This is a genomic window from Streptomyces taklimakanensis, assembly GCF_009709575.1.
Taxonomy (GTDB): Bacteria; Actinomycetota; Actinomycetes; order Streptomycetales; family Streptomycetaceae; genus Streptomyces; species Streptomyces taklimakanensis.
This window is the reverse complement of record NZ_WIXO01000001.1, coordinates 1,147,196-1,204,571: the sequence shown is the minus strand read 5'-3', so window position 1 is coordinate 1,204,571 and position 57,376 is coordinate 1,147,196. Positions and strand designations below refer to the sequence as shown.

The 57,376-nt window shown below is 72.6% G+C and carries 52 protein-coding genes (2 of these 52 cut by a window edge); 36 read left to right on the top strand and 16 right to left on the bottom strand.

Annotation, left to right across the window (positions count from 1 at the left end; genetic code table 11):
• The 3 genes from F0L17_RS05365 to F0L17_RS05355 form a co-directional block, all read left to right on the top strand.
• A protein-coding gene (locus tag F0L17_RS05365) for a PAC2 family protein (RefSeq protein WP_162465832.1) crosses the window boundary here: on the top strand, positions 1-899 show its 3' portion. The gene continues 97 nt to the left of window position 1, outside the view; only the last 899 of its 996 coding nucleotides appear in the window; the start codon falls outside the window, past its left edge; the stop codon is at positions 897-899.
• Positions 900-1,068: 169 nt separating this feature from the next.
• Positions 1,069-1,662, top strand: a complete 594-nt coding sequence (coaE, locus tag F0L17_RS05360; protein WP_155070173.1) for a dephospho-CoA kinase — start codon at positions 1,069-1,071, stop codon at positions 1,660-1,662.
• A 229-nt stretch (positions 1,663-1,891) separates the two neighbouring features.
• Positions 1,892-2,263, top strand: coding sequence for a tetratricopeptide repeat protein (locus tag F0L17_RS05355; protein ID WP_162465831.1), 372 nt, complete (start codon positions 1,892-1,894; stop codon positions 2,261-2,263).
• 98 nt (positions 2,264-2,361) lie between these two features.
• Here the strand turns inward: F0L17_RS05355 and F0L17_RS05350 are convergent, their stop codons facing one another.
• Entirely contained in the window at positions 2,362-3,138 is a 777-nt protein-coding gene (locus F0L17_RS05350) for a hypothetical protein (protein ID WP_155070171.1), read from the bottom strand.
• A 164-nt stretch (positions 3,139-3,302) separates the two neighbouring features.
• On the opposite strand from F0L17_RS05350, the gene F0L17_RS05345 reads away from it, so the two are divergent.
• From F0L17_RS05345 to F0L17_RS05335, 3 genes are all read left to right on the top strand, one after another.
• Complete coding sequence (locus tag F0L17_RS05345) at positions 3,303-4,088, top strand: HNH endonuclease family protein (protein ID WP_420802382.1); 786 nt, start codon at positions 3,303-3,305, stop codon at positions 4,086-4,088.
• Between the two features lie 156 nt (positions 4,089-4,244).
• The gene (locus F0L17_RS05340) at positions 4,245-4,892 is read left to right on the top strand and encodes a S1 family peptidase (protein WP_338017957.1); all 648 of its coding nucleotides are present in this window, start codon (positions 4,245-4,247) and stop codon (positions 4,890-4,892) included.
• A gap of 299 nt (positions 4,893-5,191) precedes the next feature.
• Positions 5,192-5,557 (top strand): hypothetical protein, encoded by a 366-nt coding sequence (locus F0L17_RS05335; protein WP_155070169.1) that lies wholly within the window; start codon positions 5,192-5,194, stop codon positions 5,555-5,557.
• Between the two features lie 381 nt (positions 5,558-5,938).
• Here F0L17_RS05335 and F0L17_RS05330 read toward each other — a convergent pair whose 3' ends face one another.
• Positions 5,939-6,523: a class I SAM-dependent methyltransferase gene (locus tag F0L17_RS05330; RefSeq protein ID WP_155070168.1), complete on the bottom strand. Its 585-nt coding sequence runs from the start codon at positions 6,521-6,523 to the stop codon at positions 5,939-5,941.
• 552 nt (positions 6,524-7,075) lie between these two features.
• Here F0L17_RS05330 and F0L17_RS05325 point away from each other — a divergent pair.
• Positions 7,076-7,813 carry a PIG-L family deacetylase gene (locus F0L17_RS05325; RefSeq protein WP_162465829.1) on the top strand — a complete coding sequence of 246 codons (738 nt, stop codon included), beginning with the start codon at positions 7,076-7,078 and terminating at the stop codon, positions 7,811-7,813.
• Between the two features lie 100 nt (positions 7,814-7,913).
• Here F0L17_RS05325 and F0L17_RS05320 read toward each other — a convergent pair whose 3' ends face one another.
• From F0L17_RS05320 to F0L17_RS05310, 3 genes are all read right to left on the bottom strand, one after another.
• On the bottom strand, positions 7,914-9,245 hold the full coding sequence (locus F0L17_RS05320; RefSeq protein ID WP_420802381.1) for an MFS transporter: 1,332 nt from the start codon (positions 9,243-9,245) through the stop codon (positions 7,914-7,916).
• An 86-nt stretch (positions 9,246-9,331) separates the two neighbouring features.
• Complete coding sequence (locus tag F0L17_RS05315; protein ID WP_155070167.1) at positions 9,332-9,979, bottom strand: methylated-DNA--[protein]-cysteine S-methyltransferase; 648 nt, start codon at positions 9,977-9,979, stop codon at positions 9,332-9,334.
• Between the two features lie 86 nt (positions 9,980-10,065).
• Positions 10,066-11,022: a glycerophosphodiester phosphodiesterase gene (locus F0L17_RS05310; protein ID WP_155073183.1), complete on the bottom strand. Its 957-nt coding sequence runs from the start codon at positions 11,020-11,022 to the stop codon at positions 10,066-10,068.
• Between the two features lie 228 nt (positions 11,023-11,250).
• On the opposite strand from F0L17_RS05310, the gene uvrB reads away from it, so the two are divergent.
• The 3 genes from uvrB to F0L17_RS05295 all read left to right on the top strand — a co-directional run bounded on the left by uvrB (position 11,251) and on the right by F0L17_RS05295 (position 15,384).
• Positions 11,251-13,380 (top strand): excinuclease ABC subunit UvrB, encoded by a 2,130-nt coding sequence (uvrB, locus tag F0L17_RS05305; protein ID WP_155070166.1) that lies wholly within the window; start codon positions 11,251-11,253, stop codon positions 13,378-13,380.
• A 139-nt stretch (positions 13,381-13,519) separates the two neighbouring features.
• A complete protein-coding gene (locus F0L17_RS05300) occupies positions 13,520-14,098 on the top strand; it encodes a TerD family protein (protein WP_162465827.1) in 579 nt (192 codons plus the stop codon).
• A 287-nt stretch (positions 14,099-14,385) separates the two neighbouring features.
• Complete coding sequence (locus F0L17_RS05295) at positions 14,386-15,384, top strand: TerC family protein (RefSeq protein ID WP_155070165.1); 999 nt, start codon at positions 14,386-14,388, stop codon at positions 15,382-15,384.
• Positions 15,385-15,444: 60 nt separating this feature from the next.
• On the opposite strand, the gene F0L17_RS05290 is transcribed toward F0L17_RS05295, so the two are convergent.
• The 3 genes from F0L17_RS05290 to uvrA form a co-directional block, all read right to left on the bottom strand.
• The gene (locus F0L17_RS05290; RefSeq protein ID WP_155070164.1) at positions 15,445-18,903 is read right to left on the bottom strand and encodes a phosphodiester glycosidase family protein; all 3,459 of its coding nucleotides are present in this window, start codon (positions 18,901-18,903) and stop codon (positions 15,445-15,447) included.
• A 180-nt stretch (positions 18,904-19,083) separates the two neighbouring features.
• Positions 19,084-19,512, bottom strand: a complete 429-nt coding sequence (locus F0L17_RS05285; protein ID WP_155070163.1) for a QcrA and Rieske domain-containing protein — start codon at positions 19,510-19,512, stop codon at positions 19,084-19,086.
• 24 nt (positions 19,513-19,536) lie between these two features.
• Positions 19,537-22,383, bottom strand: a complete 2,847-nt coding sequence (gene uvrA, locus F0L17_RS05280) for an excinuclease ABC subunit UvrA (RefSeq protein WP_162465826.1) — start codon at positions 22,381-22,383, stop codon at positions 19,537-19,539.
• 175 nt (positions 22,384-22,558) lie between these two features.
• Here uvrA and F0L17_RS05275 point away from each other — a divergent pair, with 175 nt between their 5' ends.
• From F0L17_RS05275 to pgi, 12 genes are all read left to right on the top strand, one after another.
• A complete protein-coding gene (locus F0L17_RS05275) occupies positions 22,559-23,293 on the top strand; it encodes a maleylpyruvate isomerase family mycothiol-dependent enzyme (RefSeq protein WP_155070161.1) in 735 nt (244 codons plus the stop codon).
• Positions 23,294-23,356: 63 nt separating this feature from the next.
• Positions 23,357-24,013 (top strand): MBL fold metallo-hydrolase, encoded by a 657-nt coding sequence (locus tag F0L17_RS05270; RefSeq protein WP_155070160.1) that lies wholly within the window; start codon positions 23,357-23,359, stop codon positions 24,011-24,013.
• Positions 24,014-24,092: 79 nt separating this feature from the next.
• Positions 24,093-26,147: an excinuclease ABC subunit UvrC gene (uvrC, locus tag F0L17_RS05265; protein ID WP_155070159.1), complete on the top strand. Its 2,055-nt coding sequence runs from the start codon at positions 24,093-24,095 to the stop codon at positions 26,145-26,147.
• A gap of 55 nt (positions 26,148-26,202) precedes the next feature.
• Positions 26,203-27,183 (top strand): RNase adapter RapZ, encoded by a 981-nt coding sequence (rapZ, locus tag F0L17_RS05260; protein ID WP_155070158.1) that lies wholly within the window; start codon positions 26,203-26,205, stop codon positions 27,181-27,183.
• A complete protein-coding gene (locus F0L17_RS05255; RefSeq protein ID WP_162465825.1) occupies positions 27,180-28,202 on the top strand; it encodes a gluconeogenesis factor YvcK family protein in 1,023 nt (340 codons plus the stop codon). The genes rapZ and F0L17_RS05255 overlap by 4 nt, the downstream gene beginning before the upstream one ends.
• Positions 28,193-29,170 (top strand): DNA-binding protein WhiA, encoded by a 978-nt coding sequence (gene whiA, locus F0L17_RS05250; RefSeq protein WP_155070157.1) that lies wholly within the window; start codon positions 28,193-28,195, stop codon positions 29,168-29,170. Before F0L17_RS05255 ends, whiA begins: the two co-directional genes overlap by 10 nt.
• A 297-nt stretch (positions 29,171-29,467) precedes the next feature.
• Positions 29,468-30,472, top strand: coding sequence for a type I glyceraldehyde-3-phosphate dehydrogenase (gap, locus tag F0L17_RS05245; RefSeq protein ID WP_162465824.1), 1,005 nt, complete (start codon positions 29,468-29,470; stop codon positions 30,470-30,472).
• A 135-nt stretch (positions 30,473-30,607) separates the two neighbouring features.
• Positions 30,608-31,813: a phosphoglycerate kinase gene (locus F0L17_RS05240; RefSeq protein WP_155070156.1), complete on the top strand. Its 1,206-nt coding sequence runs from the start codon at positions 30,608-30,610 to the stop codon at positions 31,811-31,813.
• A 149-nt stretch (positions 31,814-31,962) separates the two neighbouring features.
• On the top strand, positions 31,963-32,739 hold the full coding sequence (tpiA, locus tag F0L17_RS05235) for a triose-phosphate isomerase (protein WP_155070155.1): 777 nt from the start codon (positions 31,963-31,965) through the stop codon (positions 32,737-32,739).
• 186 nt (positions 32,740-32,925) lie between these two features.
• Entirely contained in the window at positions 32,926-33,162 is a 237-nt protein-coding gene (gene secG, locus F0L17_RS05230) for a preprotein translocase subunit SecG (RefSeq protein ID WP_162465823.1), read from the top strand.
• Positions 33,163-33,324: 162 nt separating this feature from the next.
• Positions 33,325-33,660, top strand: coding sequence for an RNA polymerase-binding protein RbpA (locus F0L17_RS05225; protein WP_162465822.1), 336 nt, complete (start codon positions 33,325-33,327; stop codon positions 33,658-33,660).
• Between the two features lie 144 nt (positions 33,661-33,804).
• Positions 33,805-35,469 (top strand): glucose-6-phosphate isomerase, encoded by a 1,665-nt coding sequence (pgi, locus tag F0L17_RS05220; protein ID WP_155070153.1) that lies wholly within the window; start codon positions 33,805-33,807, stop codon positions 35,467-35,469.
• A gap of 122 nt (positions 35,470-35,591) precedes the next feature.
• On the opposite strand, the gene pgl is transcribed toward pgi, so the two are convergent.
• From pgl to tkt, 5 genes are all read right to left on the bottom strand, one after another.
• Entirely contained in the window at positions 35,592-36,335 is a 744-nt protein-coding gene (pgl, locus tag F0L17_RS05215; protein ID WP_155073179.1) for a 6-phosphogluconolactonase, read from the bottom strand.
• A 62-nt stretch (positions 36,336-36,397) separates the two neighbouring features.
• Entirely contained in the window at positions 36,398-37,510 is a 1,113-nt protein-coding gene (opcA, locus tag F0L17_RS05210; protein ID WP_155070152.1) for a glucose-6-phosphate dehydrogenase assembly protein OpcA, read from the bottom strand.
• Complete coding sequence (gene zwf, locus F0L17_RS05205) at positions 37,507-39,042, bottom strand: glucose-6-phosphate dehydrogenase (protein ID WP_155070151.1); 1,536 nt, start codon at positions 39,040-39,042, stop codon at positions 37,507-37,509. The genes opcA and zwf overlap by 4 nt, the downstream gene beginning before the upstream one ends.
• Positions 39,039-40,157 (bottom strand): transaldolase, encoded by a 1,119-nt coding sequence (gene tal, locus F0L17_RS05200; protein ID WP_155070150.1) that lies wholly within the window; start codon positions 40,155-40,157, stop codon positions 39,039-39,041. Before tal ends, zwf begins: the two co-directional genes overlap by 4 nt.
• Before the next feature lie 34 nt (positions 40,158-40,191).
• Positions 40,192-42,285 carry a transketolase gene (tkt, locus tag F0L17_RS05195; RefSeq protein ID WP_162465821.1) on the bottom strand — a complete coding sequence of 698 codons (2,094 nt, stop codon included), beginning with the start codon at positions 42,283-42,285 and terminating at the stop codon, positions 40,192-40,194.
• Between the two features lie 531 nt (positions 42,286-42,816).
• On the opposite strand from tkt, the gene F0L17_RS05190 reads away from it, so the two are divergent.
• Together F0L17_RS05190 and F0L17_RS05185 are read left to right on the top strand one after the other, a co-directional pair.
• Positions 42,817-43,791 carry a heme o synthase gene (locus F0L17_RS05190; RefSeq protein ID WP_420802380.1) on the top strand — a complete coding sequence of 325 codons (975 nt, stop codon included), beginning with the start codon at positions 42,817-42,819 and terminating at the stop codon, positions 43,789-43,791.
• A gap of 105 nt (positions 43,792-43,896) precedes the next feature.
• Complete coding sequence (locus F0L17_RS05185) at positions 43,897-44,244, top strand: hypothetical protein (RefSeq protein ID WP_155070149.1); 348 nt, start codon at positions 43,897-43,899, stop codon at positions 44,242-44,244.
• A gap of 179 nt (positions 44,245-44,423) precedes the next feature.
• Here the strand turns inward: F0L17_RS05185 and F0L17_RS05180 are convergent, their stop codons facing one another.
• The 3 genes from F0L17_RS05180 to F0L17_RS05170 all read right to left on the bottom strand — a co-directional run bounded on the left by F0L17_RS05180 (position 44,424) and on the right by F0L17_RS05170 (position 47,249).
• Positions 44,424-45,437 carry a COX15/CtaA family protein gene (locus tag F0L17_RS05180; protein ID WP_162465819.1) on the bottom strand — a complete coding sequence of 338 codons (1,014 nt, stop codon included), beginning with the start codon at positions 45,435-45,437 and terminating at the stop codon, positions 44,424-44,426.
• Positions 45,438-45,510: 73 nt separating this feature from the next.
• Positions 45,511-46,242, bottom strand: a complete 732-nt coding sequence (locus tag F0L17_RS05175) for an ABC transporter permease (RefSeq protein ID WP_155073175.1) — start codon at positions 46,240-46,242, stop codon at positions 45,511-45,513.
• Between the two features lie 80 nt (positions 46,243-46,322).
• Positions 46,323-47,249: an ABC transporter ATP-binding protein gene (locus tag F0L17_RS05170; RefSeq protein ID WP_155070148.1), complete on the bottom strand. Its 927-nt coding sequence runs from the start codon at positions 47,247-47,249 to the stop codon at positions 46,323-46,325.
• A 307-nt stretch (positions 47,250-47,556) separates the two neighbouring features.
• Here F0L17_RS05170 and F0L17_RS28000 point away from each other — a divergent pair, with 307 nt between their 5' ends.
• From F0L17_RS28000 to dapD, 12 genes are all read left to right on the top strand, one after another.
• Complete coding sequence (locus F0L17_RS28000) at positions 47,557-48,360, top strand: helix-turn-helix transcriptional regulator (protein WP_155070147.1); 804 nt, start codon at positions 47,557-47,559, stop codon at positions 48,358-48,360.
• Positions 48,357-49,778 (top strand): Fe-S cluster assembly protein SufB, encoded by a 1,422-nt coding sequence (gene sufB, locus F0L17_RS05160; protein WP_155070146.1) that lies wholly within the window; start codon positions 48,357-48,359, stop codon positions 49,776-49,778. Before F0L17_RS28000 ends, sufB begins: the two co-directional genes overlap by 4 nt.
• 198 nt (positions 49,779-49,976) lie before the next feature.
• A complete protein-coding gene (sufD, locus tag F0L17_RS05155) occupies positions 49,977-51,158 on the top strand; it encodes a Fe-S cluster assembly protein SufD (protein ID WP_155070145.1) in 1,182 nt (393 codons plus the stop codon).
• A complete protein-coding gene (locus F0L17_RS05150; protein ID WP_155070144.1) occupies positions 51,155-51,514 on the top strand; it encodes a non-heme iron oxygenase ferredoxin subunit in 360 nt (119 codons plus the stop codon). Before sufD ends, F0L17_RS05150 begins: the two co-directional genes overlap by 4 nt.
• A 6-nt stretch (positions 51,515-51,520) precedes the next feature.
• Positions 51,521-52,291, top strand: a complete 771-nt coding sequence (gene sufC, locus F0L17_RS05145; protein ID WP_155070143.1) for a Fe-S cluster assembly ATPase SufC — start codon at positions 51,521-51,523, stop codon at positions 52,289-52,291.
• Positions 52,292-52,417: 126 nt separating this feature from the next.
• Positions 52,418-53,674 (top strand): SufS family cysteine desulfurase, encoded by a 1,257-nt coding sequence (locus tag F0L17_RS05140; protein WP_162465818.1) that lies wholly within the window; start codon positions 52,418-52,420, stop codon positions 53,672-53,674.
• Between the two features lie 46 nt (positions 53,675-53,720).
• Positions 53,721-54,188, top strand: coding sequence for a Fe-S cluster assembly sulfur transfer protein SufU (gene sufU / locus F0L17_RS05135; RefSeq protein ID WP_162465817.1), 468 nt, complete (start codon positions 53,721-53,723; stop codon positions 54,186-54,188).
• Positions 54,185-54,520 carry a metal-sulfur cluster assembly factor gene (locus tag F0L17_RS05130; protein WP_155070141.1) on the top strand — a complete coding sequence of 112 codons (336 nt, stop codon included), beginning with the start codon at positions 54,185-54,187 and terminating at the stop codon, positions 54,518-54,520. The genes sufU and F0L17_RS05130 overlap by 4 nt, the downstream gene beginning before the upstream one ends.
• Before the next feature lie 117 nt (positions 54,521-54,637).
• The gene (locus tag F0L17_RS05125; RefSeq protein ID WP_155070140.1) at positions 54,638-54,961 is read left to right on the top strand and encodes a DMT family transporter; all 324 of its coding nucleotides are present in this window, start codon (positions 54,638-54,640) and stop codon (positions 54,959-54,961) included.
• Positions 54,962-55,043: 82 nt separating this feature from the next.
• The gene (locus F0L17_RS05120) at positions 55,044-55,646 is read left to right on the top strand and encodes an RNA polymerase sigma factor (protein ID WP_162465816.1); all 603 of its coding nucleotides are present in this window, start codon (positions 55,044-55,046) and stop codon (positions 55,644-55,646) included.
• Positions 55,639-56,628 (top strand): CU044_5270 family protein, encoded by a 990-nt coding sequence (locus F0L17_RS05115; RefSeq protein ID WP_155070139.1) that lies wholly within the window; start codon positions 55,639-55,641, stop codon positions 56,626-56,628. The genes F0L17_RS05120 and F0L17_RS05115 overlap by 8 nt, the downstream gene beginning before the upstream one ends.
• Positions 56,629-56,727: 99 nt before the next feature.
• Positions 56,728-57,376, top strand: partial view of a 2,3,4,5-tetrahydropyridine-2,6-dicarboxylate N-succinyltransferase gene (gene dapD / locus F0L17_RS05110; protein ID WP_155070138.1) — the 5' portion only. The gene runs 344 nt beyond the window's last position; only the first 649 of its 993 coding nucleotides appear in the window; its start codon is at positions 56,728-56,730; its stop codon lies beyond the right edge, outside the window.

Below are 57,376 nucleotides of genomic sequence, written 5' to 3'. Positions count from 1 at the left end.
TCCACCACTTCGAGGGCTTCATCGACGCCGGCGAGACCGGAGGGCAGATCGTCGAGAAGCTGTTGGAGCACCGGCCGCACCGAACCGTCGCCCGCTTCGACGTGGACCGCCTCATCGACTACCGGGCCCGTCGCCCGATGATGACCTTCCGGCGCGACCGCTGGGTCTCCTACGACACCCCCCGGCTGGAGCTGCGGCTGCTGCGCGACGCCACCGGCGCCCCCTTCCTGCTGCTCGCCGGTCCCGAACCGGACGTGGAGTGGGAGCGCTTCGTCGCCGCCGTGCGCTCCATCGTCGAACGGCTCGCGGTGCGGCTCTCCGTCGGCTTCCACGGCATCCCCATGGGCGTCCCGCACACCCGCCCGGTCGGGCTCACCCCGCACGGCAACCGCTTGGACCTGACCCCTCCGCGGCAGACCCCCTTCGAGGAGGCCCAGGTCCCCGGCAGCGCCGCCGCGCTGCTGGAACTGCGGCTCGCCGAGGCAGGGCACGACGTGCTGGGCTTCGCCGCGCACGTGCCGCACTACATCGCCCGATCCACCTACCCCGACGCCGCGCTGACCGTGGTCGAGTCCGTCACCGCCGCCACCGGCCTGGTCCTGCCGGAGGTCGCGCACGCGCTGCGCACGGACGCGCACCGGGTGCGGAACGAGATCGAGCGGCAGCTCGCGGAGGGCGACGGCGAACTGGTCGCGGTCGTCCGCGGGTTGGAGCAGCAGTACGACGCCATGGCCGGGGCCGAGACCCGGGGCAGTCTGGTCGCCGAGCCCGTCGACCTGCCGTCCGCCGACGAACTGGGCGCCGTCTTCGAACGCTTCCTCGCCGAGCGGGAGGGCGAGGGCGACGGCGGGACGGGCGAGGCCGGCGGGGACGCCGGAACCGAGGGTCGCCGCCCCTGAGGGTGCCCGGCCGGGCGTTTCCGGGTCCGGGACCGCGTGGGGCCCGTCGGCCCGCGCTTGGGTAGTCTGGCGGCGCCGCGGCGGCGGAACGGGTCCGTGCCGCGGTGTGCGGGCCCGCCTCCGGAGCGGGGCGTGACGTGGACGACGACGGTACGGGTGGAGGCACGACATGCTCTCCGTGGGGCTGACGGGCGGGATCGGCTCGGGCAAGAGCGAGGTGGCACGGCTGCTCGGCGAGCACGGGGCCGTGATCATCGACGCCGACCGGATCGCCCGCGAGGTCGTGGAACCCGGAACCGAGGGGCACGCGGCCGTGGTCGCCGAGTTCGGCGAGGAGGTCCTCGCCCCCGACGGCACCCTGGACCGTTCCAGGCTCGGTGCCATCGTCTTCGGCGACTCCGAGCGGCGCGAGGCGCTCAACGCGATCGTCCACCCCTTGGTCGGGGCCCGCTCCGCCGAACTCCGACAGGCGGCGGACGAGGACGCGATCGTCGTCCACGACGTGCCGCTGCTGGTGGAGAACGGTCTGGCCCCCCTCTACGACCTGGTGATCGTCGTCGACGCCCCCACCGAAACCCGGCTCGACCGCCTGGTGAGGCTGCGCGGCATGGCCGAGGCCGATGCCCGCAGCCGGATGGCGGCCCAGGCCACCCGGGAGCGGCGGCTGGCGGCCGCCGACATCGTCGTCGACAACGGCGGTTCCCTGGAGGAGCTCCGGGAACGGGTGGCGGAGGTCTGGCGACGGCTGCGCGACCGCGCTTGACCGCCGCCCGGGCCGGGAAGGCTCATCCACACGGGGAACCCGGAGCCCTCAGGGGCCGGGAGGAACCGGAGGGAATACGGCCGCGCGGCGACGCGTTGCCGTGGCGGTGCGACCACGGCGGCCGCGGCGTCCCCGACGTCCCGCGGCGCCCCGGAACCACCACCCGTACCCGATGACCCGTGATCCCGTGGAACGCGAAGCGGCCGATCCGGGTCGAGGAGGCGTCGACGTGCACGAGGCCACGCCCGAGACCCATGTCATCCAGTACCGCGCCGCGGAGCAACTGTTGGCCGCCCGTGACCCCAGGGGAGCCCTGAAGCTCCTGGAGTCGGTGGTGGCCGCCTTTCCGGAGAAGACCTCCGTGCGCCTGCTGCGCGCCCGGGCCTTCTTCCTCGGCGCCCAGTTGCGCGCCGCCGAGGAGGAGTTCCAGGTCGTCCTGGAACGCGAACCGGACAACGCCTTCGCCCACTTCGCCCTCGGCCGCACCCTGGAACGCGCCGGCCGGGACGGCGAGGCGCTGCGCCATTTCCGTCTCGCCGCGGCACTGGACCCCCGACCGGACTTCTGGGAGGCGGCCCGCTTCGGCGACCACGCCGCCTGAGGAGCCTTCGCCGGCGCGCCGCCCGCTCCGACGCCGGGGCGGGCGGCGACGGGTGCCCCGCCCGTCGTGCCCGTCGCCGCCCGTCGCGTCGTCCGTCGTCAGCCGCGCGCGGCCCGGGGCATCGACAGTCCCAGTGAACCGGTCACGAAGAACGTCCCCTCCACGTGGTCGCCCGGTACCGGAGCGCGCGGGAGCAGGTCGTCGGCCGCGGCGACGTCCACCTCGATCCCGCCGAGCGTGCGCACCCGCAGCCGGTGGAACGCCCCACCGCCGATCTCGCTCTCGACGCGCTCGGCCCCCACCACCCCGCCCGCGAACATCGCGTGGGCGGTCGGGGCCCATTCCGGGCCGGCCTCGTCCGGGCGGAACAGGCCGCAGGGGACGAGGAAGTCCGGTGCGAGCCGGGGGCCGGGGCCGTCCTGGGCCGCGTCGTACGCCGCCGCGTCCGGGTACAGGGCGATCCGCTCGGCGAGCGCGCCCAGCCGCAGCCGTCCCTCGGCGGGCGCCCCGGCCTCCGTTCCGCCCAGCGCGCGCAGTTCGGCGCGGTCGGTCAGTTCCACCGGCAGGGGACACAGCGGCCGCCCGCCCTCCGCGTCGAGCAGTTCCACGTGCGCGGTCCCGTCCGGGGCCAGGGCGATCCCGCGCACCGGAACCGGGGCTCCCCGCGGGACCAGGGCGGGCAGGACGTACGCCAGGGCTCCCCGCGCATCGATCTCCAGTTCGACGCGCGAGCCTCCCGCGCCCGTCCACACCACGCGCGTCGCGCCCCCGCCGACGGGCTCGGCCCGTCCGAGCCCGTACAGTCGTCGCAGCAGCTCGCCGTACTCCTCCCGGCTGTCGACCCGGATGCCGATGGCGTCGAAGTGACCGGACATGGTGGAACACCCCCGTGGGACGGACCTGTGTGACGGCATCCCACCGTCCTCCCCGACGGAGTGGGGGGCAACCGGGTTTTCCCCGGCGGCCCGGCGGCATCATGACCATGGGCGGGCGCGGAAGACCCGCCCGCGCCCGTACCGCCGAGCCCCTGGGACCGCCCGTGACGCCACGACACCGCCACCGCCACCACGCCACCGCCGCGGGCACCGCCGCCCCCGCCGCTCTCGCCCTGGCCGCCGCGCTGGCCCTGGGCGGTTGCGGGACGATCGGCGACGAGACGAGCGGCGGCCGTGGGCCCACCGCCTCCGACGGCCACGCCGTCAGCCCGTTGGAGAACGAGGAGGGCACGGAGCCGGGGCTCGCCCCCGTCGTCTCGGAGGCGGACCGGGAGGAGGCGCGCCGGATCATCGACGGGCTGGCCACCAGGGGGCGCGGCCCGAGGACCGGCTACGACCGCGACGAGTTCGGCTACGCCTGGATGGACACCGCCGACGGGGTGCCGCTGGTGCGGAACGGCTGCGACACCCGCAACGACCTCCTGAAGCGCGACGGCCGGGAGCTGCGGTTCCGATCCGGCTCCGACTGCGTGGTGGTCTCCATGACGCTGGCCGACCCGTACACGGGCAAGGAGATCGACTGGCGCAAGCAGGACGCCGCCAAGGTGCAGATCGACCACGTGGTGCCGCTGTCGTACGCCTGGCAGATGGGTGCCTCGCGCTGGCCGGAGGACAAGCGCGAGCGGCTCGCCAACGACCCGCTGAACCTGCTGCCGGTGGACGGCTCGGCCAACAGCGCCAAGGGCGACTCCGGCCCCGCCTCCTGGCTGCCGCCGAACAAGCGGATCCGATGCGCGTACGCGGTGCGTTTCGCCCAGGTCGCCCTGGAGTACGAGATGCCGGTGACGGCGGCCGACAAGCGGACGATGGCGCGGCAGTGCGGCGGGTGAGCGGGTGAGCCGCCGGCGCGGGCGGGAGCGCGCCGACGGGCCGCCGAGGCGGTCTGGTGGTACCGCCCTTCCCTCCCCACCATAGGGGCACCGAACGCGCGACCCGCCGAGCCCCCACCGGGAGGAACCGTGAGACGCCCGCCTCTCCTCGTGTCCGTGTCGACCGTGCTGATCGCCCTCGCCGCCGTGTTCCTGACGGCTCCCGCCGCGTCGGCCGCGCCGACCGCCCTGCGCGGCGGCGACCGGCTGTACGGAGCCGGCGGCGCCGTCTGCACGGTGGGCTTCAACGCCCGGGACGGCGGCGGCGCGCCCCACGCCCTCGTCACGGGACGCTGCGCGGCCACGGCCGGCACCTGGTACGCGGACCCGGGGCTGACAGTGCCGGCCGGCACCACCGTCGGCCACAGCTTCCCCGGGAACGACCACGGGGTCATCCGCTACACCAACCCCGCCCTGTCCTACCCGGGCGAGGTGAACCTGGGCGGTGTCTTCCAGGACATCACCGGCGCCGCCGCTCCCCGGGTCGGGCAGTCCGTCTGCCACATCGGTCGGACCACCGGGCGGCACTGCGGCACGGTCACCGCGGTCAACGCCACGATCGACTACGGCGGGGGAAACGTCGTCCACGGCCTCATCCGCTCCAACACCTGTGCGGAGCCGGGGGACAGCGGAGGCCCCGCCTTCTCCGGCACCCTGGCCGTCGGGCTGGTGCTGGGCGGCAGCGGCCACTGCGGGTTCGGCGGCACCACCTACCACCAGCCGGTCGTCGAGATCCTGTCGGCCTACGGGCTGAGCCTGTACTGAGCTTGTACCGAGCCCGTGCCGAGCCGGGCGGAGCGTTCGGGCGTGTCCTTGCGCCGGAGACGCGTGCGCCGGGGCCGTCACCGGCCCTGCCGGGGCGGACCGGCGGCCGTGTGGAGGGGACGCCCGACCGCTGTCGTAGCCGAGGTACGTCACACATATCCGGGCGAGGAGACGAATCGACGGTGTTTCCTCCGGAGCCCGCTCACACCGATGCCCGTTCGGTGACGGCGCCTGTACTCTGCGCGCCGAAGCGATCGGACAGGAGGCGGGGGCCGGTGGGTACGACACGGCGGGCGGTTGTGACCGCGGCGCTCACGGCGGGCGTGGGCCTGCTGGGCGGATGCGGTCGGACGGACGGCACCGAGGGAGACGGCGGTGGCGCCGGACAGCCGACCGGCGCCGGAGACGGGGCCATCCCCCCGGAGGTGGTGGGGAGTTGGAGCACCGACGGGTCGAACACCTTCGACTCGACCGTCTACAGCTTCTACGAGGACGGCGTCTTCACCGAGGAGACGGGGGTGGTCCGACGCACCGGCCGCTACGAGGTCGGAGGCACCACGCTGCTGACCTTCCCCGACGAAGGCGACCCGAAGGCCTTCGAGTGGCGAATCGGCGACGGTGGCTGCCTCTATCTCGACGAGGTGAGGCACTGCCCCTACTCGTGACCCCGGGCGATGGTCGTCGGGCGCCCCGGCGGGCCGCTCCCGGCCGGTCGCCTCAGTGGGCCGCCGCCGGTGGGGGCGGCACGTGACCGCACAGGCGGCGGCAGACGACCGTCGGGCCGGTGCCGGATCCCGCCCCGACCGGAGGCCGTCCGGCGTGCTCTCCACCCGCCGCCGGACGGCACCGCGTCCGGATCGGGCTCCGGTGGAACGAACGACCGAGGCAGCAGAGTCGGGACGGGGACGGGGACGCGAAGCGGGAGGGAGGCAACACGCCCACACCGTATCGGCCCGGGTCGCTTCTGAACACGCCACCGCGGGCCACCCGCACACCGGCCGGGCGGCCCGGCGGACGGTCCGGCGCGGGGCTCCCCGCGCGAGGGACTACCTGCGGGCGCCGACGGCCAGGACGGTGGGGGTGGGGGAGCCCTCTTCGGCGAACCGTTCGAGGGCCAGGCCCGCGTCGAGGAAGGTGTGCAGCAACTCGGGCAGGGGCGGGCGGGCGGCGCCGGGGCGGTCGACGAGGGCGTCACGGAAGCAGGGGTGCACGCCGATGTGCACGAACACCCCGCCGGGACGCAGGACCCGCGCCACCTCCCGCAGCACCGCCGGACGGTCGGGCACGTCGGTGAGGGCCGGCACCGCGACGACGGCCGGGACGGACGAGTTCCGCACCGGCAGGCGTCCGGCGTCCGCCCGTGCCACGGACAGCCGGCCACGGGTGCCGTGCGGCGGCCCGGCGGAGAGGGCGACACCGAGCGGGGTCCAGCCCAACGCGCGGACGACGGACGCGTGGGCGCCGGTGCCACAGCCGATGTCCAGGCAGGGGCCGGTGCCCTCGCCGAGGAGATCGCGCAGCAGAGCGCCCAGGTCGAGGGGACCGTCGGCCCCGGGCCGGGGCGGGAGGTCGTCGGGGAGTACCGCCCCGTGCCGGTTCGTGATCTCGTCGTACGCCGCTGCCCGCGTCATGCCTCTCCCGGGTCGTCCGTGTCCCCGTCCCGTCTACGGGCCGCGGAGGAGGATCGCTCCGGGTTCCGCTCACGGCGGAACGTCCGCCGGACCCCGAGGCCCCGAGGGCCGGGACGCGGGAACGGCGAACGGCGTGGCGACCGGGGAAGTCGCCACGCCGTTCGTCCGTCACCGGCCGGAGCCGGGCGCCGTCGCCGGTGCCGCGCCGAGGAAGGCCGTTTCCGCGGCCGCCCGCCCGACCGGCCGCCCGCCCGACCGCCCGCCCGACCGGCCGCCCGACCGGCCGTGCGGCCCTCCGGCGGGCCCGGGACGGCTCCGGACGCGGTTCCCGGGTGGACGTGGAGGGCGTGCCGCGCCTCCCACCGGGGAACGTGACGGGAGGCGTGGCGCCGGACGGGGCGAGGCTCACCCCGAGGCTCGATCGGGTGGTGCACAGCCTCCACCGGCGGCACGGCCGGCGCCGACCGGAAACGGTCGGCCCGCGCGGGGGCACGGCACAACCGGGCGCCCCGCGCCCACCCCGTTCCGCAACACCGTCGCCGAGGAGGCACCGTGAACGGTCGACTCACCCCCCTGCCCGAAGACTGGCGACGCGCGCTCGCGATCGTCGCGCACCCCGACGACCTGGAGTACGGCGCGGCCGCCGCCGTCGCGCACTGGACCGCGTCCGGAAAGGAGGTCTCCTACCTGCTGGTGACGCGTGGTGAGGCCGGGATCGCCACCATGGAACCGGGCGAGGCGGCCCGTGTGCGGGAGGCCGAACAGCGGGCGAGCGCCGCCGTGGTCGGGGTGGGGAGCGTGGAGTTCCTCGACCACCGGGACGGGGTGATCGAGGAGGGCGTCGCCCTGCGCCGCGAGTTGGCCGCCGCGATCCGCCGCCACCGGCCCGAACTGGTCGTCACGCTCAACCACCACGACACCTGGGACGGCGTCAACTGGAACACCCCCGACCACCGGGCCGTCGGGCGCGCCACGTTGGACGCCGCCGCGGACGCGGGCAACCGGTGGATCTTCACCGACCTCGCCGACCGGGGACTGCGGCCCTGGGACGGGGTGCGCCGGGTGGCGGTCGCCGGGTCGCCGCAGCCCACGCACGCCGTGGAGGTGGGGGAGCAGGACGTGGAGCGGGCCGTCGCCTCGCTCGCCGAACACCGGGCGTACATCGAGGCCCTCAGCGGCCGGGAACCGGCCGAGTACGCCCGCGACGTCGTCACCGGCGTGCTGGACTCCGTCGCTCCGCGCGCGGACGGCCGTCGGGCGGTGGCCTTCGAGGTCCATCCGCGGGGCTGACGCGGCACCCCGCGGGGCGGCTTCGGGGAGATCGAGGAGATCGGCGACGGAGTGGTCGTGGTGCCGTCACACGGCCGGCCCGTCGCCGGGCCCGGGTGGATCACCCGTCGTTCGGATCCGGACGGCGGAGCCGGAGCAGCACGACGAGCACGACGACCGGCAGGAGCACGGCCGCGCCCATCGCGTTGAGCCAACCGTAGCCGGCCTGCGCGACGACCAGCCCGGCGAGCGCGCCGCCCGCGCCCGCGGCGGTGTTCATCGACAGATCGGACAACCCCTGGGCAGCCGCGCGGGAGGACGACGGCACCGCGTCGGTCAGCAGGGTGGAGCCGCCCACCAGCCCGGCCGACCACCCCAGTCCCAACAGGAACAGGCCCACCGCGCTGCGGACGTGGTCGCCGCCCGCCGTGCCGGCCGTCAACGCCGCGCAGGCCAGCAGCACGACACCCGACGAGATCACCGGGATCCGACCGACCCGGTCACAGAGCCGGCCCACCAGGGGCGAGAAGGCGTACATGCCCACGATGTGGATGCTGATCACCAGTCCGATCAGCTCGATGCCCGCGCCGTGGTGGCCGAGGTCGATCGGGGTCATCACCATGATCGAGACCATGGTGGTGTGCGAGCAGGCGACGGCGGTCAGGGCCAACCGGGCCCGGGGCGAGGCGGCGACGGCGGCCACCCCGGCACGCAGTGAGCGGCCCTCCGCCGTCTCCGGGACGGCCGACGGGTCGGCGGCGGCCAGCGCGCGGGCGGTGAGCAGGGGGTCCGGGCGCAGCGCCGCGAGCACCAGCGCGGCGGCCGCCAGGAAGACGGCCGCGCCCCACAGGAAGGGGCCCGCCGCCTCGGGGATCCCCAGGCCCGCCGTGCTGCGCCCGGCCGGAGCGGCGATGTTGGGACCGAGCACCGCTCCGATCGTCGTCGCCCACACCACCGTGGAGATGGCCCGGCCGCGGTGGGCGGGCTCGGCGAGGTCGGCCGCGGCGAACCGGGCCTGGAGGTTGGCGGACGAACCGGCGCCGAAGGCCGCCGTGCCCAACAGCAGGAGGGGGAAGCTGCCGACGGCGGCGGCGAGGGCCACCACGCCACCGCCCACCGCGCCGACCACGTACCCCGTGGCCAGGCCCACCCGGCGGCCACGCGCGGCCGTCAGGGCGGCGAAGGGCAGGGAGAGCACGGCCGTCCCCAGCACCGAGGCCGTCGTCGCCAGACCGGCGAGCCCCTCCGACCCGCTGACCTCCTCGGCCAGCACGGCGGCCAGCGCGATGCCGGTGGCCACGCCCAGGCCGCCCAGGACCTGGCTGAGGACGAGCACCACGGTGGTGCGGCGGCGCAGCGCGGCGAGCCTCTCCCCGGACGGCGGGACGGTGGTGCGGCGGGATATGTCCGAAGGGTCGCCGGAGGTGCCGGCCGGAGTGGAGGTGTCGGTCACGGTGGGCAGTCTGCCAGGGCCCGGCGGACGAGGGGGGCGAGAGAGGCGAGGGGAGGGGGCGAACGCGGAACGGACGGGGGCCGAGCTCAGAACAGCGGCGCGGGCAGGACGCCCTCCAGCGCGAGCAGCGTCCGCTTGGTCTCCAGGCCGCCGCCGAAGCCGCCGATCCCGCCGTCGCTCTCCACCACCCGGTGGCACGGCACCACCACCGGCAGCGGATTGGACCCCATGGCGACGCCCACCGCGCGGGCCGCCCCCGGTTCGCCGACGCGCTCGGCCAGCGTCCGGTACCCGACGACGGTGCCGTGGGGGACGGTGTCGGCCAGCGTCCGCAGCACCCGGCCGTTGAAGCCGGAGGTCAAGGACCAGTCCAGCGGCACCGAGAACTCCCGCAGCGCTCCCCGGAAGTACGCCTCCAACTCCCGCGCGGCCCGCTCCACCGTCCTCCTCCCGTCGGCCGCTCCGCCGGCGCGCCCGCCCTCGTCCTCGCCGGCGGGCACCGGCTCGGCGCCCAGCCGGCCGGCGAGCCGGGCCAGGGACCGACGCACCACCGGTCCGTCGGCGTGGAAGACGACGGTCACCAGTCCCCGGTCCGTCGCCGCGAGCAGGAGGGGGCCGACCGGGGTGTCGCCCAGGACGCTCCACACCGGCCGGGCCGCGCCGACCGGTGCCGTCGGATCAGGTGGTGTCGTGAGGCTCGGTGGTGTCGTGGCCGCCGCCGCTGTCTCCGTCATGTGGCGAGCCTACGGGCGGCCACCGACAAGCGGCCCGTGATCCGGCCACCCGCGCGGTCGCCGGTCGCCCTCCGCACGTCCCGTGCTCACCCCGCGAGGAGGGTCCCGGCCTCCTCCCGCGCCTCCCCCAGGGCGTCCTCCCGGTCGGCGTCCCGGTAGGCGTCCCGGTCGGTGTCGCCCGTTTCGCCCGGGACGGAGCTGCCGGGGCCGGGCCCGGCGGGGGACGCGACGGCGTCCCGGACGACGTCGGGGACGTTGGAGATGATCCCGTCCACGCCCATGCCCGCGACCCGCCGGGCCGTCTCGGCGTCGTTGACCGTCCAGGTGAAGACCTCCAGCGGCTCGCCGTGGACCCCCTTGAGCGCGTGGACCTGCCGCACGTACTCCTCGGACAGGGTGGTGTGGGGTGGGTTGATCTGGTCGGTGAACCGCGCGTACTCCGGCAGTTCCGCCGGCTTCGGGGTGCCGAGGAAGCCGGTCCGCACCGCCGGCGCCTGCTCGTGGACGGCCCGCACCGAGTCGGCCCCGAAGCTCTGGATCACCAGCTTGCTCCGCACGTGCCGCCGGTCCAGCCACCCCTCGCTGCGCAGCTCCCGCAGGATGTCGGCCTCGATGCCCGGGTACAGTTCCGGCCGCTTGATCTCCAGCAGCAGGTTCTGCCGGGTGAGGTTCAGGCGGCGCAGGAACTGTTCCAGGGTGGGCACCCGCTCGCCCGCGTACCGCGGATCGAACCAGCTCCCCGCGTCCAGCCGGGCGATCTCGGCCGCGGTGAAGTCCGCCACCCGCCAGGGTGCCCGGTCCGGGAAGACCTCCTCCACGTCGGTGGTGCGGCCGAGGGTGGCGTCGTGCATGACGACCAGCTCGCCGTCCCGGGTGCGCTGCACGTCGTTCTCCACCCACTGCACGCCCAGCTCCCGGGCGGCGTCGACGGCGGCCAGGGTGTTCTCGGGGGCGTACCCGGAGGCGCCGCGGTGCGCGACGGGGACGGGTGGCTCGGGCGGCGCGCCGTGGGCGGGGGAAACGGTGAGGGCGAGCGCGCACAGGCCGGCGAGCGAACCGGTGACGACGGGGGCGGGGCGTAGGGACACGGGGACTCCTCACGTCTGTCGGTGCACCTGACTACACAGAGCATTCCGGTATCCGCGGTCGGTTAGCTGGGCGGGAAGTGGACAGAACCTGAACGCGCTACGGAAAGCCCTCGCCGGTGCCGGTGCCGGTGCCGGTGCCGACGCCGGCACCGGTTGTCGGTGGGGGGACGTACGGTGGTGGACATGCGGCCCGTGACTCAGATCGAACGCAGGGTGGCGCCCTTCCAGGTCGTCAGCCCCTACCAGCCCAACGGTGACCAGCCCGCGGCCATCGACGAGCTGGAGAAGCGCGTCAAGGCAGGCGAGAAGGACGTCGTCCTGCTGGGCGCGACCGGCACCGGCAAGTCGGCCACGACCGCGTGGATGATCGAGCGGCTCCAGCGGCCGACGCTGGTGATGGCGCCGAACAAGACACTGGCCGCCCAGCTCGCCAACGAGTTCCGGGAGCTGCTGCCGAACAACGCGGTCGAGTACTTCGTGTCGTACTACGACTACTACCAGCCCGAGGCGTACGTCCCGCAGACGGACACCTACATCGAGAAGGACTCCTCCATCAACGAGGAGGTCGAGCGGCTGCGGCACAGCGCGACCAACGCGCTCCTCACCCGCCGCGACGTGGTCGTGGTCGCCTCCGTCTCGTGCATCTACGGCCTGGGCACCCCGCAGGAGTACGTCGACCGGATGGTGCCGCTGAAGGTGGGCCAGGAGATCGACCGGGACGAGCTGCTGCGCCGCTTCGTGGACGTCCAGTACACCCGCAACGACATGGCCTTCACGCGCGGCACCTTCCGGGTGCGCGGCGACACGATCGAGATCTTCCCGGTCTACGAGGAGCTCGCCGTCCGCATCGAGATGTTCGGCGACGAGGTCGAGGCCCTGACCACCCTTCACCCGATCACCGGTGAGGTCGTCTCCGAGGAGCGGGAGCTGTACGTCTTCCCGGCCTCCCACTACGTGGCGGGCCCCGAGCGCATGGAGCGGGCCATCGCCGGGATCGAGGCCGAACTGGAGGAGACCCTCGCCCGGATGGAGCGGCAGGGCAAGCTGCTGGAGGCCCAGCGGCTGCGGATGCGCACCACCTACGACATCGAGATGATGCGGCAGATCGGCACCTGCTCCGGCATCGAGAACTACTCGCTGCACATCGACGGCCGCGAGAAGGGCTCCCCGCCGCACACCCTGCTGGACTACTTCCCCGAGGACTTCCTCCTCGTCATCGACGAGTCGCACGTCACCGTCCCGCAGATCGGCGCCATGTACGAGGGCGACGCCTCGCGGAAGCGGACCTTGGTCGACCACGGCTTCCGGCTGCCGTCGGCGATGGACAACCGGCCGCTGAAGTGGGAGGAGTTCCTGGAACGCATCGGGCAGACGGTCTACCTGTCGGCCACTCCCGGACCGTACGAGCTGTCGCGCTCCGACGGCGTGGTGGAGCAGATCATCCGGCCCACCGGCCTGGTCGACCCGGAGGTCGTGGTCAAGCCCACCGAGGGGCAGATCGACGACCTAGTGCACGAGATCCGCACCCGCACCGAGCGGGACGAGCGCGTCCTGGTCACCACGCTGACCAAGAAGATGGCCGAGGACCTCACCGACTACTTCACGGAGCTGGGCATCCAGGTCCGCTACCTGCACAGCGACGTGGACACCCTGCGCCGCGTCGAGCTGCTGCGGGAACTGCGCGCCGGCGAGTACGACGTGCTGGTCGGCATCAACCTGCTGCGCGAGGGTCTGGACCTGCCGGAGGTCTCCCTGGTGGCCATCCTCGACGCCGACAAGGAGGGATTCCTGCGCTCGGGGACCTCCCTGATCCAGACCATCGGCCGCGCGGCGCGCAACGTCTCCGGCCAGGTCCACATGTACGCCGACAAGGTCACTCCGGCGATGGAGAAGGCCATCGACGAGACCAACCGACGCCGGGCCAGGCAGATCGCCTACAACGAGGCGCACGGCATCGACCCGCAGCCCCTGCGCAAGAAGATCAACGACATCGTGGCGACGATCGCGCGGGAGGAGATCGACACCCGGGAGCTGCTGGACAGCGGCTACCGCAAGGCCGGTGCCGGGGAGGAGCGCAAGGGTCGCGCGCCGGTCCCCGAACTCGGCCGGGAGGCCCGCGGAAAGGGCCGGGGGAAGACCGACCGGCCCACCGACCGGCCCGCCGCCGAACTGGCCGAACTCATCGACGAGATGACCGAACGCATGCGGGCCGCCGCCGCCGAGCTGAAGTTCGAGGTGGCCGCCCGACTGCGCGACGAGGTGGGCGAACTGAAGAAGGAGCTGCGGCAGATGAGGGAGGCGGGCCTGCGGTGACGGGCCGGTCGGGGAAGTGTCGCGGGAGCGATACAAATCCCGGTCGTGCCGTTTGGGCCGTCACCGGCGGTGCATAGGGTTCGTGGCGGTCGTCACCGACGGCCGTTGCTCAGGCGAGGCAGGAAAGAGGGGAACGCACGTGACGGTCAACTTGTCCAAGGGACAGGCGATCAGCCTGCAGAAGTCCGACGGGGGGACCCTGACCGCGGTGCGGATGGGGCTCGGCTGGCAGGCCGCCCCCCGCCGCGGTCTGTTCGGGCGGCGCACGAAGGACATCGACCTCGACGCCTCGGCCGTGCTCTTCGCGGGGAACGAGCCGAAGGACGTCGTCTTCTTCCGTCACCTGGTGAGCGACGACGGTTCCGTGCGCCACACCGGTGACAACCTGGTCGGCGGTGTCGGACAGGGCGGGGACGACGAGGCGATCCTGGTGGACCTCCAGCGGGTCCCGGCCCGTATCGACCAGATCGTCTTCACCGTGAACTCCTTCACCGGCCAGACCTTCGCCGAGGTGGAGAACGCGTTCTGCCGCCTGGTGGACGAGACGAACGGTCAGGAACTGGCGCGCTACACCCTCACCGGCGGCGGCCGGTACACCGCGCAGATCATGGCCAAGGTGCACCGGCAGGGCACCGGTTGGCAGATGACCGCCCTGGGCACCCCCACCGACGGCCGTACCTTCCAGGACCTGATGCCGGCGATCCTGCCGCTGCTGTAGACGTCGGGGAGCCCAGGGGCGGGGTCCGTCGACCCCGTCGCCGGGCCCCGTGCCCGGCCCCAAGGCGCCCGGCGGGCCGCCGAACGACGCGGGGGCGATGCGCGAGCGATCGTGACTTTACCTCCCATTGGCATTCCTTTACTCTGTCATGAGCGGAGGGGAGTACTCCCGATCAGCGGCGTTCCGTCAATACGGGCCGGGTGTGACCGGTCCCGGGGCGTCGGTCCGTGGCCCGACGGGCTCGGACGGAGGAGACCTCCGGCAACCAGAGCCGGAGGATTTCCCGTATGGATGTCTCCTTGAACGTCTGGGTGCTGACCGTCGTCGGTCTGTGCGCCCTGATCGCCGTCGACTTCTTCATCGGACGCAAACCGCACGAGGTCTCCATCAAGGAGGCCGGCATCTGGACGGTCGTCTGGGTCGTCCTCGCCATCCTCTTCTGCGGTGGTCTCTACGTGGCCGCCGGCGGCCGGCCCGCCGGCGAGTTCGCCGCGGGGTACATCACCGAGAAGTCCCTCAGCGTCGACAACCTCTTCGTCTTCGTCCTCATCATGGCGAAGTTCGCGGTACCGACGATCTACCAACAGCGTGTGCTGATGATCGGCGTTCTCATAGCGCTCGTCATGCGCGCCGTCTTCATCGCCGCCGGTGCCGCGCTGATCTCCGCCTTCTCCTGGATCTTCTTCGTCTTCGGCGGTTTCCTGATCTGGACGGCCTGGAAGCTGGTCCGCGAGGCCCGTGCCGAGGAGCAGGGCCACGAGGACGAGGCCTACGAGGAGAACCGCCTGCTGAAGACGGTCGAGCGGCGCTTCCCCTCGACCTCGGAGTACCACGGCACCAAGCTGTTCGTCATCGAGAACGGCAAGCGGCTGATGACTCCGATGCTGATCGTCATGCTCGCCATCGGCAGCACCGACCTGCTGTTCGCCCTGGACTCCATCCCCGCGATCTTCGGACTGACCCAGGACCCGTACATCGTCTTCACCGCCAACGCCTTCGCCCTGATGGGCCTGCGCCAGCTGTACTTCCTCATCGGCGGCCTGTTGAAGAAGCTGGTCCACCTCTCCTACGGCCTGTCCATCATCCTCGGTTTCATCGGTGTCAAGCTCGTGCTGCACGCCTTCCACGAGCAGGGCGTCCACGTCCCGGAGATCTCCACCCCCGTCTCGCTCGGCGTGATCTGCGCGGTGCTGGTCGTCACCACCCTCACCAGCCTCCGCGTCTCCCGTCGGCAGGCGCGGGAGGAGCAGGAGCGACAGGGCACGACGGCGGCGCGGCGCGACTGACCGGCGGCGGTACGGCGGCGGTGCGGCGGGGCATCCGGCCCGCCGCACCGCCGCCTCGCGTCACCGCACGACCGTGACCCGCGCCCGGCGACGCTCACCGCTCACGGTCACCGCGACCTCCACCGTGCCCGGTCGCAGACCGGTCAGGGTGCCCGCCTCGGAGTCCAGGACCGCGACGCAGTGTCCGCGGGCCCGCTTCGCCTCACCCGTGCACAGCCCGCGCGAGCCGGACCAGTCCGCGCTCAGCGGCCGTCCCACCGGAACCGTCCGGGCCGAGGCCCCCGAGCCCTGGACGACCGCCGCGGAGACCTCTCCCGGCGCGCCGCCCGCCTCCACCGTCTCCGGCGCGTCGAGGGAGAGGCCGTCGACGTGGGCGCGGGTCTGCACCGAGATCCAGTCCCGCCCCGCGTCCCGCGCCTCCCGGTCGACGCCCACCAGCGACCAGCCGCTGAAGCCGCCCTCGTCGGCGGGCGCGGCCGGTGCCTTGCCCGCGTTGCCGTTGACCAGGTACGGCACGCCGGCCACCCGGGAGGCGTGGAAGACGCCGACGTGCGAGCCGATGAACGCCGCGCCCTTGCCGGTGCGGTGGCGGAAGTCGCCCAACCAGTCCTCCAGCAGGTCCGCCTCGTACCGGTCGGTGAGCCGGCTGCCCTGCTGCGGGGTCGGGTCGCGCGGCGGTACGTGCGCCAGGACGACGACCGATCCGATCCCGCGGTCCCGGGCCGCGGCGTCGAGCCGCTCGCGCACCAGGCGGATCTGTTCCCAGCCGCCTCCGCGCAGGGTCAGCGAGGAGGTGTCCAGGGTGATGAAACGCGTGCCCTTGTGGTCGAAGACGCGGTGGGTCTCGCCGAACTCCGCGCGGAAGGCGTCGATGGAGCCGCCCATCACCTCGTGGTTGCCCGGCACGTAGTACCAGGGCACCTCGTCGCCCAGCTCCTCCTCCAGCATCCGGCGGGCGAAGGCCAGGTCCTGCGGCGAGCCCTCGTCCACCCAGTCGCCGTTGACCACCACGAAGTCGGGCCGGGCCGCCCGCACCTCCCGCAGGGTCCGCCGGGCCTGGCGCACCAGTGGGCTGTCGGGGTCGCGGGCGACGAACTGGGCGTCGGAGACCACCGCGAAGCGCCAGTCGCGGCCCGCGGTGTCGGCGGCCGTGGAGATCAGCGGGTCCCGGTGCTCCACGGTGTCGGGCAGGGCGACGTCCGGCGGGACCCGGGCGGTCAGCCCGTCCAGGACGACCGCGCCGTCGTACTGCTCGGCGGCACGGGTCTCGGCCAGGTAGAACCGCCGGACCCGCAGCGGGTGGGCGACGCCCTCGGGCACCTCGAAGACGACCTGCCGCCAACCGGTCCAGGTGACGTACGGGCCGCGCAGCACCTGGGCGGTGCCGGCCGCGTCGGTCAGATGGAGGGAGGGCCAGGCGCCGTGCCCGTCCCCCTTGAGCCACAGGGCGAAGCTCTGCGGCCGGCCCGGCACCTCGATCTGACGGGGCGGGTTGGCGTAGGCGGCGCGGGTCGCGGTGGACCGGGTGAAGTCGTAGGTCATCCGCAGCCCGGCGCCGTCGCGTCCCTCGGGGACGGCGGCCAGGGAACCGGAGGCCCGGGCGGCGCTGAAGGTCCACTCCCCGGCGTCCTCGAAGTCCGCCACCGGAAGGTCCCGCAGGCCGACGGTGACGGCCAGGACCGCCGTCGCGTCCTCGCCGCCCCCGGCGCCCCGCACCGTCGCCCGGACCAGCCCGGAGACCGACCCGGTGCCGTCGGCCGCGGAGACGGTGAAGTCACCGCCGGTCGGGTCGGGGGCGACGCGGAACAGCGAACGGTCGTAGTCGAGCGTGACGTCCGACGGGTCCACGGGCGCGCTGTGGCCGTCGGCGTCGAAGCCGACGAAACCGAACGATCCCGTGTCGTCCGGTCCGGCCAGCCCGACCCGCTCCCGGGTCGGTTCGATCCGCTCCAGCGGGCCCAGCACGGTCAGTTCCAGGGAACCGCGGGCCCGGCCGAGCCGGGCGACGGCCTCGGTGCGGCCGGTCCGGCGGGCGTGGAAGACGCCGTCGCCGTCCACCCGCCCGATCTCGGGACGGGTGCTGTGCCAGCGGGCGGCGCCGTCCGCCGGGCCGTACGTCTCGTCGTGTCCGGCGGCGGTGAGGGCGCGGGTCAGGCCGGGGAAGACCCGTTCGGGGTGCCCCCCGGGCACGTTGTCCGCCGACGGGGTCCGGGCCGGGTCCGCGGCCGTCTCCACCCGGAAGCCCTCCAGCCGTCCGCTGCCGTCGGGGGCGGTGACGGCCAGTCCGTTGGGCACCTCGCGCTCGGAGCCGTCGGAGGGGCTGTTCTCCACCCGCAGGGTGTCCGAACCGGGTTCCCGGACGACCAGGGTGGAGGAGCCGCCACCGTCGAGGTTCAACGCGTTGTGGGCGCCCAGGTCGTCCATCATCTCGGCCAGTTCGGTGAGGGTGACCCCACCGGAGGCGGCCTGGCGCCCGTCCACGGTCAGCACGTGCAAGGTGGTGCCGTCCCGGGAGAAGCCGACGGCGGTGCGAGGCGCGGCGGTGTTGTTGGGCCGTCCGTCCCAGTTCTGCGGTTCCCCGTCCACGACGAGCACGCCGCGGCCGCCGACGGCCGTGTCCGGCGCCGTGCCGCCGTCCTCCGTGCGCAGCTCGTACTCCCAGCTCACCGCGGTCCCGGGGGACAGCCCGGCCAGTGCCCCGGCTCCCGCGTCGCGACCGATCAGCACGGTGGTGCCCTCGGGGATCGGGCCGCTGCCGGGCGTGTCGGAGACGGAGACGACCCGGCCGGACGAGACGGTCACCTCGGTGACCTCCTCGGCTCCCCCCACGGTCAGGGCGCGGTCGGCCTTGCCCCACCGGGCGTTGTAGGCGCCGATGCCTCCGGCGGGGACGTTGGCGGCGTTGTAGGCGGCCAGCGGCACGGGGCCGTCGGGAAGGGCGAGCGTGCCCTCGAAGTACAGGTCGAGGATGCGGCCGGCACCGTCCGGGCCGAATCCGACCGCCTCGGTGACGCCGGGGGCGGGGGAGTGGGTGACCTCGCCGTCGTCGATGCCGGGACCGAGCGGGGCGCCGGTCCGGTTGATGTCGAAGAAGTCGGCGTTGAAGGCGGCGACGGTGCGTCGACCGGGACCGGGGTCGTGCTCGGCGGCCAGCTCGGAGACGGTGGCGCGGTCGGAGACCCCGCCGGAGGAGAGGTAGTCGACCCCGGCGCCCCCGTCGAGGTCGACGCTGAGGGCGTCGGCGCGCAACCACTTGTCCGGTTCCAACCGGTCGAAGGAGGTCAGGGTGGTACCGGGCGCCACCGGGCGGGTGGTGCGGGAGATCTCCAGGCCCTCGTCCGCGACCGCGGCGGTGCGGGTGTCCGCGGCACGGAGGGAGAGGGAGGGCGGGACGGCGGTGGACGGGACGGCGGTGGCGGACGGCAGCGCGGGCCCCAGGACCAGCGCGGAGACGGCCGCGGCGCACACCACGACCCATTGGCGGACTCTTCTGCTGTGCGACCCTCGTGACACGGACATCACCCACAGACGCTGCGAGAACGTGCGCTCCTTGCGCACCGGCGCCACAGGGTTCCAAGAGCGACCGGTCCACACCAGAGGGCGTGTGCGAACTGCGGGAGAACAACCCGGAAGGAACAACACGCCCACCCCGTCCGGCGGTTGGGCCGGACGGGGTGGGCGGGGGTGGGTGAGGCGCGGTCAGCTGCCAGGGCCGGCGACCAGCCGGCCGCCGGCCACCCGGATCGGGACCTCGGGCAGCGGCTCGTTCGCCGGACCCGCCAGGACCTCGCCGCTGGTGGTGTCGAAGCGGCTGCCGTGGCAGGTGCAGTCGGCCTCCAGTTCGTCCACCGAGGTCAACACACAGCCCGCGTGGGTGCACACCGCGCTGAACGCCTTGAACCGGCCCTCCTCGGACTGTGAGACGACCAGCTTCTGGTCCCGGTAGAGCCGGGAGGCGCCCACCGGGACGGCGTCGGCCGCTCCGAGGTCCAGGGGAGCGGTCGGGACGGCCGGGCTCCGCCTGTCGCCCGAGCCGGGGCCCGAGCAGGCCGTCAGGCCGATCCCGGCGGCCCCGGCGAGGGCCGTGCCGCACAGGACGGTGCGACGGCCGGGAGGCTGGGTGCTCATGGGTCGTTCTTTCCCTTCCGATTCTCAGGGGGTCGGCGGCAGGACATCCTGGAGGAACTTGCCGGTGTGGCTCTCCGGGGCCGCGGCGATCTGCTCCGGGGTGCCCTCGGCCACGACCAGGCCACCGCCGCTGCCGCCCTCCGGGCCCATGTCCACGATCCAGTCCGCCGTTTTGATCACATCGAGGTTGTGCTCGATGACGATCACCGTGTTGCCCTTCTCCACCAGCCCGGACAGCACCTCGATCAGCCTGCGGATGTCCTCGAAGTGCAGACCGGTGGTGGGCTCGTCCAGCACGTAGACCGTGCGTCCGGTGGAACGCTTCTGGAGCTCGGAGGCGAGCTTCACACGCTGTGCCTCGCCGCCGGAGAGCGTCGTGGCGGGCTGGCCCAGCCGGACGTAGCCGAGCCCGACGTCGTTGAGGGTGCGCAGGTGGCGGGAGATCGCCGGGACCGCTGAGAAGAAGTCCAGCGCCTCCTCGATGGGCATGTCCAGCACCTCGGCGATGGACTTGCCCTTGTAGTGCACCTCCAGCGTCTCCCGGTTGTAGCGCGCGCCGTGGCAGACCTCGCACGGCACGTATACGTCCGGCAGGAAGTTCATCTCGATCTTGATCGTGCCGTCGCCGGAGCAGTTCTCGCAGCGGCCGCCCTTGACGTTGAAGGAGAAGCGCCCCGGCTGGTAGCCGCGGACCTTCGCCTCCGTCGTCTCCGCGAACAGGCGGCGCACGTGGTCGAAGACGCCGGTGTAGGTGGCCGGGTTGGACCGGGGGGTGCGGCCGATGGGGGACTGGTCGACGTGCACGACCTTGTCCACCTTGTCGTCGCCCTCGACCCGCACGTGCCGGCCCGGCACCGCCTTCGCGCCGTTCAGCTCCCGCGCCAGATGGGTGTACAGGATGTCGTTGACCAGGGTGGACTTCCCCGAGCCGGAGACGCCCGTGACCGCGGTGAGCACCCCCAGCGGGAACGAGACGTCGATGTCGCGCAGGTTGTTCTCCTTCGCCCCGCGCACCGTCAGCATCCGTTCCCGGTCCACCGGCCGCCGCGCGGCGGGGACGGGGATGCTCTTCTTCCCGGACAGGTACTGCCCGGTCACCGACTTCTCGTTGGCCGTCAGCTCCTTCAGCGGTCCGCTGTGCACCACCTCGCCGCCGTGCTCGCCCGCGCCGGGGCCGATGTCCACCACCCAGTCGGAGGTCTTGATGGTGTCCTCGTCGTGCTCGACGACGATCAGGGTGTTGCCCATGTCCCGCAGCCGCACCAGGGTCTCGATCAGCCGGTGGTTGTCGCGCTGGTGCAGGCCGATGGAGGGCTCGTCCAGCACGTAGAGCACCCCCACCAGGCCGGAGCCGATCTGGGTGGCCAACCGGATGCGCTGGGCCTCGCCGCCGGAGAGCGTCCCGGCGGCACGGTTGAGCGAGAGGTAGTCCAGGCCGACGTCGACCAGGAACCGCAGTCGCTCGTTGACCTCCTTCAGCACCCGCTCGGCGATCACCTTCTCGCGGTCGACGAGCTCCAGGGCGCCCAGGAAATCGGCGCACTCGCTGATCGACATCGCGGAGATCTCCGCGATCGACTTCCCCTGCACCGTCACGGCCAGGACGATCGGCTTGAGCCGGGTGCCCTCGCAGGTCGGACAGGGCACCTCGCGCATGTAGCCCTCGAAGCGCTCCCGGCTGGAGTCCGTCTCGGCCTCCGAGTGGCGCCGCCTGACGAAGGGCACCGCGCCCTCGAAGGGAGTGGTGTACGACCGCTCCCGCCCGTAGCGGTTGCGGTAGCGGACCTGGATCTGCGTCCGGTGGCCGTTGAGCAGGGCCTTCTTCGCGCGCTGCGGCAGCCCGCGCCAGGGGATGTCGGTGCGGAAGCCGAGGGCGTCGGCCAGGGCGCCGATCAGTCGCCCGAAGTACTCCTTGGAGTGGCCGTGGGACCAGGGGTGGATCGCGCCCTCGTCCAGCGACTTGTCCTCGTCGGGGACGATCAGCTCCGGATCCACCTCCATGCGGGTGCCGATGCCGGTGCACTCCGGGCAGGCGCCGAAGGGGGAGTTGAAGGAGAACGAGCGCGGCTCCAGCTCCTCGAACGACAGGTCGTCGTAGGGGCAGTACAGGTGCTCGGAGTACATCCGCTCGCGCTGCGGGTCGTCCTCGTCCAGATCGACGAAGTCGAGGACGACCATGCCGCCCGAGAGCCCGAGCGCGGTCTCCACCGAGTCCGTCAGCCGCCGCTTGGCGCTCCCCTTCACCGTCAGGCGGTCCACCACCACCTCGATGGTGTGCTTCTCCTGCTTCTTCAACTGCGGCGGGTCGGAGAGCTGGACCGTCGCGCCGTCCACCCGGGCGCGGCTGTAGCCCTTGGCCTGGAGCTCGGCGAAGAGGTCGACGAACTCGCCCTTGCGCTCGCGCACCAGGGGGGAGAGCACCTGGAAGCGGCTGCCCTCCTCCAGGGAGAGCACCTTGTCCACGATGGCCTGCGGGGACTGCCGGGAGATCGGGCGCCCGCACTCGGGGCAGTGCGGCTTGCCGATCCGCGCGAACAGCAGACGGAGGTAGTCGTAGACCTCCGTGATGGTGCCGACCGTCGAGCGGGGGTTGCGCGAGGTGGACTTCTGGTCGATGGAGACCGCCGGCGACAGACCCTCGATGAAGTCCACGTCGGGCTTGTCCATCTGCCCCAGGAACTGCCGGGCGTAGGAGGACAGCGACTCCACGTAGCGGCGCTGCCCCTCGGCGAAGATCGTGTCGAAGGCGAGCGAGGACTTGCCCGATCCCGACAACCCGGTGAAGACGATCAGGGAATCCCGGGGGAGGTCGAGCGAGACGTTCTTGAGATTGTGCTCGCGAGCGCCACGGACGATGAGACGGTCGGTCACGCCGGTCGGCACCTTTCGTGTGGAGAAGAGGGGGCGGAGCCCCCGCCCCAGGGTATGGGGAGCGCCGCCGTGATGTCGTACGCGGTGCGCATCGCGAGCCTATAGCACGCACATTCGATTTATGGGCGGTCCCCGTGAGCTTCACCCGAAGGAGTGGCGGGGATAGCTTTGGATCATGACTTCGCCCGCCGTCGACCCGACCGCCGACACCGCCGCCCTCGCAGAGTCCACCGCCCGCCTCCTGGCCGCCGTGGAGAAGCTGGACGACGCCTCGCTCGCCGAGCCGTCCCGACTGCCCGGCTGGACCCGCGGCCACGTCCTGGCCCACCTGTCCCGCAACGCCGACGCCCTGGTCAACGTGCTCGCCGGACGGCCCATGTACTCCAGTGCCGAGGCCCGCGAGGCCGACATCGAGCGCGACGCCCCCCGGCCCCTCGCGGCCCAGCTGGAGGACCTGCGCGGCAGCGCGGCCCGCCTGGACGCGGCGCTGGCCGCCCTCACCGACGAGCAGTGGCGGGCCACCGTCGAGCTGCGCAACGGCGTCACCGACCTGGCCTCCTCCCTGCCGTTTCGCCGCCGCATCGAGATCGAACTGCACCACGTCGACCTCGGCATCGGCTACGAGCTCGGCGACATGCCCGCCTCCTTCACCGACCGGGAACTGGAGAACATGGCCGGGCGGTTCTCGGGGCACCCAGGAGTGAGGCCCCTGGAACTGCGCGTCGAGGACGGCCGGACCCTGCGCACCGGTCGCCCGGCCGGCGACGGGGACGGCACGGGAGGGACGACGGAGGAGACGGTGGTCGTCTCGGGCTCGGCCACCGCGCTCGTCGGCTGGCTCACCGGCCGCACCGACGGCACGGGACTCACCGCCTCCGACACGGCCCTGCCCCCGCTGCCGCCCCTGTAGGCACGCCGGTCGCCCACGCGCGCGTCACCACCGACAGCACCCACCGCAAGGAGTCGCGAGCCCATGCCGTACACCGGAAAGGTCGTGGTCGACGGCCCGGCCGACGTCCACGAACTGACCGACCTGATGATCTCCAAGGTCGCGGTCGGCCCCATGGAGAACAACGCCTACCTGTTGCGCTGTCGCGCCACCGGCGAGCAGTTGCTGATCGACGCGGCCGCCGACGCCGACACCCTGCTCGGCCTCATCGGAGAGGACGGCATCGCCACCGTCGTCACCACCCACCGCCACGCCGACCACTGGCAGGCCCTCGACGCCGTCGTGCGCGCCACCGGTGCCCGCACCCACGCCGGGCGCCACGACGCCGAGGGCATCCCCGTCCCCACCGAGGTGCTCCTGGACGACGGGGACACCGTCACCGTCGGCCGGGTCCCCCTCACCGTCCGGCACCTGAGGGGCCACACCCCCGGTTCCGTCGCGCTCGTCTACGACGACCCGCACGGCCACCCGCACGTCTTCACCGGGGACAGCCTCTTCCCGGGCGGCGTCGGCAACACCCGCGGCGACGCCGAGGCGTTCGCCACCCTGCTGCACGACGTGGAGACCAGGCTCTTCGGCGAACTCCCCGACGAGACCTGGGTCTACCCCGGCCACGGCGCCGACACCACCCTGGGCGCCGAGCGCCCCCACCTGCCGGAGTGGCGCGAACGCGGCTGGTGACCGGGACCACCGCGGACGGAGCGGGGGAGCGCGGCGCCGGCCGCCTCCCCCGTCACACCCCGCCAGTAGGGTGGGCACCATGGCAGACCCCTCCAGCTACCGCCCCAGGCCTGGAGAGATCCCCGACTCCCCGGGGGTCTACAGGTTCCGTGACGAACACGGCCGGGTGATCTACGTCGGGAAGGCGAAGAGCCTGCGCCAGCGCCTGGCCAACTACTTCCAGGACCTGGCGAACCTCCACCCGCGCACGCGCACCATGGTCACCACGGCCGCCTCCGTGGAGTGGACGGTGGTCTCCACCGAGGTCGAGGCGCTCCAGCTGGAGTACTCCTGGATCAAGGAGTACGACCCCCGCTTCAACGTCAAGTACCGCGACGACAAGAGCTACCCCTCCCTCGCGGTGACGCTGAACGAGGAGTTCCCGCGCGTCCAGGTGATGCGCGGCCCCAAGAAGAGGGGCGTGCGCTACTTCGGCCCCTACGCCCACGCCTGGGCGATCCGCGAGACCGTGGACCTGCTGCTGCGGGTCTTCCCCGTGCGCACCTGCTCGGCCGGGGTCTTCAAGCGCTCGGCCCAGATCGGCCGCCCCTGTCTGCTGGGCTACATCGGCAAGTGCTCCGCCCCCTGCGTCGGCCGGGTCACCGCCGAGGAGCACCGCCGGCTGGCGGAGGAGTTCTGCGACTTCATGGCCGGGCGCACGGGCGCGCACCTGCGCCGTCTGGAGCGGGAGATGCACCGGGCCGCCGAGGACATGGAGTACGAGCGGGCGGCCCGGCTGCGCGACGACATCGAGGCGCTGCGGCGGGCGATGGAGAAGAACGCCGTCGTCCTCACCGACGCCACCGACGCCGACCTGATCGCGGTGGCCGAGGACGAACTGGAAGCCGCCGTCCAGATCTTCCACGTCCGCGGCGGGCGGGTGCGCGGCCAACGCGGCTGGGTCACCGACAAGGTGGAGGAGGTCACCGCCGCCGGGCTCGTCGAGCACGCCCTGCAACAGCTCTACGGGGAGGAGAGCGGTGACGCCGTCCCCCGGGAGGTGCTGGTCCCGGCCCTGCCCGAGCCGGCGGAGCCGGTCACGGCGTGGCTCGCCGAGCGGCGCGGCGCGGCCGTCGACCTGCGCGTGCCGCAGCGCGGCGACAAGCGGGCCCTGATGGAGACGGTCCGGCGCAACGCCCAGCAGGCCCTGACCCTGCACAAGACCAGGCGCGCCTCCGACCTGACCACCCGCTCCCGGGCCCTGGAGGAGATCGCCGAGGCCCTCGGGCTGGACTCGGCGCCGCTGCGGATCGAGTGCTTCGACATCTCCCACCTCCAGGGCGACGACGTGGTCGCCTCGATGGTGGTCTTCGAGGACGGGCTGGCCCGCAAGAGCGAGTACCGGCGCTTCCAGATCAAGGGCTTCGCGGGGCAGGACGACGTCCGCTCCATGCACGAGGTGGTCTCCCGGCGCTTCCGCCGCTACCTCCAGGAGCGCCGGCGCACCGGCGAGTGGGCGACGGCGGAGGAGGCCGACGGCACCGCCGGGGCCGAGGGCGGTCACGGCGCCCGGGACGGCCGGGACGACGAGGGAACCGCCCCGGCCGAGCGGCCCGCCGGCGAGCGGAACGGCGAGGCGGGGCGCGAACGGCCGCCGAAGTTCGCCTACCCGCCGCAACTGGTGGTCGTCGACGGCGGCCGACCGCAGGTCGCCGCCGCCCGACGCGCCCTGGACGAACTGGGCGTCGACGACGTCGCCGTGTGCGGGTTGGCCAAGCGCATGGAGGAGGTGTGGCTGCCCGGCGAGGACGACCCGGTGGTCCTGTCCCGCACCAGCGAGGGCCTGTACCTTCTGCAACGGGTCCGTGACGAGGCGCACCGCTTCGCCATCCGTTACCAGCGCGGCAAGCGGTCGAGGTCGATGCGGGAGGGCCCCCTCGACGCCGTCCCCGGCCTCGGGGAGACCAGGAAGCAGGCACTGATCAAGCACTTCGGCTCGGTCAAGCGGCTGCGCGCCGCCACCGTCGAGCAGATCTGCGAGGTCCCGGGCATCGGCCGCAAGACCGCCGAGACCGTGGCCGCGGCCCTGGCGCGGACGGCACCGACCGCCCCGGCGGTGAACACCGCCACGGGTGAGATCCTGGAAGACCGGTGAGCACCGGGGAGACCGAGGACACCGGGACACGACAACGACCACCGGGGGAGAGCGGATGAGCGAGCACACGGAAGACGGAGCACAGGTGGGAACGGACACGGGCACGGACAGCGACAGGGCGGACGCCGGCGCGGGCCCGGCGGTCGCCAAGGGGACCGGCGGGCCCGAGGGCGCGGCCATCCCCGAACTGGTGATCATCTCGGGCATGTCCGGCGCGGGACGCAGCACCGCCGCCAAGTGCCTGGAGGACCTCGGCTGGTTCGTGGTGGACAACCTGCCGCCCGCCCTGATCCCGACCATGGTCGACCTGGGCGCCCGCTCCCAGGGCAACGTCGCGAAGATCGCCGTCGTCGTCGACGTCCGGGGCCGCCGCTTCTTCGACAACCTGCGCGAGTCCCTCGCCGACCTCGACGCCAAGAACGTCACCCGCCGCATCGTCTTCCTGGAGGCCTCCGACGAGGCCCTGGTGCGCCGCTTCGAGTCGGTGCGCCGCCCCCATCCCCTCCAGGGCGACGGGCGGGTCGTGGACGGCATCGCCGCCGAGCGCGACCTGCTGCGCGAGCTGCGCGGCGACGCCGACCTGGTCATCGACACCTCCTCCCTCAACGTCCACGAGCTGCGCGCCAAGCTCGACGCCCAGTTCGCCGGCGAGGAGGAGCCGGAGTTGCGGGCGACGGTGATGTCCTTCGGCTACAAGTACGGCCTCCCCGTCGACGCCGACCTCGTCGTCGACTGCCGCTTCCTGCCCAATCCGCACTGGGTCCCCGCGCTGCGGCCCTACACCGGCCTCAACGACGAGGTCGCCCGGTACGTCTTCGACCAGCCCGGCGCCAAGGAGTTCCTGGACCGCTACGCGGAACTGCTCCAGCTCATCGCCGCCGGTTACCGACGGGAGGGGAAGCGCTACGTGACCGTCGCCGTGGGCTGCACCGGCGGCAAGCACCGCAGCGTCGCGATGTCCGAGAAGCTGGCCCGGCGGCTGGCCGCCGAGGGCGTGGAGACCGTCGTCGTACACCGGGACATGGGACGCGAGTGAGCGTCCGCACCCGAAGGTTGAGGCGCCTGGTCACCACCCGCGTCAGCCGCGGCGGGACCCCGAAGGTGGTGGCCCTCGGCGGCGGCATGGGCCTGTCCGCCTCGCTCGCCGCGCTGCGCCGCATCACCCGCGACCTGACCGCCGTCGTCACCGTCGCCGACGACGGCGGTTCCAGCGGTCGGCTCCGCGACGAGCTGGGTGTGCTGCCTCCCGGCGACCTCCGCAAGGCCCTGGCCGCGCTCTGCGGGGACGACGAGTGGGGGCGGACGTGGGCCCGGGTCGTCCAGCACCGCTTCGTCAGCCGGGGCGAGCTGCACGAGCACGCCGTGGGCAACCTCCTCATCGTCGCCCTGTGGGAACAGCTGGGGGACCACGTGGCGGCCCTGGACCTGGTGGGCAAGCTGCTGGGCGCGCACGGCCGGGTGCTGCCGATGTCCGCCGTCCCGCTGGAGCTGCGGGCCCTGGTGCGCGGCCACGACCCGGCGTGCCCGGAGGAGGTCACCACCGTCCGGGGCCAGGCCACCGTCGCCCTCACCCCCGGCGAGGTGCAGCAGGTGCACCTCGTTCCGCACGATCCGCCCGCCGTCCCCGAGGCCGTCGAGGCGGTCCTGGACGCCGACTGGGTGGTGCTCGGACCCGGCTCCTGGTTCTCCTCGGTGATCCCGCACCTGCTGGTCCCCGAACTCCTCACGGCGCTCACCGAGACCCGGGCGCGCCGGGTGCTGTCGCTCAACCTCGCACCGCAGCCCGGTGAGACCGATGGGTTCTCCCCGCAGCGTCATTTGGAGGTTTTGGCACGGCACGCCCCTAAACTCACCTTCGACGTGGTGCTGGCCGACCGGGCCGCCGTGCCCGACGAGGACGGTCTCCGCGAGGCCGCCGGGCGGTTGGGCGGAACGGTCGAGCTGGCCGAGGTGGCCGCGTCGGGTGGGGGCACGCCCCGGCACGACCCGGAACTGTTGGCCGCCGCGTACGACCGTATTTTTCGAATGCATGGAAGGATCGGCCCATGGCGATGACGGCAGCGGTGAAGGACGAGATCTCTCGGCTTCCCGTCACCCGGACCTGCTGCCGGAAGGCGGAGGTCTCGTCGATCCTGCGCTTCGCGGGCGGACTGCACCTGGTGAGCGGCCGCATCGTGATCGAGGCCGAGTTGGACACCGGCATCGCCGCCCGCAGACTCCGCAAGGACGTCCTGGAGATCTTCGGCCATGCCTCCGACCTGGTGGTGATGGCCCCCGGCGGCCTGCGGCGCGGCAGCCGCTACGTCGTACGCGTGGTGGCGGGCGGCGACCAGCTCGCCCGGCAGACCGGCCTGGTCGACGGCCGCGGCCGCCCCGTGCGGGGTCTGCCGCCGCAGGTCGTCTCCGGCGCCACCTGCGACGCCGAGGCCGCCTGGCGCGGTGCCTTCCTGGCACACGGCTCGCTCACCGAGCCCGGCCGTTCCTCCTCCCTGGAGGTCACCTGCCCCGGCCCCGAGGCCGCCCTCGCCCTCGTCGGTGCCGCCCGGCGCCTCCAGATCTCCGCCAAGGCCCGTGAGGTGCGCGGCGTGGACCGCGTCGTCGTCCGCGACGGCGACGCCATCGGCGCCCTGCTCACCCGGCTGGGCGCCCACGAGTCCGTGCTGGCCTGGGAGGAGCGGCGGATGCGCCGCGAGGTGCGCGCCACCGCCAACCGACTGGCCAACTTCGACGACGCCAACCTGCGCCGCTCGGCCCGCGCCGCCGTCGCCGCCGGCGCCCGCGTGCAGCGGGCCCTGGAGATCCTGGGCGACGACGTGCCCGAGCACCTGGCCGCCGCCGGCCGGCTGCGGATGGAGCACAAGCAGGCGTCCCTGGAGGAGTTGGGGGCGCTGGCCGACCCGCCGCTGACCAAGGACGCCGTCGCCGGCCGCATCCGGCGGTTGCTCGCCATGGCCGACAAGCGCGCCGCGGACCTGGGCATCCCCGGCACCGAGTCGAACCTGACGGAGGAGATGGTCGGCTGACGTCGCGGCCGGCCGCTCCCGGCCCTCGCGCGCGTCTCCTCACCGCCGGTCGCCCCGTCGCGGACCCCTCGCGGACACCCGTCGCGGACACCCGCTCCCGCCCCTTCGGGCCGCCCCGGGCGAACCCCGTGCCGTCCGCCTTCGCCCGCCGCCGAGGCGTCGGTGCGCCACACCGTGTCCGGAAGGTGGTCGATGCCACTTGCCGGCGCCTGGCGCGGTAGGGTCGGAAGTGGTCGGGGACATCCCAAACAGCATTCGTCGGTGTCCGCACCGGCGTACCAACGAGGAGATCGGTTCGTGACGATCCGCGTAGGCATCAACGGCTTTGGCCGCATCGGTCGCAACTACTTCCGCGCGCTCCTGGAGCAGGGCGCGGACGTCGAGATCGTCGGTGTCAACGACCTGACCGACAACGCGACCCTGGTGCACCTGCTGAAGTACGACAGCATCCTGGGCCGCCTCAAGCAGGAGGTCGGCCACACCGCCGACACCATCACGGTGGGCAACCAGACCTTCAAGACGATGGCCGAGCGCGACCCGGCCGCCCTTCCGTGGGGCGAGCTCGGCGCCGACGTCGTCATCGAGTCCACCGGTATCTTCACCAAGCGCGAGGACGCCGCCAAGCACCTCCAGGCCGGCGCGAAGAAGGTCCTCATCTCGGCCCCGGCCAAGAACGAGGACATCACCGTCGTCATGGGCGTCAACCACGAGTCCTACGACGCCGAGAAGCACCACGTGGTCTCCAACGCCTCCTGCACCACCAACTGCGTGGCGCCGATGGCCAAGGTGATGGACGAGAGCTTCGGCATCGTCAAGGGCATGATGACGACCGTCCACGCGTACACCAACGACCAGCGCATCCTGGACTTCCCGCACAAGGACCTGCGCCGCGCCCGCGCCGCCGCCGAGAACATCATCCCCACCTCGACCGGTGCCGCCAAGGCCACCGCGCTCGTCCTGCCGCAGCTCAAGGGCAAGCTGGACGGCATCGCCATGCGCGTCCCGGTCCCGACCGGCTCGGTCACCGACCTCGTGCTGGAGCTCGACCGCGAGGTGAGCAAGGACGAGGTCAACGCCGCCTTCCAGAAGGCCGCCGAGGGCCGGTTGAAGGGCATCCTGGAGTACACCGAGGACCCGATCGTCTCCTCGGACATCGTCAACTGGCCGGCCTCCTGCACCTTCGACTCCTCCCTGACCATGGTCCAGGGCAAGCAGGTCAAGATCGTGGGCTGGTACGACAACGAGTGGGGCTACTCCAACCGCCTCGTGGACCTGACGGTCTACGTCGGCGAGCGGCTCTGAACACGCTGTCCCACCGCAGCGCCGAGATGTGACACAGCGGGGCTCGCAGGGCGCGACGACGCGTCCCGCGGGCCCCGCCTCACGATGACCGACCACGGACTCGGCCCCACGGGCCGACCACTACGGAGCCACACCATGAAGACGATCGACGATCTCGACGTGGCGGGCCGGCGGGTCTTCGTCCGCGCCGACCTCAACGTGCCGCTCGACGGCGAGACCATCACCGACGACGGCCGCATCCGCGCGGCCCTCCCGACGATCACCAGGCTGGTCGAGGCCGGCGCCCGGGTGGTCGTCGCCTCCCACCTGGGCCGCCCCAAGGGAGCCCCGGACCCGAAGTTCTCCCTCGCCCCCGTCGCGCGGCGGCTCGGCGAACTCCTCGGCAAGGACGTCGCGTTCGCCTCCGACACCGTCGGCGAGTCCGCGCGCGCCACCGTCGACGGCCTCGCCGACGGGCAGGTCGCGGTGCTGGAGAACCTGCGCTTCAACGCCGGCGAGACCAGCAAGGACGACGCCGAGCGCGGCGCCTTCGCCGACCGCCTCGCCACCCTGGCCGACCGCTACGTCGGCGACGGCTTCGGCGCCGTGCACCGCAAGCACGCCTCCGTCTACGACCTCCCGGCGCGGCTGCCGCACGCCGCCGGTGACCTCATCGCCACCGAGGTCGGCGTCCTGCGCCGGCTCACCGACGACGTCGAGCGGCCCTACGCGGTCGTCCTGGGCGGGGCCAAGGTCTCCGACAAGCTCGGTGTCATCGAGCACCTGCTGGAGCGCGCCGACCGCATCCTCGTCGGCGGCGGCATGGCGTACACCTTCCTCAAGGCCCAGGGCCACGAGATCGGCGCCTCGCTGCTCCAGGAGGACCAGATCCCGGCCGTCCGGGGCTACCTCAAGCGCGCCGAGGAGCGGGGCGTGGAGTTCGTCCTGCCGGTGGACGTGGTGGCCACCGCCGACTTCCCCGACCTGGGGGCCAAGGCGCCCACCGAGCACACCACCGTCGCCGCGGACGCCATCCCGGCCGACCTGATGGGCCTGGACATCGGCCCCCGCAGCCGCGAGCTGTACGCGGCCAAGCTCGCCGACGCCGCCACCGTCTTCTGGAACGGGCCGATGGGCGTCTTCGAGCACCCCGACTACGCCGAGGGCACCCGGGCCGTCGCCCGGGCGCTGATCGACAGCTCCGCCTTCACCGTCGTCGGCGGCGGCGACTCCGCCGCGGCCGTCCGCATCCTGGGCTTCGAGGAGACGGCGTTCGGCCACATCTCGACCGGCGGCGGCGCCAGTCTCGAGTACCTCGAGGGCAAGACGCTCCCCGGGCTCGCCGCGCTGGAGGACGCGTGAGCCCAAGGCACCTCCCGGCGGCGGCCGGAGGAGCCCGCGCGGCCGCCGGGCCGCGGACGACCACGACGATGCCCGCACCTCTCCGCCGCACGGACGGCGACGGCACGAGCCGCCGTCGCGGCGGAGTGAACTGAAAGGCACCCCTACCCATGGCACACCGCACCCCGCTGATGGCGGGCAACTGGAAGATGAACCTCAACCACCTTGAGGCCATCGCCCACGTCCAGAAGCTCGCCTTCGCCCTGAACGACAAGGACCACGACGCCGTCGAGGTCGCCGTCCTGCCCCCCTTCACCGACCTGCGTTCGGTGCAGACCCTGGTCGACGGCGACAAGCTGAAGATCCGCTACGGCGCCCAGGACATCTCGGCGCACGAGTCCGGCGCGTACACCGGAGAGGTCTCCGGCGCCATGCTCGCCAAGCTGAACTGCACCTACGTGGTGATCGGCCACTCCGAGCGGCGCCAGTACCACAACGAGACCGACGACCTGTGCAACGCCAAGGTCAAGGCCGCCCACCAGCACGGCCTGACCCCGATCCTCTGCGTCGGCGAGGGCCTGGACGTCCGCAAGGCCGGCGACCAGGTGGCCCACACGCTCGCCCAGGTGGACGGGGCCCTCGCGGGCGTGTCGGCCGAGCACGCCGCGAGCATCGTCATCGCCTACGAGCCGGTGTGGGCCATCGGCACCGGCGAGGTCGCCACCCCCGAGGACGCCCAGGAGGTGTGCGGCGCGATCCGCGGCCGGCTGGCCGAGCTGTACGACCGGGAGACGGCCGACGCGGTCCGCATCCAGTACGGCGGCTCGGTGAAGTCCGGGAACGTCGCCGCGATCATGGCGCAGCCGGACGTGGACGGCGCGCTGGTCGGTGGGGCCTCGTTGGACGTGGACGAGTTCGTGAGGATCGTTCGCTTCCGCGACCAGTGAGGAAGGCCGCCGCGATCGGCGGCGAGTGACGGCGGGCTCCGTACGTCGTACCCTGTCGGGGCCGGGAGCGGGCACTCCGCGTCTCCCGGCCCCGCGTCCTCGCGGGGCACGCACCACACCGGTACCACCCGCACCACCCGGCAGTTCCCATCCGTCTTCCACCCGTCCGAGAGAGTTGGTCCAGCCGTGATCCTGGGGTTCTCCATCGCCCTCGTCGTCTTCAGCCTGCTGCTGATGCTGCTCGTGCTGATGCACAAGGGGAAGGGCGGCGGCCTCTCCGACATGTTCGGCGGCGGCATGCAGTCCTCCGTCGGCGGCTCCTCGGTCGCCGAGCGCAACCTCGACCGGATCACGGTCGTGGTCGGTCTCGTCTGGTTCGCCATCATCGTGGCGCTCGGCATCCTGATGAAGCTCGACTCCTGACGCTCCGCCGCCATCCCGGCCTATCATGAGGCTCGCGTCCACGGGTCCGCGGGACGGTAACTCCGCTCTGTGGACGTGCGTTGGGCCCTACGTACACTGGGGCACCCGCAGCGGAGCGGTCCGTCAAGGCTCCGCGGCACCATGAGGCAGGGAGTTACGACCGTGGCAAGTGGCAACGCGATCCGGGGCAGCCGGGTCGGAGCGGGGCCGATGGGGGAGGCCGAGCGGGGCGAGTCCGCGCCGCGTCTGCGCATCTCCTTCTGGTGCTCCAACGGGCACGAGACCCAGCCAAGCTTCGCCAGTGACGCGCAGATCCCGGAGACCTGGGACTGTCCGCGCTGTGGTTTTCCGGCCGGCAAGGACCGGGACAACCCGCCGGACCCGCCGCGCACCGAGCCGTACAAGACACACCTGGCGTACGTGCGCGAGCGGCGCAGCGACGCCGACGGCGAGGCGATCCTCGCCGAGGCGCTGGCCAAGCTCCGCGGCGAGATCTGAACGCGGCCCGACCGGGCGGCGGAGACTCGGCGACGGCCCGGCCGTACGCCCCGTCGGGGCGCGCGGCCGGGCCGTCGTTCCATTAGGTTGGTCTGCGGCGGGGTGTGCCACGAGAGAACCGAGAGAAGTGGACTGAGTTCGCAGATGAACGCTGAAGGCCGCGACAGGCTCGACCGCATGCCGCAGTGGCAGGCGCTGGCCAGGCACCGCGAGGAACTGGGGGAGGTGCACCTGCGCGACCTGTTCGCCGACGATCCGGGCCGCGCGGAGCGGTACACCGTCCGGGTCGGCGACCTGTACCTGGACTACTCCAAGAACCTGGTGACGGACGAGACGCTGCGGTTGCTGCGCGAGTTGGCCGAGGCCGCCGACGTCGCCGGGCTGCGGGACGCGATGTTCCGCGGGGAGCGGATCAACAACACCGAGGACCGGGCCGTCCTCCACACCGCCCTGCGCGCCCCGCGGGAGGCGGTGATCGAGGTCGAGGGGGAGGGCGGCGGGAACGTGGTGCCCGCCGTGCACGCCGTGCTCGACCGGATGTCCGTGTTCGCCGAGGCGGTCCGCTCGGGCAGGTGGGCCGGCCACACCGGCAGGCCCGTCAGGACGGTCGTCAACATCGGGATCGGCGGTTCCGACCTGGGCCCGGCGATGGCGTACGAGGCGCTGCGCGCCTACACCGACCGGGACCTGGACGTCCGCTTCGTCTCCAACGTGGACGGCGCGGACCTGCACGAGGCCCTCCAGGGCCTGGATCCGGCCGAGACGCTGTTCGTCGTCGCCTCCAAGACCTTCACCACGATCGAGACGATCACCAACGCCACCACGGCGAAGAACTGGCTGCTGAGCGGCCTGGGCGCGGGGAAGGAGGCGGTGGCCAAGCACTTCGTGGCGCTGTCGACGAACGCGAGGGCGGTCGAGGAGTTCGGCATCGACACCACGAACATGTTCGAGTTCTGGGACTGGGTCGGCGGGCGCTACTCGTACGACTCGGCCATCGGCCTCTCGCTCATGATCGCCATCGGCCCGGATCGCTTCCGCGAGATGCTCGACGGCTTCCGCACCGTCGACGAGCACTTCCGCACCGCGCCGCCGGAGGACAACGCCCCGCTGCTGCTGGGCCTGCTGGGCATCTGGTACGGCTCCTTCTTCGACGCCCAGTCGCACGCGGTGCTGCCCTACAGCCACTACCTGTCGAAGTTCACCGCCTACCTCCAACAGCTCGACATGGAGTCCAACGGCAAGTCGGTGGACCGGCGGGGCGAGCCGGTGAGCTGGCAGACCGGGCCGGTGGTCTGGGGCACGCCGGGCACCAACGGCCAGCACGCCTACTTCCAGTTGCTGCACCAGGGCACCAAGACGATCCCCGCCGACCTGATCGGCTTCGCCCGACCGGTGCCCGGCCTGTCGCCCGAACAGGCCGCGCAGCACGACTTGTTGATGGCCAATCTCTTCGCCCAAGGGCAGGCCCTGGCGTTCGGCAAGACCGAGGAGGAGGTCAGGGCGGAGGGCGTCGCCGAGGAGCAGGTCCCGCACCGCACCTTCCGGGGCAACCGTCCCACGACGACGATCCTCGCCTCCGAGCTGACGCCGTCGGTGCTGGGGCAGTTGGTGGCGCTGTACGAGCACAAGGTGTTCGTCCAGGGCGCGGTGTGGAACGTCGACTCCTTCGACCAGTGGGGCGTGGAGCTGGGCAAGGTGCTCGCCAAGCGCGTCGAGCCCGCACTGACCGAGGGGGCCGAGGTGGCGGGCCTGGACGCCTCCACGGCCGCCCTGGTGGCCCGCTACCGGGCCCTGCGGGGCCGCGGCTGAGAGCCACCGGCCCACGCCGGAGGCCGCCGCACGGGGCCGCGGCCCGTCCCACGCGTCGAGCGGGGGACGGGCCGCGGGGTGTCCTTCCGGCGGCCACGGGGCCGTACGGGTCCGTTCCCCGCTCAGCCCCGGGCCGCGGCGGGGAGGCGGGCGGCGGCCGCCTCGTCCAGGATCCACAGGGTGCGCTCGCGGCCCCGGGCTCCCGCCGCGGGGGTCTCGAAGGGGTCTTGCGCCGCCAGCGCGCCGGCCGCGGCCTCGGCCTTGTCCTCGCCCGCCGCCAGCAGCCAGACCTCCCGGGCCGACCGGATGGCGGGCAGGGTGAGGGAGATCCGGGTCGGTGGCGGCTTCGGGGCCTCCAGGACGCCGGTGACCGTCCGCGCCTCCTCCCGCACGGCCGGATGGCCGGGGAAGAGGGAGGCCACATGGGTGTCCGGACCGAGCCCCAGCAGCAGGACGTCGAAGACCGGCACCCGCGGCGCTCCCCCCTCGCCCCCGCCGGCCGCGTCCGCCGCGGCGGCCAGCTCGGCCGCATACGCCGCCGCGGCCGCGGCCGCGTCGTCGCCGTGCGGGCCGTCGGAGGCGGGCATCGGGTGGACGCGTGCCGGATCCAGCGGCACGGCGTCCAGGAACGCCTCGCGGGCCTGGGTGTGGTTGCGGTCCGGGTCGCCGTCGGGCAGGAACCGCTCGTCGCCCCACCACAGTTCCACGCGGGACCAGTCCACGCCGTCCCGCCCCGGTGCCCGGGTCAGGGCGGCCAGCAGCGCGTTGCCGTTGCGTCCGCCGGTCAGCACCAGACGGGCGTCGCCCCGCGCGGCCTGCGCCTCCACGACCGCGGTGACCAGGCCGGCCGCCGTGGCCCGGGCCATCCGTTCCTTGTCCGGGTGGACGACGATCCGGGGCGCCGGCGGGGAGAGGGACTCGGTGGCGCTCACCGGGCCGCCTCCCCGCCGGAGCGCTTCGTCCGACTCTTCCCCGAGCCCTTCGCGGCGCCCCCCGAGGTCCTGGCGGAGGCTCCCTTCGGCGCCGTCCTCCCGGTGGCCCCGGCGTCCCCGTCGCTCCCGGAACCGCCCGTCGGTTCCGCGTCCGCCGCGGTCCCGGCGCCCGCTTCCGGGGCCGCGTGGCCCAGCCGGTCGAGGCCGAAGCCGACCGCCTGCGCGTACGTCTCGTCCGGGTCCAGGCGCCGCAGCTCCTCCGCGATCAGCTCGGCCGTGGAACGCCGGTGGAGCGCCACGCCCCGGTCCGGCTGACCGGGCACGGAGAGCCTGGCCAGCGAGTCGGAGCCGCGGTCCAGACGGATGTCGCCCTCCTCGGTCGACAGCCGCACGGCCGTGATGCCCGGACCGTCGGAGACCACCCGGTCCACGGGGGCGTCCAGTCGCGCGGCGAGCCAGAGCGCCAACAACTCCACGCTGGGGTTGTACTCCTCGCCCTCGACCACGGTCGCGGTGACCCGGGTCTGCTTCTGGTCCAGCGCGGCGGCCAGCACGCTGCGCCACAGGGTGACGCGGGTCCAGGCCAGGTCGGTGTCGCCGGGCGCGTAGGAGTCGGCGCGCAGCCGGAGCGCCGCGACCGGGTCCTCGGTCTCCGCCGCGTCGGTGATGCGTCGTTGGGCGAGGGCGCCCAACGGATCCTTCGAGGGGGTCTCGGGCGCGTCGGCCGGCCACCAGACGACCACGGGGGCGTCCGGCAGCAGCAGGGGCAGCACCACGCTGTGGGCGTGGTTCGCCAACTCGCCGTGCAGCCGCAGCAGGACCGTCTCCCCGGTGCCGGTCTCGCCGCCCACCCGCACCTCGGCGTCCAGCCGGGCCGTGGCCCGGTCCCGGGGGGAGCGGCCCGGACGCCGGACGACGACGAGGATGCGCGAGGGGTGCTCCTTCGACGCCTCGTTGGCCGCCTTGAGCGCGTCGTAGTGGCTGCCCTCGTCCGTGACGATGACGAGCGTGAGCACCATGCCGACGGCCGGGCTGCCCATCGCGCGCCGCGCCTTCACCAGGGTCGCGTTGATCCGACCGGACGTGGTGTCAGTGAGGTCGATGTTCATGGCCGCCGCCAGCTCCGTCCGTCACGTGCGAGCATCTCGTCGGCCGCCTGGGGCCCCCAGGTCCCGGCGGTGTACGGCTCGGGACTGCCGTGTGCGTCCCAGTACTCCTCGATCGGGTCCAGGATCTCCCAGGACCGCTCGACCTCCTGGTGCCGGGGGAAGAGGTTGGCGTCGCCCAGCAGGACGTCCAGGATGAGCCTCTCGTACGCCTCCGGGCTGGACTCGGTGAAGGACTCGCCGTAGGCGAAGTCCATCGTCACGTCGCGGATCTCCATCGAGGTGCCGGGCACCTTGGAGCCGAACCGGATCATGACGCCCTCGTCCGGCTGCACCCGGATGACCAGGGCGTTCTGCCCCAGCTCCCGGGTGTCGGTGGCGTCGAAGGGGGAGTAGGGAGCGCGCTGGAAGACCACCGCGATCTCGGTGACCCGGCGCCCCAGCCGCTTGCCGGTGCGCAGGTAGAAGGGAACGCCCGCCCACCGGCGGTTGTCGATCTCCAACTTGATGGCGGCGTAGGTGTCGGTCCGCGAGGCCGGGTCGATGCCCTCCTCCTCCAGGTAGCCGGGCACCTTCTCGCCGCCCTGCCAGCCGGCCCGGTACTGTCCGCGCACGGTGTGACGGCCCAGGTCCTTGGGCAACCGCACCGCGTTGAGCACCTTGAGCTTCTCGGTGACCAGCGCCTTGGCGTCGAAGGAGACGGGCTCCTCCATGGCGGTCAGGGCCAGCAGTTGGAGCAGGTGGTTCTGGATGACGTCGCGCGCCGCGCCGATGCCGTCGTAGTAGCCCGCCCGACCGCCGATGCCGATGTCCTCGGCCATCGTGATCTGGACGTGGTCGACGAAGCTGCGGTTCCACAGCGGCTCGAACATCGTGTTGGCGAAGCGCAGCGCCAGGATGTTCTGGACGGTCTCCTTGCCCAGGTAGTGGTCGATCCGGAAGACGTCGGACTGCCGGAAGACCCGGTGGACGACCCGGTTGAGCTCCTGGGCGCTGGCCAGGTCGTGGCCGAAGGGCTTCTCGATGACCGCGCGGCGCCAGGAGCCCTCCGGGGCCTCGTTCAACCCGTGCTTCTTGAGCTGCTCCAGGACGGTGGGGAAGAACTTCGGCGGCACCGAGAGGTAGAAGGCGAAGTTGCTCCCGGTGCCGCGCGAGGCGTCCAACTCCTCGATGGTGGACTTCAGCTTGGCGAACGCCTCGTCGTCGTCGAAGACGCCGGGGACGAAGCGCATCCCCTCGCCGAGCTGCCGCCAGACCTCCTCGCGGAAGGGGGTGCGGGCGTACTTCTTGACGGACTCGTACACCACCTGGCAGAAGTCCTGGTCCTCCCATTCGCGGCGGGCGAAGCCGACGAGGGAGAAGCCCGGGGGGAGCAGGCCCCGGTTGGCGAGGTCGTAGATGGCCGGCATCAGCTTTTTTCGCGACAAATCACCCGTGACGCCGAAAATGACCAGGCCCGACGGCCCCGCGATTCGCGGAAGCCGCCGGTCCTGTGCGTCACGCAGCGGATTGGCTGCGTTGCTCACCTGCGTCATGCCTCCTTCGGGGCGAGACGCTTCAGCTCGGCCTCGGTGGAGGCCAGCAGGTCACTCCAGGACTTCTCGAACTTCTCGATGCCCTCGACCTCCAACTTCTCGACGACCTCGTCGTAGTCGATGCCCAGCTTGGCGAGCGCGTCGAGGTCGGCGCGGGCCTGCTCGTAGGTGCCGCGCACCGTGTCGCCGGTGATCTCGCCGTGGTCGCCGACGGCCTTCAAGGTGGCCTCCGGCATGGTGTTGACCGTGCCCGGGGCGACCAGCTCGGTGACGTAGAGGGTGTCGGGGTAGGCCGGGTCCTTCACACCGGTGGAGGCCCACAGCGGACGCTGCCGGTTGGCGCCGGCGGCCTCCAGGGCCGTCCAGCGGTCGGAGGCCACGACCTCCTCGTAGGCCTGGTAGGCCAGCCGGGCGTTGGCCAGCGCGGCCTTGCCCTTGAGCGCGCCGGCCTCGTCGGTGCCCAGGGCGTCCAGCCGCTTGTCGACCTCGGTGTCCACCCGGGAGACGAAGAACGACGCCACGGAGTGGATGTCGGACAGGTCCAGGCCCTTGGCCTTGGCCTGTTCCAGACCCTCCAGGTAGGCGTCCATCACCATCCGGTAGCGCTCGATGGAGAAGATCAGCGTGACGTTGACGCTGATGCCCGAGGCGATGGTCTCCGTGATCGCCGGAATCCCGGCGCGGGTGGCGGGGATCTTGATGAAGGTGTTGGGGCGGTCCACCAGCCAGGCGAGCTGCTTGGCCTCGGCGACCGTCGGCCGGGTGGCGTGGGCCAGCCGCGGGTCCACCTCGATGGAGACCCGGCCGTCCAGGCCGCCGGTGGCGTCGTAGACCGGGCGCAGCACGTCGGCGGCGTCACGGACGTCGGCGGTGGTGATCATCCGGATCGCCTCCTCCACCGTGACGTCGCGGGAGGCGAGATCGGTGATCTGCCGGTCGTAGCCGTGCCCCTCGGAGATCGCCTTCTGGAAGATCGACGGGTTGGTGGTGACGCCCACGACGTGGCTTTCGTCCAGCAGCTCGGCGAGGTTGCCGGACGTGATGCGCCGGCGGGACAGGTCGTCCAGCCAGATCGCGACGCCTTCGTCGCTCAGGCGCTTGAGTGCGTCTGTCATGAGGATGCTCTCCTGTTTCCGTTGCCTGTTGGCGTCAGCGTGCTGCGGCGTCGATCGATTCCCGGGCGGCGGCGACGACCGCCTCCGGGGTCAGGCCGAACTCGCGGTAGAGCACCTTGTAGTCGGCCGAGGCGCCGAAGTGCTCCAGGGAGACGATCCGGCCGGCCTCGCCGACGTACCGGTGCCAGGTCAGGCCGACGCCGGCCTCGACCGCCACGCGGGCCCGCACCGCCGGAGGCAGGACGTGCTCGCGCCACTGGCGGTCCTGCTCCTCGAACCACTCCAGGCACGGCATCGACACCACCCGGGCGGGCACGCCCTCGGCCTGGAGGGTCTCGCGCGCGGCGACGGCGAGCTGCACCTCGGAGCCGGTGCCGATCAGGACGACCCGCGGCTCGGTGGTCCGCCCCTGCGCGTCCTGTGCCTCCAGCAGGACGTAGCCACCGCGGGCGGCGTCCTCGTTCGGCTCGTAGGTCGGCACGTTCTGACGGGTCAGCGCGATGCCGTGCGGGGCCGGACGGTCGCCGTGGCGGCGCACGACCTCGCGCCAGGCGATGGCCGTCTCGTTGGCGTCGGCCGGACGGACCATGTTCAGGCCCGGGATCGCGCGCAGCGCGGCCAGGTGCTCGACGGGCTGGTGGGTCGGGCCGTCCTCGCCCAGACCGATGGAGTCGTGCGTCCACACGTAGGTGACCGGCAGCTTCATCAGCGCGGCCAGCCGGACCGCCGGACGCATGTAGTCGGAGAACACCAGGAAGGTGCCGCCGTAGATCCGGGTGTTGCCGTGCAGCGCGATGCCGTTCATGGTCGAGCCCATGGCGTGCTCGCGGATGCCGAAGTGCACCGTGCGGCCGTACGGACTGGCCTCCGGCAGCGGGTTGTCCGCCGGCAGGAAGGACGAGGAGGCGTCGATCGTGGTGTTGTTCGAGCCCGCGAGGTCGGCGGAACCGCCCCACAGTTCGGGCAGCACCCCGCCCAGCGCCTTCAGCACGGCGCCGGACGCCTTGCGGGTGGCCATGTCCTTGCCCGGCTCGAAGGACGGCAGCGCCTTCTCCCAGCCCTCGGGCAGCTCGCCGGCGTTGATCCGGTCGAAGTCGGCGGCGCGCTCGGGGTTGGCCTCGCGCCACTTGGCGAGCTCGCCCTCCCACGCCTCGCGCGCGGCACGGCCCCGGTCCACGACCCGGCGGGCGTGCGCCAGGACCTCGTCGGCGACGTCGAAGTGCCTGTCGGGGTCGAAGCCCAGCACCCGCTTGGTGGCCGCGACCTCCTCATCGCCCAGCGCGGAGCCGTGCGAGGCCTCGGTGTTCTGGGCGTTCGGCGCGGGCCAGGCGATGATCGTGCGGGCCGCGATGATCGAGGGACGCTCGGTCTCCTCCCGGGCCGCCGTCAGCGCCGCGTACAGCGCCTGGACGTCGAAGTCCCCGTTGGGCGCCTGCTCGACGCGCTGGACGTGCCAGCCGTAGGCCTCGTAGCGCTTCAGGACGTCCTCGGAGAGCGCGGTCGCGGTGTCGCCCTCGATCGAGATGTGGTTGTCGTCGTACAGGGCGACGAGGTTGCCCAGCTTCTGGTGGCCGGCCAGCGAGGAGGCCTCGGCGGAGACGCCCTCCTCCAGGTCGCCGTCGGAGACGATCGCCCAGATGGTGTGGTCGAAGGGGGACGTGCCCGGGGCGGCGTCCGGGTCGAACAGGCCGCGCTCGTAGCGGGCGGCCATCGCCATGCCCACGGCGTTGGCGATGCCCTGGCCCAGCGGACCGGTGGTGGTCTCCACGCCGACCGTGTGGCCGTACTCGGGGTGGCCGGGGGTCTTGCTGTCCCAGGTGCGGAAGGCCTTGAGGTCGTCGAGCTCCAGCCCGTAACCGGACAGGTAGAGCTGGATGTAGAGCGTCAGGCTGGTGTGGCCGGGAGAGAGGACGAACCGGTCCCGTCCGACCCACCGGGCGTCGGACGGGTCGTGCCGCATCAGCTTCTGGAAGAGCAGGTACGCGGCGGGCGCCAGGCTCATGGCCGTACCTGGGTGGCCGTTGCCGACTTTCTGCACGGCGTCCATGGCCAGGACACGGACGGTGTCGACAGCCCGCTGATCCAGTTCGGTCCACTCGAGGTCTGTTGTGGTCGGCTTGGTGCTCACCCTGCGTCAGGGCTCCTCTCCACAGGTCGAAGGCCGGTGTCCGTTGGGTCACACCGGGCGGTGTCGAGCGTACCCCCGCTGGTGTTCCCCTTTTCCGGGTACTCATCCTTTGGGCGGCGCCATGGACGAACCGTCTCGAACCGGGCGTCCCGCCGGGCTCGCGCTGGGCATCTGACGGACACGGAGCGCACATGAGCGGAGATCCTCCGTCAGGGACGGGGTCCGGGTTTCCGTCACTCCGCGTAGTCGTCGGCGGGGTCGGTCCCGCCTCCGCCCGCTCGTCGGTTCGCCCGTTCCGTTCGACCCCGGGCCCTCCGCGGGCGGGGTCGGTCCGCCGGCCGGCCGGGTGGGCGCCTTCGGACTCCCGGGGGCGGGGGCGTCCCCAACACGGACCACCCCCGGGGCGAGTGGCGTATGGCCGGCGTCTACAGTGGCGTGGTACGTGCGAGTCACCGTCGGCCCCGAGGGTCTGGGCTCGCTTGTTCCCACGCGGCGCGAGCCGCGCATGTCGCATCGTGATCAGGGGTGTCCGTGACGGCCGTCGAATCCCGTCCCGCGGGTGGGGGTACCGCCCACGCCCGAAGGGCTGTGGGGGAGCTCGATCCGAGCCCAGCACATCGGCCGCTCGGGGCCCGTGTCAAGGGCTTCGTGGCGCTGACCAAGCCGCGGATCATCGAACTGCTGCTGATCACCACCATTCCGGTGATGTTCCTCGCCGAGCAGGGCGTCCCCGACCTGTGGCTGGTGCTGGCCACCTGCATCGGCGGCTACCTGTCGGCGGGCGGCGCCAACGCGCTGAACATGTACCTCGACCGGGACATCGACGCGCTGATGCACCGCACCGAGCGGCGCCCGCTGGTGACCGGGGTCGTCTCGCCGCGCGAGGGGCTGGTCTTCGGCCTCTCCCTGGCCGTGGTCTCCACGGTGTGGTTCGGCCTGCTGGTCAACTGGCTCTCGGCGGCCCTGTCCCTGGGCGCGCTGCTGTTCTACGTGGTCGTCTACACGATGCTCCTCAAGCGGCGCACCGCCCAGAACATCGTCTGGGGCGGCATCGCCGGCTGCATGCCCGTCCTCATCGGCTGGTCGTCGGTGACGAACGAGGTGAGCTGGGCGGCCGTCGTCCTCTTCCTGGTGATCTTCTTCTGGACGCCGCCGCACTACTGGCCGCTGTCGATGAAGGTCAAGGACGACTACGCCCGCGTGGGGGTCCCCATGCTTCCGGTCGTCGCGGGCAACCGGGCCGTGGCCCGGCAGATCGTGGTCTACAGCTGGGTCATGGTGGCCGTCTCGCTCGCCCTGTGGCCGCTGGGCTACGTCGGCTGGTTCTACCCGTTGGTCGCGGCCGTCGCGGGTGGTTGGTGGCTGTGGGAGGCCCACGCCCTCCAGGCCCGTGCCAAGGCCGGGATCACCGGGGCGAAGCTCAAGGAGATGCGGCTGTTCCACTGGTCGATCACGTATGTGTCGCTGCTGTTCGTGGCGGTGGCGGTGGACCCGTTCCTGCGCTGAGGCGCGGACGGTCGCGACCTTCCTCCGCGGGCGGGTCGCGGGGGTGGCACAGGCCACCCGGGGCACCGGTCGCCAGGTGATCTACCCGCCGGTAGCATCCAGGTCATGGCCAATACACAGCAGGCGGAAGAGACCGGGGCCGACGCGCGGGCCCAGCGCTGGGTGACCAAGCTCGCCAAGGAGATCACCGCGTTCGCGAAGGAGCGCGGCGGCGCCGACGGACAGATCGCGTACCTCGGGCAGCGCGGCGTGCGGCTGGTCCTGGTCGGCGCCGACGGCGGCTGGGGCGATCTGGTGGCCCCCTCCCGGGACGTGGCGGAGAAGGCCGCGAGGAAGGCCGGGGTCGCCCTCCACGAGAAGCTCGACGGCGACCTGGCCGCCCGCATCCGCACCGGCCCCTACGAGTGGGAGCGGATGGCGGGCATCCAGCTCGGCGGCCCGAAGAACGACTGACGCGCGAAGACGGGCGGCGCACCCGACGGGGCGTCCCCGACGCGCCGACGGCCCGTGCCGCCCGTCCGCCGGGCCGTCCGCGCGGGTCCGCCGTGCCGCGCCGACGGTCCGCACGCCGACGGTCCGCACGGGGCGGGACGGCCGGTGGGGGAACCGGGGAGCCTGCCGGGCCCCGCCGACTACCGGCCGGCGGCGAGACCGGCCGGAGCGGCGGACCGGGGGAGCGCGGCGGTGGCGTCCGCCCCGCCGTCCACGGTGGGCGGCAGACCGCGCTCGCGCAGCGACAGCAGCATCCGCAGCACGGCGATCCACACCAGGCAGGAGCCGAACAGGTGGAGCGCCACCAACACCTCGGGCAGTTCGGTCAGGTACTGTGCGTAGCCGATCGCGCCCTGCGCCATCAGCACCAGGAACAGCTCCCGGGTGCGGGCCAGGGGCCGCCTCGGGGCGCCCGCGGCGCGCAGCGCCGACCACAGCAGGACGGTCGCGCCGACCACGGCCCACGCCAGCAGGGAGTGCACCCGGGTGGCCGCCTCCCAGTCCACGCCCATCCGCGGCACGTCGCTGCTGTCGCCCGCGTGGGGGCCCGCCCCCGTCACCACGGTGCCGGCGACGATCAGCGCGACGGAGGCGACCGTCAGCGCCCGGGAGAGCAGGCGCGGCCGCGTTCCCACCAGCGGGCGCGGCTCCCCGTCGCCCTCACGGGCCCGCAGCCAGGTCACCGCGGCGACCGTGAGCAGCGCGGTGGCGAGCAGGAAGTGGACGGCGACGGTGTACGGGTTCAGCTCCATCAGCACGGTCATGCCGCCCATCAGGGCGTTGGCGACGACCAGCCAGAACTGCGACCAGGCCAGGCGCGACAGGTCCCGGCGGCGCGGCTTCGCCGAGCGCACCGCGAGGATCGCCCAGCCGACGGCGGCGCACAGCACGTACGTCAGCAGGCGGTTGCCGAACTCGATGGCGCCGTGCAGTCCCATCTCCGGCGTGGCGATCAGGCTGTCCCCGCTGCACTTGGGCCAGGTCTCGCACCCCAGCCCCGAGCCGGTCAGCCGCACCACCCCACCGGTGACCACGATGAGCACGCTCATGGCGAGCGCGGTCAGCGTGGCGCGCTCCACGACGCGCTGGGCGGGATCCCAGCGCCTGGCGACGTACGCGACGGGATTCCGCGCGAATTCGAGCAGTTTGGACACGCAGCCATGGTAGGCGGGGGCTTGTGCAGGCTTTCACGAGGGGGCGACCGGCGCGCGGCCCCGCGCCCGTCGCTCACTCCCAGCGGAAGAAGCGGGCCGCCGCGGCCAGACCGAGCACCGCCCACACCGCCAGGACCGCCAGGTTCCCCCACGGCGTTCCGGCGCCGTCGCGCAGCACCTCCCGCAGCCCGTCCGAGAGCGCGGAGATCGGCAGCAGTTCCAGCGCTCCGCGCACCGCGGCGGGGAACCTCTCCAGCGGCACCACGACCCCGCCGCCCACCAGCAGCAGGACGAAGACGAGGTTGGCCGCGGCCAGTGTCGCCTCGGCCCGCAGCGTCCCGGCCATCAGCAGTCCGAGCCCGGAGAACGCCGCCGTTCCGGCGAGCAGCAGCAGCGCCACGGCGAGCGGGCTCCCGTGCGGCGACCAGCCCAGGGCCAGCGCGACCGAGGTCAGCAGCGCCACCTGGAGCACCTCGACGACCAGCACCGCGCACGTCTTGGCCGCCATCAGCCCCCACCGGGGCAGCGGCGAGGCGCCCAGGCGCTTGAGGACGCCGTAGCGCCGCTCGAACCCGGTGGAGATGGCCTGACCGGTGAAGGCGGTGGAGAGCACCGCCAGCGCCAGCACGCCCGGAGCCAGGAAGTCCACCCGTTCGCCGTCGCCCTCGTCGCCCCGGGTCAGGTCCACGATCTCCACGGCGCTGAACAGCACCAGCAGCAGCGTCGGGATGACGACGGTCAGCAGCAGTTGCTCGCCGTGGCGCAGCAGCAGCCGCGTCTCCAGGACGGCCTGCGCGACGATCATCCGCAGGAGCGGCGCGGCACCCGGCCGGGGGGCGTACGCGCCGTGCCCGGCGCTCCCCGTCGTCTCGGTGTTCGGGGTGCTCACGACCGCAGCTCCTTGCCCGTCAGGTTCAGGAAGACGTCCTCCAGGGTGTGTCGCTCCACCGCGATGCCGTCCGGCAGCACCCCGTTCTGGGCGCACCAGGACGTCACCGTGGCCAGCAGTTGGGGATCGACGGTGCCGGTCAGCCGGTACGTGCCGGGGGCCGGCTCGTCGGCCGAGGTGCCCGGGGGCAGGGCCTTGAGCAGCGAGCCCAGGTCCAGGCCGGGGCGGCCGGTGAAGCTCAGGGTGTTCTCGGCGCCGCCCCGGCACAGCTCCTCGGGGCTGCCCCGAGCGATCACCCGGCCCTCGTCGACGATCGCCACGTCGTCGGCGAGCGTCTCGGCCTCGTCCATGTGGTGGGTGGTCAGCACCACCGTCACCCCGTCCGCGTGCAGCTCCCGCACCAAGTCCCAACCGGCGCGGCGGGCCTGCGGATCCAGACCGGCCGTCGGCTCGTCCAGGAAGACCAGCTCCGGCCGGCCGACCACGGCCATGGCCAGGGCCAGCCGCTGTTGCTGGCCGCCCGACAGCCGGCGGTAGGGGGTGCGGCCGCAGCCGGTGAGCCCCAGCCGCTCCAGCAGCGCGTCGACGTCCAACGGATGGGCGTGCAGCGCGGCCATGTGGCGCAGCATCTCCGCGGCCCGGACGGTGGGGTAGACGCCGCCGCTCTGGAGCATCACGCCGACCCGGGGCCGCAGGTCCCCCGCGTCCGCGACCGGGTCGAGGCCCAGCACGCGGACGGTGCCCGCGTCGGGGCGGCGGTAGCCCTCGCAGGTCTCGATGGTGGTGGTCTTCCCGGCTCCGTTGGGGCCGAGGACGGCGGTCACGGTGCCGCGCCCCACGGTGAGGTCCAGCCCGTCCACCGCGGTCGTGTTCCCGTACCGCTTCACCAGCCCCGCGACCTCGACGGCCGCCGTGTCTCGCATGGGTGCGAGTCTAGGAGCCCGGGCGCCCGTCGCCACGGGCGGGCCGAGGGGCGCGCCCGGTGACCCGTGTTCCGACGGGAGGCGGTGCCGGGCGGGCGCCGGACGAGCGGCGGGGGAGCGTCGGGGAGCGCCGGGGAGCGCCGAGTAAGGCTCACCTTACGTGACGCATGCCATTTCGGCAGGTCAGGGCCTGGCTTGCCGCCCCCCTTCGAATTACGCAACAATGGCGTTGTGAAAAAGGTCCGCCGGGGCGACGCCCCGGCGGAGCGGAGCGGAACCGGACGGAGCGAGGAGGCGTGAGACGCAGATGACGGCCCGCAGCGGCGAAACCCGCGCCCCCGGTCCCTCCACCTCCGACGAGCACCACGGCACCCGCGACAGGGTCGCCCGTTCCATCCTCGACCACGGCCCCTCCACCGCCGCCGAACTGGCCCGGCGGCTGGAGATCACCCAGGCGGCCGTCCGCCGCCACCTCGACGCGCTCGTCGCCGAGGGGATCGTCGAAGCCCGTGAGAAGCGGGTCCACGGCGCGCGCGGCAGGGGGCGTCCCGCCCGGGCCTTCGCGCTCACCGACCGCGGGCGCGGCGCCTTCGACCAGGCGTACGACCAGCTCGCCGTCGACGCCATGCGCTGGATAGCGCAGGCGGCCGGCGGCGGCGAGAAGGGCCGGGCCGCGGTCGCGGACTTCGCGCGCGCCCGCGTGGCCGCCCAGACCGAGCGGTACCGGGCCGAGTTGGAGCGGGCCGCTCCCGAGGACCGCGCCAGGGTCCTGGCCGAGGCCCTCTCCCGGGACGGGTACGCTGCCACCGCGCGCAGCGCGCCCGCCCCCGCCGGGAACGTCCCCGGGCGGAGCCCCGGGGGAGAGCAGCTCTGTCAGCACCACTGCCCGGTGGCCCACGCCGCCGAGCAGTTCCCGCAGCTGTGCGAGGCGGAGACCGAGGTCTTCTCCCGCCTGCTCGGCACCCATGTTCAGCGTCTGGCCACCATCGCCCACGGCGACGGGGTGTGCACGACGTTCATCCCCCAGGTGGCCACGCCCCCCGGGGCAGCGCCCACGACATCCAAGACCACCGCAGCATCTGCAAGCACGGCCGGGAGGAACCCCGCATGACTCTCCCCACGGAGACTGCCCACCCTGAGCTGGAGGGCCTGGGCAAGTACGAGTACGGCTGGGCCGATCCGGACGCCGCCGGCGCCTCGGCCAAGCGCGGCCTCTCCGAGGAGGTCGTCCGCGACATCTCGGCGAAGAAGTCCGAGCCGGAGTGGATGCTGAAGCTCCGCATGAAGGGCCTGAAGCTCTTCGAGAAGAAGCCCATGCCGAACTGGGGTTCCGACCTGAGCGGCATCGACTTCGACAACATCAAGTACTTCGTGCGGTCCACCGAGAAGCAGGCCCAGTCCTGGGAGGACCTGCCGGAGGACATCAAGAACACCTACGACAAGCTGGGCATCCCCGAGGCCGAGAAGCAGCGCCTGGTCGCCGGTGTCGCCGCCCAGTACGAGTCCGAGGTGGTCTACCACCAGATCCGCGAGGACCTGGAGAAGCAGGGCGTCCTCTTCCTGGACACCGACACCGCGCTCAGGGAGCACCCGGAGCTGTTCCAGGAGTACTTCGGCACCGTCATCCCGGCCGGCGACAACAAGTTCGCCGCGCTGAACACGGCGGTGTGGTCCGGCGGCTCGTTCATCTACGTGCCCAAGGGCGTCCACGTGGACATCCCGCTCCAGGCCTACTTCCGGATCAACACCGAGAACATGGGCCAGTTCGAGCGGACGCTGATCATCGTCGACGAGGACGCCTACGTCCACTACGTCGAGGGCTGCACCGCGCCGATCTACCAGTCGGACTCGCTGCACTCCGCGGTGGTGGAGATCATCGTCAAGAAGGGCGCCCGCTGCCGCTACACGACCATCCAGAACTGGTCGAACAACGTGTACAACCTGGTCACCAAGCGCGCCGTGGCCTACGAGGGCGCGACGATGGAGTGGGTCGACGGCAACATCGGCTCCAAGGTGACCATGAAGTACCCGGCCGTCTACCTGATGGGCGAGCACGCCAAGGGCGAGACCCTCTCGGTCGCCTTCGCGGGTGAGGGCCAGCACCAGGACGCCGGCGCCAAGATGGTGCACATGGCGCCCAACACCTCCTCCAACATCGTCTCCAAGTCGGTGGCCCGGGGCGGTGGCCGCACCTCCTACCGCGGCCTGATCGAGATCGCCGAGGGCGCCGAGAACTCCAAGTCGAACGTCCTGTGCGACGCGCTGCTGGTGGACACGGTCTCGCGCTCCGACACCTACCCCTACGTCGACGTCCGCGAGGACGACGTGACGATGGGCCACGAGGCGACGGTCTCCAAGGTCAGCGACGACCAGCTCTTCTACCTGATGCAGCGCGGTCTGTCCGAGGACGAGGCGATGGCGATGATCGTGCGCGGTTTCGTCGAGCCGATCGCCAAGGAACTGCCGATGGAGTACGCGCTGGAGCTCAACCGGCTGATCGAGCTGCAGATGGAGGGCGCGGTCGGCTGACCGGCGCCCGGACCGGCCGGTCGGACCATTCGGCCACCCCGTGACCGTGAGCGGACCGAAGGGGGCGCCGCCGTCGGAAGCGCCGGGACCACGCGCGGCGAGGCACGAGCGGAGCGCGGGTCGAGGAGCGCCGGCGGCGGGTCCGCCCCCCGAGGCGAGCGAACACAAAGAGACGAGAGAGCGAGCAACACGACAGCCATGGCTGAGGCTCAGAACATTCCGGCGGGTGCCAACACCACCGGATCGATCGCGGTGGCGGCCGAGTCCACCGTCGCCACCAGGATGAGCGCGCCGCCGTCCTACGACGTGGCGGACTTTCCGGTTCCGCACGGCCGCGAGGAGGAGTGGCGCTTCACTCCCCTGGAGCGGCTGAAAGGCCTGCACGACGGCACCGCCACCGCCGAGGGCGGCGTCAAGGTCGACATCTCCGCGCCCGAGGGCGTGACGGTGGAGACCGTCGGCCGCGACGACACCCGCCTCGGCCGGGCCGGCAAGCCGGTCGACCGGGTCGCCGCCCAGGCCTACAGCGCCTTCGAGAAGGCCACGGTCGTCACCGTGCCCAAGGAGACCGCGCTCACCGAGCCGATCCGCGTCGGCATCCAGGGCCAGGGCGGCGTGTCCTTCGGGCACACCGTCTTCGAGCTCGGCGCCTTCGCCGAGGCGATCGTCGTCATCGACCACACCGGCGGCGGGGTGCGCGCCGCCAACGTGGAGTACGTGCTCGGCGACGGCGCCAAGCTGACGGTCGTCTCCGTGCAGGACTGGGACGACACGGCCGTCCACTGCTCCCAGCACAACGCGCTGGTGGGCCGGGACGCGACCTTCAAGTCCGTGGTCGTCACCTTCGGCGGTGACGTCGTGCGCCTCCACCCGCGCGTCAACTACGCGGGCCCCGGCGGCGAGGCCGAGCTGTACGGCCTGTACTTCACCGACAACGGTCAGCACCAGGAGCACCGGCTCATGGTCGACCACGAGGTGCCGAACTGCCGCAGCAACGTCGTCTACAAGGGCGCCCTCCAGGGCGAGGAGGCGCACGCCGTGTGGATCGGCGACGTGCTGATCCGGGCCTCGGCCACCGGCACCGACACCTACGAACTCAACCGCAACCTCGTCCTCACCGACGGCGCGCGGGTGGACTCGGTGCCCAACCTGGAGATCGAGACCGGTGAGATCGTCGGGGCCGGCCACGCCTCGGCCACCGGCCGCTTCGACGACGAGCAGCTGTTCTACCTGATGGCGCGCGGCGTCCCGGAGCAGGACGCCCGCCGGCTGGTGGTGCGCGGCTTCTTCGCCGAACTGGTCCAGCAGATCGGCCTGCCCGACCTCCAGGAGCGTCTGATCGCCAAGATCGAGGAAGAGCTGGAGGCGTCGGTCGCATGAGCACCGCGGAAGGCACAGCGGGCACCTCGGGCTTCGTCCGTGTCGCCGCGCTCGGCGAGCTGGAGGAGGACGCCCCCAGGCGGGTGGAGATCGACGGCACGCCGATCTCCCTGGTCCGCACCGAGGGAGAGGTCTTCGCGATCCACGACATCTGCTCGCACGCGAACGTCTCCCTCTCCGAGGGAGAGGTGGAGGACTGCCAGATCGAGTGCTGGCTGCACGGCTCCAGCTTCGACCTGCGCACCGGCAAGCCCTCCGGCCCGCCGGCCGTGCGCCCCGTCCCCGTATACCCCGTCAAGATCGAAGGAGACGGCCCCGACGCGGCCGTGCTCGTCTCCATCACCCAGGAGTCCTGAAGCCCCATGGCAACGCTTGAGATCCGCGACCTGCACGTCTCCGTCGAGACGGACTCGTCGAACAACCCCCGAGAGATCCTGCGCGGCGTCGACCTGACCGTGAAGCAGGGCGAGACGCACGCGATCATGGGCCCGAACGGCTCCGGCAAGTCCACCCTCGCCTACTCGCTGGCGGGGCACCCGAAGTACACGATCACCGGCGGCACCGTCACCCTGGACGGCGAGGACGTCCTTGAGATGTCGGTGGACGAGCGCGCCCGCGCCGGCCTCTTCCTCGCCATGCAGTACCCGGTCGAGGTGCCCGGCGTCTCCGTCTCCAACTTCCTGCGGACCGCCGCCACCGCGATCCGCGGCGAGGCCCCCAAGCTGCGCACCTGGGTGAAGGAGGTCAAGGAGGCCATGGAGCGCCTCAACATCGACCCCGCCTTCGCCGAGCGCAACGTCAACGAGGGCTTCTCCGGCGGTGAGAAGAAGCGCCACGAGATCCTCCAGCTGGAGCTCCTCAAGCCGAAGGTCGCGGTCCTCGACGAGACCGACTCCGGCCTGGACGTGGACGCCCTGCGCATCGTCTCCGAGGGCGTCAACCGGGTCCGCGAGTCCGGCGAGGTCGGCACCCTGCTGATCACCCACTACACGCGCATCCTCCGTTACATCAAGCCCGACCACGTCCACGTCTTCGCCGCGGGCCGGATCGCCGAGTCCGGCGGCCCGGAGCTCGCGGACAAGCTGGAGGAGGAGGGCTACGAGGCCTACGTGAAGGGGGGCCAGGCGGCCTGAGGCCGTCCCGCGCGGGGCCGGTGGCGGCCCCGCGCGCCACGGGCGCGCCCCACGGCCTCGCCGCGCGGACGCACAATGGGGTTACCCCCGGCCGACGGGCTCGGGGGAGAACGGAGAAACACGAGCGTGACACAGTTGCCGGGCCTCCTCGACACAGAGGCGATCCGCAAGGACTTCCCCGTCCTGGACCGCACGGTCCACGACGGGAAGAAGGTCGTGTACCTGGACAACGCGGCGACCTCCCAGAAGCCGCGCCAGGTGCTCGACGCGCTGAACGACTACTACGAGCGGCACAACGCCAACGTCCACCGCGGCGTCCACGTGCTCGCCGAGGAGGCCACGGCGCTGTACGAGGGCGCGCGCGACAAGGTCGCCGCGTTCGTCAACGCGCCGAGCCGCGACGAGGTGATCTTCACCAAGAACGCCTCGGAGTCGCTCAACCTCGTGGCGAACATGCTCGGCTGGGCGGACGAGCCGTACCGCGTCGACGACCGGACCGAGATCGTCATCACGGAGATGGAGCACCACTCCAACATCGTCCCGTGGCAGCTGCTGTCGCAGCGCACGGGCGCGAAGCTGAAGTGGTTCGGCCTCACCGACGACGGGCGCCTGGACCTGTCGACCATCGAGGAGGTCATCACCGAGCGGACCAAGGTCGTCTCGTTCGTGTTGGTCTCCAACATCCTGGGCACGGTCAACCCGGTCGAGGCGATCGTCCGCCGCGCCCAGGAGGTCGGCGCGCTCGTGGTCGTCGACGCGTCCCAGGCCGCCCCCCACGCACCGCTGGACGTGCAGGCCCTCCAGGCCGACTTCGTGGCCTTCACCGGCCACAAGATGTGCGGACCGACCGGTATCGGCGTGCTGTGGGGACGGCAGGAGCTGCTGGAGGACCTGCCGCCGTTCCTCGGCGGCGGCGAGATGATCGAGACCGTCTCGATGAACTCCTCCACCTACGCCCCCGCGCCGCACAAGTTCGAGGCCGGCACCCCGCCGATCGCCCAGGCCGTCGGGCTGGGCGCCGCCGTGGACTACCTCTCGGCGATCGGCATGGACCGCGTCGCGGCCCACGAGCACGCGATCACCGAGTACGCCGTGCGCAGGCTCCGGGAGGTGCCGGACCTGCGGATCATCGGACCGGCCACCGCCGAGGACCGCGGCGCCGCGATCTCCTTCACGCTCGGCGACATCCACCCCCACGACGTGGGCCAGGTGCTCGACGAGCAGGGCATCGCGGTCCGGGTCGGCCACCACTGCGCCCGGCCCGTCTGCCTGCGGTACGGAATTCCCGCGACCACGCGTGCGTCGTTCTATCTGTACTCCACTCCCGCCGAGGTCGACGCCCTGGTGGAGGGGCTGGAGCACGTGCGGAACTTCTTCGGTTGATGTTCCGTGACCCATGACGGACGACCGCAGTGGCTGAAGGTGACTCGTGAAGCTTGACTCCATGTACCAGGACGTGATCCTGGACCACTACAAGAACCCGCACGGGCGGGGGCTCCGCGACGGTGACGCCGAGGTGCACCACGTCAACCCGACGTGCGGCGACGAGGTCACGCTGCGGGTGAGGCTCGACGGCTCGACCATCGCGGACGTCAGCTACGAGGGGCAGGGCTGTTCCATCAGCCAGGCCAGCGCCTCGATGCTGAACGAGCTGCTGGTGGGCAAGGACCTGGACGAGGCGCGCCGCGTCCAGGAGACCTTCCTGGAGCTGATGCAGTCCAGGGGCCGGATCGAGCCGGACGACGCCATGGAGGAGATCCTGGAGGACGCGGTCGCGTTCGCGGGCGTCTCGAAGTACCCGGCACGCGTCAAGTGCGCTCTGCTGAGCTGGATGGCATGGAAGGACGCCACCGCCCAGGCCCTGGGCGGCGGCGCCGTTGAGGAGAAGACCGCATGAGCGAGACCGAGACCACGACGAAGCCGGCGAGCGAGGAGGAGGTCCGCGAGGCGCTGTACGACGTGGTGGACCCCGAGCTGGGCATCGACGTCGTCAACCTGGGCCTGGTCTACGGCATCCACATCGACGACTCGAACGTCGCGACCCTGGACATGACGCTGACCTCCGCGGCCTGCCCGCTGACCGACGTCATCGAGGACCAGGCCAAGTCGGCGACCGAGGGCCTCGTCAACGAGCTGAGGATCAACTGGGTCTGGATGCCGCCGTGGGGTCCGGACAAGATCACCGACGAGGGCCGCGAGCAGCTCCGCGCCCTCGGCTTCAACGTCTGACGGCGCCTCGCGCCCGCACCGGGCCACCACCGGTGCCGCGGCCCGGGTCGGTCGACACGCGCTCGTGTCGACCGACCCGGGCTGCGGGTGTCTCCCGAGGCCGCATAGCCTCGGGACATGGTGTACCTGATGTTGGCGTGCGCGATCCTGGCCGAGGTGCTGGCCACCACCTCGATGAAGTTCAGCGACGGCTTCACCCGCCTGTGGCCCACCCTCGGCACGGCCGCCGGGTACGCCGTCGCCTTCGCGCTGCTGGCACAGACGCTCAGGAGCATGCCCGTGGGCACCGTCTACGCCATCTGGTCGGGCGTGGGCACCGCCGCCATCGCCCTGATCGGAATGGTCTTCATCGGCGAGGCGGTGAACGCGGCCAGGATCGTCGGGATCCTGCTGGTCGTCGCCGGAGTGGTGGTCCTCAACCTGGGCGGCGGCGGCCACTGACCGCGCGGCCGTGAACCCCCTTCCCCCCATCGGGCAACAACGGGTGAACGGACCACCCACAGGGCAGAGACGGGGGAATTTCGTGGCCGACCCACCGATGGACGACGCCGCCATCATCGAGGATTCCAGAGAGCGGCCCGAGGCCTTCGCGCGCCTGTACGACCGGCACGCCGCCGACATCCACCGCTACGTGGCGCGGCGACTGGGCGACGGCATGGCGGACGACATCACCGCGGAGACCTTCCTCATCGCCTTCGGGCAGCGCTCCCGCTACGACACCGGCCGGCCCGGAGCCCGGCCCTGGCTGTACGGGATCGCGGCCAACCTCGTCGGCAGGCACCGGCGCCACGAGGTCCGGACGCTGCGCGCCCTCGCACGCACCGGGACCGACCCGGTCGCCGACTCCTGGACGGACTGGGTGGACGGCGCCGACAGCCGGGTGACGGCCCAGGCCGTCTCGGGTTCCCTCGCCGCCGCGCTCGCCGGGCTCTCCGCCAGGGACCGGCACGTACTGCTCCTGGTGGCCTGGGCGGACCTGACCTACCAGGAGGTCGCCGACGCCCTGGGCATCCCCGTCGGCACGGTCCGCTCACGGCTCAACCGGGCCCGCCGCAAGGTGCGCACCGCACTCGGCGGCGACCCGACCCTGGTCGGCGATGTCGCGGAGGTGTCCAGCCATGGATGAGATGACCCGGGTGCGCGATTTCCGCGCCCATGCCCCGACCCCCGACCCGGCACGCCTCGCCCCCGGGCGGCAGCGACTGCTGGAGGCGGCGGGACGCGGGGCCCGTACCCGTCGGATGCGGTCCGACTGGCGGCTGGTCGTCGCCGGGGCGGCCGTCGCGGTCACCGTGGCGGCGTTCGCCGGCGGCCACCTGGTCGGTGGTGGTGCCGGCACCACCGCCCCGCCGGCCTCCTCCTCGATCCGGCCGCACGTGGAACTGACGGACGCGGCCACCGTGCTGCGCCACGCCGCCGACACCGTCGAGCTGATCCCCGATCCCGCGCCCCGCGCCGGCCAGTGGGTCTACGTCCGGACCCGGCAGGGCGCCACGGAGAACGGCGGCCACCAGAAGGCCGACACACAGGAGGCCTGGTACCGCTACGCCGACCCCGAGTCCGAGAACTGGAAGGAGGGCGACGACCACTCCCCGCGCGAGCGGTTCCGCTTCCTCGCCTCCCTGCCCGACGACCCGGAGAAGGTGCTGGAGAAGATCCGCTGGTTCTACCCGTCCGACGCGGGCGGGGAGCCCTCCGGCGACGCCCCCGAGGAGCCGAGGAACGCGCACAACTACCGGGCGGCCAGTGTGCTCGTCGAGTCCTACCCGATGGCGCACGAGGGGCTGGCCAGGCTCTACCGGGCCCTGGCCACGGTCGAGGGGGTGAAGGTGGTGGACCACCTGGTCGAGGACGCGGCCGGACGGGACGCCATCGCCCTGTACTTCGACGGCGGCGGGCAGGGGTCGGCCGGTTTCCCCGAGACCAGGGACGAACTGCTCCTCGACCCGACCACCTACACCTACCTCGGGACGCGGTCGACGGTGATCGAGGACCACGTCGAGGAGTTCCCGGACGGCAGCAGGTACGAGCTGCGGAAGGGGCAGGTCCTCTGGGACACCGCCGTCCTGCGCACCGCCCTCGTGGACGCGGAGGGGCGGCGCCCCTGATCGGACGCCGGCGCGCGGTGGGGCCGGGGTGGGGCCGGGACACGTCCGGCCGGTGGGACCGGTTCGCGCACGCCGAACGTGTCCGGTTAGCGTTTGGCCATGACCGAAGCACCCGCACCCCGTACGACCGGCGCCGTCGCCGCCGGACTCGCCACCGTCGCGCTCGACGGGGGCGCCGTCCTCGACACCTGGTTCCCCGCGCCCGAACTCACCGACGCTCCCGGCCCCGCCGGCACCGAACGGCTGAGCGCCGAACGCGCCGCCGAGCTGCTGGGCGACGCCGCGCCGCAGGCCCTGGGCCCGGACCCGATCCGCGGCGTGGAGGTCGTCGCCGTCCGCACCGTCATCTCCGCGCTGGACGACAAGCCCCTGGACGCGCACGACGCCTACCTGCGGCTGCACCTGCTCAGCCACCGTCTGGTGAGGCCGCACGGCCAGAACCTGGACGGGATCTTCGGTCTGCTCGCCAACGTCGCCTGGACCAGCCTCGGCCCCGTCCCGGTCGACCGGATCGAGCAGACCCGGCTGGCCGCCCGCGCCGCCGGGAAGCAGCTCACGGTCACCAGTGTCGACAAGTTCCCGCGGATGACCGACTACGTCATTCCCAAGGGCGTGCGCATCGGCGACGCCGACCGGGTGCGGCTGGGCGCCCACCTCGCCTCCGGCACCACCGTGATGCACGAGGGCTTCGTCAACTTCAACGCCGGGACGCTGGGCACCTCCATGGTCGAGGGCCGCATCAGCGCCG

Bases quoted from the DNA above. Each gene is read 5' to 3' on its own strand.
- sufD (WP_155070145.1), top strand. From the start codon at position 49,977: ATGGCTGAGGCTCAGAACATTCCGGCGGGTGCCAACACCACCGGATCG.
- F0L17_RS05270 (WP_155070160.1), top strand. From the start codon at position 23,357: ATGCCGTACACCGGAAAGGTCGTGGTCGACGGCCCGGCCGACGTCCAC.
- F0L17_RS05115 (WP_155070139.1), top strand. From the start codon at position 55,639: ATGGATGAGATGACCCGGGTGCGCGATTTCCGCGCCCATGCCCCGACC.
- pgi (WP_155070153.1), top strand. From the start codon at position 33,805: ATGAACGCTGAAGGCCGCGACAGGCTCGACCGCATGCCGCAGTGGCAG.
- F0L17_RS05350 (WP_155070171.1), bottom strand. From the start codon at position 3,138: ATGTCCGGTCACTTCGACGCCATCGGCATCCGGGTCGACAGCCGGGAG.
- uvrB (WP_155070166.1), top strand. From the start codon at position 11,251: ATGCGGCCCGTGACTCAGATCGAACGCAGGGTGGCGCCCTTCCAGGTC.
- F0L17_RS05240 (WP_155070156.1), top strand. From the start codon at position 30,608: ATGAAGACGATCGACGATCTCGACGTGGCGGGCCGGCGGGTCTTCGTC.
- F0L17_RS05275 (WP_155070161.1), top strand. From the start codon at position 22,559: ATGACTTCGCCCGCCGTCGACCCGACCGCCGACACCGCCGCCCTCGCA.
- zwf (WP_155070151.1), bottom strand. From the start codon at position 39,042: ATGACGCAGGTGAGCAACGCAGCCAATCCGCTGCGTGACGCACAGGAC.
- whiA (WP_155070157.1), top strand. From the start codon at position 28,193: ATGGCGATGACGGCAGCGGTGAAGGACGAGATCTCTCGGCTTCCCGTC.
- opcA (WP_155070152.1), bottom strand. From the start codon at position 37,510: ATGAACATCGACCTCACTGACACCACGTCCGGTCGGATCAACGCGACC.
- F0L17_RS05170 (WP_155070148.1), bottom strand. From the start codon at position 47,249: ATGCGAGACACGGCGGCCGTCGAGGTCGCGGGGCTGGTGAAGCGGTAC.
- F0L17_RS05330 (WP_155070168.1), bottom strand. From the start codon at position 6,523: ATGACGCGGGCAGCGGCGTACGACGAGATCACGAACCGGCACGGGGCG.
- tal (WP_155070150.1), bottom strand. From the start codon at position 40,157: ATGACAGACGCACTCAAGCGCCTGAGCGACGAAGGCGTCGCGATCTGG.
- coaE (WP_155070173.1), top strand. From the start codon at position 1,069: ATGCTCTCCGTGGGGCTGACGGGCGGGATCGGCTCGGGCAAGAGCGAG.
- sufC (WP_155070143.1), top strand. From the start codon at position 51,521: ATGGCAACGCTTGAGATCCGCGACCTGCACGTCTCCGTCGAGACGGAC.
- F0L17_RS05150 (WP_155070144.1), top strand. From the start codon at position 51,155: ATGAGCACCGCGGAAGGCACAGCGGGCACCTCGGGCTTCGTCCGTGTC.
- sufB (WP_155070146.1), top strand. From the start codon at position 48,357: ATGACTCTCCCCACGGAGACTGCCCACCCTGAGCTGGAGGGCCTGGGC.
- F0L17_RS05130 (WP_155070141.1), top strand. From the start codon at position 54,185: ATGAGCGAGACCGAGACCACGACGAAGCCGGCGAGCGAGGAGGAGGTC.
- F0L17_RS05175 (WP_155073175.1), bottom strand. From the start codon at position 46,242: ATGATCGTCGCGCAGGCCGTCCTGGAGACGCGGCTGCTGCTGCGCCAC.
- rapZ (WP_155070158.1), top strand. From the start codon at position 26,203: ATGAGCGAGCACACGGAAGACGGAGCACAGGTGGGAACGGACACGGGC.
- F0L17_RS05295 (WP_155070165.1), top strand. From the start codon at position 14,386: ATGGATGTCTCCTTGAACGTCTGGGTGCTGACCGTCGTCGGTCTGTGC.
- F0L17_RS05125 (WP_155070140.1), top strand. From the start codon at position 54,638: ATGGTGTACCTGATGTTGGCGTGCGCGATCCTGGCCGAGGTGCTGGCC.
- tpiA (WP_155070155.1), top strand. From the start codon at position 31,963: ATGGCACACCGCACCCCGCTGATGGCGGGCAACTGGAAGATGAACCTC.
- F0L17_RS05285 (WP_155070163.1), bottom strand. From the start codon at position 19,512: ATGAGCACCCAGCCTCCCGGCCGTCGCACCGTCCTGTGCGGCACGGCC.
- pgl (WP_155073179.1), bottom strand. From the start codon at position 36,335: ATGGCCCGGGCCACGGCGGCCGGCCTGGTCACCGCGGTCGTGGAGGCG.
- F0L17_RS05290 (WP_155070164.1), bottom strand. From the start codon at position 18,903: ATGTCCGTGTCACGAGGGTCGCACAGCAGAAGAGTCCGCCAATGGGTC.
- uvrC (WP_155070159.1), top strand. From the start codon at position 24,093: ATGGCAGACCCCTCCAGCTACCGCCCCAGGCCTGGAGAGATCCCCGAC.
- F0L17_RS05315 (WP_155070167.1), bottom strand. From the start codon at position 9,979: ATGACGGAGACAGCGGCGGCGGCCACGACACCACCGAGCCTCACGACA.
- F0L17_RS05185 (WP_155070149.1), top strand. From the start codon at position 43,897: ATGGCCAATACACAGCAGGCGGAAGAGACCGGGGCCGACGCGCGGGCC.
- F0L17_RS28000 (WP_155070147.1), top strand. From the start codon at position 47,557: ATGACGGCCCGCAGCGGCGAAACCCGCGCCCCCGGTCCCTCCACCTCC.